Raw genomic sequence first — 56624 nt, 5'->3', positions numbered from 1 at the left:
AGCGGTAGTCATGTCTTGTCCTTTCACCCTCCACCCGAGGGCATCGAAGTCAGTTTCCTGTCGCCGGCAGGTCTCCTGGCTCACGGATCAGCGCCCTTCCCCACCTTCCCGAAGACAAATCTTCAGTGGCATATGGAGAGGACTACCGCACACAGTTGCGGGGGCAGCAACGGCATTGGGCAACAAGTCAGCCCGCACCGCATTCCCTCTTGGCTCCAAAATGGAACCGACGACATCAGCGACTATAGGCAGAATCACCGCCTCCGGCAAACCAAATTCCGCCGGTAACCAGCGCGATTACGCCATGCCGGCAACATCAGCGGTCATCGGCGCCACAATTGACAATTATGCTGGCCGGGTGTCGGCTGGCCACTTCACAGGAAGCCAGCCATGCAGCCCATTGCCAGCGAGCGCGATCCCTATAACGGCCTGACCCAGACCGAACCCACCCTGCCCTCATCGGCCTATTGGGACGCAGCGGCCTATCAACTGGACCTCGATGCCATCTGGTACAAGAACTGGCTGCTGGTCTGCCGCGAGGCCGATCTGGCCCAGCCGCTGGCCTTTCGCCGATTCCGCATCGGCACGCAGGACATCATCGTTCTGCGCGACGACACCGGCGCGTTGCGTGCCTTCCACAACACGTGCCGGCATCGCGGCTCGCAGCTTTGCCAGGAGAGCGAGGGCCGGCTGAAGGCGCGGCTGATCACCTGCCCCTATCATGCCTGGTCCTATTCGCTGCGCGGCGACCTCGTGCGCGTGCCGTCGAAATCATTGCCGGACGGCTTCGACAAGGCCGACCATCCGCTCTATCGCGTCGCGCTCTCGGTTTGGCGCGGCTTCGTGTTCATCAATTTGCAGGAAGATGCGGCCGGCTCGGCGCAGGCATCCTTCGACCCCGCCTCCGGCAATCTCGGCAATTGGCCACTGGAAACGCTGGTGGCAGGCCATGTGCTGCGCAAGGTGATGCACTGCAACTGGAAGATCTTTTGGGAGAACTTCAACGAGTGCCTGCATTGTCCGGGCGTCCACAAGGACCTGTCGCGGCTGGTGCCGATCTATGGCCGCGGCCTGATGAGCCGGCATGACGACCCCGAATGGACCCGCCACGCCGACAATGACGCGCCGGAGTTTTCCGGTGGCCTGCGGGCTGGCGCCGAAACCTGGTCTAGCGACGGCAAGACCCATGGGCCGGTCTTCTCGGGATTGACGCCAGCCGAACGCGCCGCCGGCCAGACCTACGCCACCAGCCTACCCTCGATGTTCATCGTCGGCCATGTCGACTATGTCAGGACAGTTCGGCTGGTACCGCTCGGGCCGGAACAGACGGAACTTGTCGCCGAATGGCTGTTCGCGCCCGAGGCGCTGGCCGCGACCGACATCGACAACATCATCGCCTTCGGCACACAGGTGCTGGAGGAGGACGCGGCGATCTGCGAGGTCAATCAGAAAGGCCTGCGCTCGATGCGCCACGCCGCCGGCGTGCTGATGCCCGAGGAATATGAACTGCACCGCTTCCACAACTGGGTGCGCGAGCGCCATGCGGCACTTTCACGGTGATCCTCACAGCGACTTCGGTAGGTAGCGCCAGGTCACGAAGCCGCACGCCGCCGCCAGCAGGCTGAGCGTGACGAACACCGAGCCCAGTCCAAAGAAGGCCAGCACCACCGAATAGACCAGCGGCGGCGTCAGTTCGGAAAAATCGAGATAGGTGCGGTAGACCGCAGCCATCTGCGGCCGTTCATAAGATCGCACAGAACGCATGAAGGCGGTCGACCCCAGGGCATCGAGCGCGATGGTGAAGAACGCGCCACCAAGCAGGAAAGCGCCGGTCAACAACGGTGCGGTCACTCCCACCGTGCCCGCGGCCAGCAGCATGGCCGACATGGCGAAATAGGCAAATGTCATGGTGCGCCGGCCGCCAAAGCGTTTTCCGGCCTTGCCCCAGAAGATCGCCATGAACAAAAGCGCATTGCCGGCCGAAACAAGGAGGCCGCCGGCGATATCGCCCTGCCCGGTGATCACCATGAACAGCGGCCCATAGACGAAGAACGTCGTCCAGAAGCAGGAGCGGCCGAAGGCGATCAGCCAGGCGAGCCTCAATCTGGGCTGCGCGACGAAGCGGCCGATATTGGCGAGCGGATTGGCAGGCCGGGTCTTGCCGGGCCGGATCGACTGGTTGTCGCCCAGCCGATAGGTCCAGAACAGCGCCAGCAAGGCCAGCGCGAACACTGCCACCGCCCCATGCGCCGCGTAGATACCGAAGCGTGTATACAGGAAGATGCCGAGCGTCGGCCCGCCGGTCCAGGCGAACATCGACCACGCCATGCGCAGCGATTCGGCCTGCATGAAGTCGGTCTTGCGGATGTGGTCCATGATGTAGAGATTGAGCGTGATCGACAGCGCGCTGGCGCCCATCACCCGGCACAGCATCCCGGCCAATTGCCCGGCAAGCGTATGGGTGACGAAGAACAGCGACCCGATGGCGAGCAGGCAGGCGCCCGCCGTATAGACCCAGCGCCGGGCAAAGCGGCGGATCAGCATCGGCATGAACAAGGTCACCGACAGGCCGAGCAGCGCCACGATGGTATAGAGGATCGAGACGATCTGCTCATTGTGCAGGATCTCGTAGGCCTGGATCGGGATGACGCTCGACACCGTGGCTCGGGCAAAGGACTCCACCGCGTAGAGCGAGGTGAAGGTGCGCGCATCCGCGGCCTTGAGGGCCGGGAGCCAGATCGGATGGCGCACATGGGTGGACATTGCTTCCCCAAAAGCAGAATCACCGGCCAAATCTGCCTTGGCCACTTCCGGGCGATTAAGAGGAAACCGACGCATATCCGGCAAAAAGCGAAGTCGGTCAAAGACTTCCCGGCGCTGGCCTAAAGCGGCGCCTGATGCAAGAGACATCGCCCATGCCGCTGCTCGCGGCCTTCTTCTGTCCCGTCCAACCGTGATAGTCCTCAAGCGGGGCTGAATCAGATCGCGAGACCATGACCATCCATACGCCGACCGTACCCGTTCCGGAGCCATCCCGGCGCATCGTCGCCATCGACATCGTGCGCGGCATCGCGCTGCTGGCCATGGCGAGCTACCATTTCACCTGGGACCTGGAATTCTTCGGCTACACCGACCCGGGCCTCACGGCCTTCGGCTGGTGGAAGATCTATGCGCGCTGCATCGCCTCGACCTTCCTGTTCCTGGTCGGCGTCAGCCTGTACCTTGCCCACGGCCGGCAAATCCGCTGGAACGGCTTCTGGAAACGGTTCGCCATGGTTGCCGGAGCGGCGATCGCCATTTCGGTCGTCACGCGGATCGCCACGCCTGACGGCTTCATCTTCTTCGGCATCCTGCACCAGATCGCGCTCGCCAGCCTGCTCGGCCTTGCCTTCCTGCGGCTGCCCGCGCTGCTGACGCTTGTCATTGCCGCGCTCGTCATCGCCGCGCCCATCTATCTGCGCTTCGAGGCGCTGGATCATCCCTGGCTGTGGTGGATCGGCCTGTCGGCGATCAATCCGCGATCCAACGACTATGTGCCGCTGTTTCCATGGTTCGGCGCGGTGCTTGTCGGCATCGCAGTGGCGAAACTCGCCTCCGCATCCGGCATGCGAGCCCGCCTTGCGAACCTCAAACCCGGACGCTGGGCCAATCCGCTGGTCTTCATCGGCCGCCACAGCCTCGCCTTCTACCTGATCCATCAGCCGCTGCTGATCGGCTGCGTCTGGCTGTTCTCGCAAGTGATGCCGGCCCAGGTCGAAACCCCGCAGGTCAATTTCCTCAAAACCTGCCAGCGCTCGTGCGAGCAGACGCGCAACGCGACCTTCTGTTCGAGCTATTGCGGCTGCATGCTGACGACGCTCGAGGGCGAAGCATCTCTTGATCGGCTCGAGAACAACGACCAGACTGCGGAGTTCAGGGCGCATCTGGGCGATCTGGCCGGCAGCTGCACGGCCCAGACCGAAGACAAGATGGATGAGGGAGGAACGCAATGACCGAAACCCAGCCGAAGCCCGGGGTGATCCCGTGGCCGCCGGTTATCTACACCGCGGCGATCGCCGTCAGCGTCATCCTCGGCATGCTCTACCCCCTGCCCTGGATCGGCGATCTCCTGGGCGACCTCCTGTTCGCGGCGGGCTGGGTGGCATTGTTCGGCGTCGCCGTACTCTGGTTCACCGCCATCCGCACCATGATGCGGGCCAGGACAACGCTCAATCCCAATGCCGTGCCCGACCATCTCGTCACGACGGGCCCTTTCGGCGTCACCCGCAACCCGATGTATCTGGCCAACACACTGCTGTTGATCGGCGTCGCCTTTGTCACGGGGATAGCCTGGTTCCTGCTCTTTGCCTTCATCGCCGCCTTCCTCACCCAGAAGCTGGCGATCGAGGGCGAGGAAAAGATACTGGCGGCGAAATTCGGCAAGAAATACCGCGACTACGCGAAGCGGGTGCGGCGCTGGATTTGAGCTTCGTCAGGTGTTGACGCCAAGCTCCACGAGCCGCTCGACGCATGACTCCTCGGCCTGGTCGAGTTCGGCCAGTGTCTCCTCGAGGTCGCGGCGCTTTTGCCTCAGATCCTCGCGCTTTTCCTCGATGCGCTTGATCATAAGCTTGAGCTGCCCGACCTCGCCCGGCGGCTCCTTGTACATCTGGATGATTTCGCGGATCTCGTTGATCGAGAAGCCGAGCCTTTTGCCGCGCATGATCTGCCGGATGAGATGGCGGTCGGAGGGACGAAACAGCCGAGTGCGGCCGCGCCGCACCGGCTGCACCAGGCCTTCGTCCTCATAGAAACGCAGCGTCCGCGTCGACACGTCGAATTCGCGGGTCAGTTCGGTGATCGAATAATATTCCCGCATTGTCACTCCAAGTCGGAATTCCGGGCGACCGCCACGCGGCGCCGCCTTCTGTCCGAACCAAACCCTCGGCCGCCGGAATCGACATGGCCCCCGCGCGAGCCTCGCACGGCATTTACGTAAAAGTCAATTGAGCGGCTACCTCACGCCGAACCACCAGCTTGCAAGGCCAAGGAAAGCGAAAAAGCCGACGCAGTCGGTGACGGTGGTGACGAAAACCGCCGACGCCACGGCCGGGTCGATCTTGAACCGGTCGAGCAGCAGCGGGATCAGGATGCCGGCAAGTGCGGCCGCGAACATATTGATGATCATCGCCGCTCCGATGATCCCGCCCAGATTGGGATCGCGAAACCAGACGGCGGCGACGATGCCGATCAGAACGGCAAAGACGATGCCGTTGATGAAGCCCACGCCCATTTCGCGGCGGATGATACGGGCGGCATTGTAGATGTCGAGGTCCTTCGTCGCCAGCGCCCGCACGGTGACGGTCATGGTCTGCGAACCGGCATTGCCGCCCATGCCGGCCACGATCGGCATCAGCACGGCGAGCGCCACGATCCGCTCGATCGTGTGGTCGAACAGGCCGATCACCGATGCCGCCAGAAATGCCGTGACAAGGTTGACTAGCAGCCAGGGAACGCGCGAACGCGAGGTGGCAAACACCGTGTCGGAGAGTTCCTCGTCGCCGACGCCGCCCATGCGCAGCAGATCTTCCTCCGCTTCCTGCTGGATGACGTCGACGACATCATCGATGGTCAGCACGCCGACCAGCCGCTCATTCTCGTCGACGACCGCGGCTGACAAGAGATCGTACTGCTCGAACTCCCGCGCCGCCTCTTCCTGGTCCATGGTGGCCGGGATGGCGTGGCGCGTCTCGTGCATGACGTCCTCGACCTTGACCGCGCGCTTGGTGCGCAGGATCTGGTCGAGGTCGATGGCCCCCAACAGCTTGAAGGTCGGATCGATGACGAAGATCTGGCTGAAGCGCTCAGGCAGGTTCTTGTCCTCGCGCATGTAGTCGATGGTCTGGCCGATGGTCCAGAACGGCGGCACCGCGACGAACTCGGTCTGCATGCGCCGCCCGGCGGTCTCTTCGGGATAGTCGAGAGAGCGGCGCAGCCTGATCCGTTCGGTGAACGGCAGCTGCGACAGGATCTCGTCCTGGTCTTCCTTTTCGAGATCTTCGAGAATGTAGACCGCGTCGTCGGAATCGAGTTCCTGCACCGCCTGCGCGATCTGTGCATTGGGCAGGTGATCGACGATCTCCATGCGGATCGCCTCGTCGACCTCGGTCAGCGCGGAAAAGTCGAAATCGGTGCCCAGCAGCTCGACCAGGGCCTGCCGCTGTTCGGGATGCAGCGCCTCGATCAGGTCGCCGAGTTCAGACTGGTGCAGATGGTCGACTTCATGCTTGAGGGTCAGCGTATCGCGATCGGCGATCGCGGCCCCGATCTGGGCAAGGAAGGACGGAAGGACCGCACCGTCCTCGCCATAGATATCGGCCCGGGCATCGTCAGCCGCCTTGGCGGAGGTCGTCTGCTTGTCCTCCACCACCGCCTCCCGCCATCCCGGAAAAATTGTGCCTTCAGGTCTAGAGCATCGGCCCCTAAAGCGGAAACCGGTTTCTCGGAAATCGACATCTCGCGTACAGACGCGATTCGATCCGAGAATTTATCGCTCTAAGGCACGGAATATCAAACGAAACGCCTGCTCCACGTCGCCCTATGAGTGTATCGCGGATGCCGGGCCTGGCAATGCCTATCCATCAAGGACCAGCCAATCCCGGCTTCAGACGGCGCGACAGCCGATGTCGCTGGGGAAAGAGCACCCCGGCGCGATTGGGGCAGAATTGTCATGATACGGGTCCAGGCCTGAAGCCTGACCTGTGCGTTGCGGATAACCAGCCCAGGACAAAAACGGCCCTTGAACAGCAAGCCCGGGAAAACGAGCAAGGCAGTTGGCGACCGGCGCATGCGCATTGTCGTCGCCGAGCGCAATCCATTCGTCATATCGGCGCTGCGCGAAATGCTCGAATGCGACGGCCGCTTCGACCTGTTGAACACCGTGCAGAGCGGCAGGCAGTTCCTGGACCTGGCGGCGAAGGGTGGGTTCGACGTCGCTGTCATCGGCTGGAAGCTCGCCGACATGGACGGCGCCGATGTGCTGGCCGAGGTCCAGAGCCGCAAGCTCGACGTGCGCATTACCGTCTTTTCCAACGACCATGATATCGGCATCCTGAAGCAATGCGTGCGGCTCGGCGCCCAGGGCTACTGTTTCCAGTTCGACGACCCAGCCATCATCTTCGACACGATCCTGGCGGTCGCGCATGGACGCATCTGCATCCCCTATATCGACATCAACAAGGTCAACGACACGCCGCTCGCGCAGCTCACCGTGCGCGAACGCGAGCTGCTGGCGGTGCTTTCCGACGGCTGGACCAATCTGCAGATCGCCACGCGGACCGGCATTTCCGAGAACACGGTGAAATATCACCTGAAGAATCTCTACGACAAGCTCGACGTCCGTAACCGGGCGATGGCCGTCGCGCTCTATGCGCGAGAGAGGCGTACCCAGAAGCAGCCTTTCGGGTAGGCTGACCGGGTAGGCCCGCCCCACCCGCGGGCGGCGAGATCTTACCCGCCAAGGTGTTGTTGGCTTTAGCCGTCGAAACGAAACTCCCCCCACCGCTTTGCTGGATCAGGAGGAGTTCGCATCATGGCCGGTTTCACCCATCTTTTCATTCCCGGGCCGACCAACATCCCCGAACAGGTCCGGCAGGCGATGAACCTGCCGATGGAGGATATGCGCGCCGCGTCCTTCCCCGATCTCACCTTGCCGCTGTTCGAGGACATCAAACGCGTTTTCAAGAACGAGACCGGGCGCGTCTTCATCTACCCGTCCTCCGGCACCGGCGCCTGGGAAGCAGCGATGACCAATGTCCTCAGCCCCGGCGACCGCGTGCTGATGTCGCGCTTCGGCCAGTTCTCGCATCTGTGGGTCGACATGGCCGAGCGCCTCGGCTTCGAGGTCGACGTGATCGACTGCGAATGGGGAACCGGCGTGCCGCTTGAGCTCTATGCCGAGCGGCTGAAGGCCGACAAGACACATCGCATCAAGGCCGTCTTCTGCACGCAGAACGAGACAGCGACGGGCGTGACCAGCGACGTCGCCGGCTGCCGCGCCGCGCTTGACGACGCAAACCACCCTGCCCTGCTGTTCGTCGACGGCGTATCGTCGATCGGCTCGATCGACTTCCGGCAGGAAGAATGGGGCGTCGACTGCGCCGTCAGCGGCTCGCAGAAAGGCTTCATGCTGCCCGCCGGTCTCGGCTTCCTGTCGGTGAGCAAGAAGGCGCTCGTCGCTTCGAGGAGCGCCACCCACCGGCGCTGCTTCTTCTCCTTCGAGGACATGATCCGCGCCAACGACGCCGGCTACTTCCCTTATACGCCGGCGACGCAGCTGCTGCGCGGCCTGCGCGCTTCGCTCGACCTGATCGCCGAGGAAGGGCTGGAGAACATCTTTGCCCGCCATCATCGCCTCGCCGAAGGCGTGCGCAAGGCGGTCGATGCCTGGGGCCTGAAACTCTGCGCCAAGGCGCCGAAATGGCATTCCGACACGGTGAGCGCCATTCTGGTGCCTGAAGGCATCGACAGCGGCGACGTCGTCAAGCGCGCCTACCGCACCTACCAGACTTCGCTCGGCGGCGGCCTCAACAAGGTGATGGGCAAGGTCTTCCGCATCGGCCATCTCGGCTGGCTGAACGAGGTGATGGTGCTCGCCTCGCTTTCGGCGGCCGAAATGGCGCTGCTCGATTGCGGCGTGCGGCTGGCCCCTGGCTCCGGCGTCGGCGCCGCCATCCAGCATTTCCGCGCCTCGGCCGCCGTGCCGGTCGCCGAAGCAGCCTGAGGGACCAGACGATGAGCCACACCATCAACCACCTCAGGAAATTGAGACTCCAGCGCAGCGAGCTGGCGGTTCCCGGCTCCAGCCCGGAGATGATCGACAAGGCAGCCAACAGCGCCGCCGACTTCGTCTTCCTCGACATCGAGGACGCGGTCGCACCGCCCGACAAGGAACGCGCCCGCAAGAACATCATCCAGGCGCTCAACGATATCGACTGGCGCGCCAAGGGCAAGACCGTCTCGGTGCGCATCAATGGGCTGGACACCCACTACATGTACCGCGACGTCGTCGACGTGATGGAACAGGCCGGCGACCGGCTGGACACCATTCTGGTGCCGAAGGTCGGCGTGCCGGCCGATCTCTACATGGTCGAGGCCATGGTCAACCAGATCGAGATGGCCAAGGGTTTCAAGACCCGTGTCGGCTTGGAAGCCCTGATCGAGACCGCGCTCGGCATGGCCAATGTCGAGGCGATTGCCGCGACGCCTGGCCGGCTGGAAGCCATGCATTTCGGCGTTGCCGACTATGCGGCGAGCTGCAAGGCGCGCACCGTCAATATTGGCGGCCTCAACCCCGACTATCCCGGCGACCAGTGGCATTTCGCGCTGTCGCGGATGACCGTCGCCTGCCGCGCCTACGGCTTGCGCGCCATCGACGGACCATTCGGCGATTTCTCCGATCCGGAAGGCTACATCGCCGGGGCAAAACGCGCCGCCGCCCTCGGCATCGAAGGCAAATGGGCGATCCACCCCTCGCAGATCGCGCTCGCCAACGACGTCTTCTCGCCGCCGGAAAAGGAAGTCGCGCGGGCCAGGCGCATCCTCGAGGTGCTCAAGGAAGCCGAGGCCCTGGGAAAAGGCGCCGCCGCACTCGACGGCAAGATGATCGACGCCGCGTCGGAACGCATGGCGCGCAATGTGCTGGTGGTCAACGAGGCCATCGAACGCGCCGGCCAACTGACCAGCTGACGACCGCGCCAAGTATTGACGGTTCAGGGAGGACAACAATGGACATCCACGAATATCAGGCCAAGGAACTGCTCGCTCGCCACGGCGTGCATGTACCGCGCGGCGGGCTGGCCTACAGCCCCGAGCAGGCGACCTACCGGGCGCGCGAGATCGGCGGCGGCAAATGGGTCTTGAAGGCGCAGGTTCACTCAGGCGCCCGCGGCAAGGCCGGCGGCATAAAACTGTGCGCCAATGACGAGGAGATCTCCAGCGCAGCCGAAGCAATGCTCGGGCGCAAGCTGGTGACCCAGCAGACCGGCCCGCGCGGCAAGCTGATCTCCAGGCTCTATCTCGAGGAGGCGGTCGATATCGCGCAGGAGCTCTATGTCGGCTTCGTCCTCGACCGCAAGGAAGAGCGCGTGATGATCGTGGCCTCGGCCGCCGGCGGCATGGAAATCGAGGACATCGTCGAGAAGGCCCCTGATTCCATCCTGCGCACCTCGGTCGATCCCGGCGTCGGCATGCAGCGTTTCCAGGCCCGCGAGATCGCCTTTGGGCTGGGCCTCGATCATGACCTGATCGGCAAGGCGACCGAGACCATCTTCAGCTGCTACCAGGTGTTCCGCGACTACGACGCCTCGATGCTGGAGATCAATCCGCTGGTGGTGACGCGCGACGGCAATCTGATCGCGCTCGACGCCAAGATGTCGTTCGACGAGAACGCGCTGTTCCGCCGCCCGGAAATCTCCGAACTGCGCGACAAGAGCCAGGAAGACCCGCGCGAAACCTTCGCCAGCGACCGTGGCCTCTCCTATGTCGGCCTCGACGGCAACATCGGCTGCATCATCAATGGCGCGGGGCTCGCCATGGCGACCATGGACATGATCAAGATCGCCGGCGGCGAGCCTGCCAATTTCCTCGATATTGGCGGCGGGGCGTCGCCGGAGCGGGTGGCGAAATCCTTCCGCGCCGTGCTCGGCGACAAGAATGTCGAGACCATCCTGGTCAACATCTTCGCCGGCATCAACCGCTGCGACTGGGTCGCGGAGGGCGTCATCAAGGCGATACGCGAGGTCGGCGTCACCGTACCGCTGGTGGTGCGGCTCTCCGGCACCAAGGCCGAGGAAGGACGCCGCATCCTGGCCGATTCCGGCGAGGCGGTGATCGTCGCCGACACACTTGCCGAAGCCGCCGAAAAAGCCGTCGCCGCCTGGCGCGCGGCCGCCAAGAAAAAAGCAGCCTAGAGTCGGATGATTTCAGGTCGATTCGACTTGAAATCTGAATCCGTCTCTAAAATCAAACAGATAGAGCATGATGTCGCCCGAAAACCTCTTCACACTTTTCGGCATCATGCTCTAGGGAGGTCGAAAAAATGGCAATCCTGCTCAACCGCAGCACCCGGGTCATCGTCCAGGGTTTCACCGGCAAGATCGGCAGCTTCCATGCCGAGGACATGAAGCGATACGGCACCAAGCTTGTCGGCGGCGTCACCCCCGGCAAGGGCGGCCAGACGCATCTCGGCCTGCCCGTCTTCAACACCGTCAAGGGCGCGGTGCGCGAAACCCGCGCCGAGGCGAGCATCGTCTTCGTGCCGCCGCCCTTCGCCGCCGATTCGATCATGGAGGCCGCCGATGCTGGCATAAAACTCTGCGTCTGCATCACCGACGGCATCCCCTCGCAGGACATGATGCAGGTCAAGCGCTACATGCGCCGCTACCGCTTCGAGGATCGCATGCGGCTGATCGGCCCGAACTGCGCCGGCGTCATCACGCCCGGGCAAGCACTGATGGGCATCATGCCAGGCTCTATCTACCTGCCCGGCCGCGTCGGCATTGTCGGCCGCTCCGGCACGCTCGGCTACGAAGCGGCCTCGCAGATGAAGGCGCTCGGCATCGGCGTGTCGACCAGCGTCGGCATCGGCGGCGACCCGATCAACGGCTCCTCCTTCAAGGACATGCTGAAACTCTTCGAGCAGGACGACGACACCGACGCCGTGGTGATGATCGGTGAGATCGGCGGACCGCAGGAAGCCGAAGCCGCGATCTGGGCGCGCGACAACATGCGCAAGCCCCTGATCGCCTACATTGCCGGCCTCTCCGCTCCGAAAGGCCGCCGCATGGGCCACGCCGGCGCCATCATCTCGGCCTTCGGCGAGTCGGCGCAGGAGAAGGTCGAAATCCTGAAGGAGGCAGGCGTCATCATCGTGCCGACGCCGTCGACGTTTGGCGAAGTGGTGGCCGATACGCTGGCGCGGATGAAGAAGGCGGCGTGATCTCAAGAAATCTGGGCAGTCGCTCGCCAGACATTTTTGCGGGAGGAACATTGATGTCCGGCACATCGAGGATCTGATCGACGAGACCCCTGACCTATCTGCGCAACGACGTATCGACGGAAAAGCTGCAGCGGGCCGATATTGCCAGCGTGCTGCAAACCGTCTGCGCCGAATTCTCCGATGTCGGGTTCGCGGTTTCCTATTCCGGACCGGACAGATCCAGGGCCACGGCGGCAACATCGAGTTGCACGACAACCAGCCAACCGGCCTCGTCGTTACCGTCGATCTGCCGAACGAACCAAACGTCCAGCCGCTACAGAGCGGCGCCGCACTCGGGGCCTGATGATCGCAGGATTGCCGGAGGTGATTTCACGAGATCCGAAGGCCCGCTTCGGGAAATATTGGTGCGGTCGAGAAGACTCGAACTTCCACGGGTTGCCCCACAGCGACCTCAACGCTGCGCGTCTACCAATTCCGCCACGACCGCACGTGGTAGGAGCCGGAACCGACCGGCTCGCGGCGTGTAGCAAATCGTTTCCGGCGAAACAAGTGCGCCGCACGCAATAATCTCAAGCGATTGGCATAACGGTCCACAGGATTGGAATGAAGGGCCGGAACTGGACGTTTCCAGCGATTGACGCCATATGGAGACGGATGCATGTCGCCCTAAAGTGCAAGCGGATCGCGACGGCATAAGTGAAAAACGAAAAGCCATGACAGAACGCAGCCAGATCGCCACCTCGTTCCTGCCGCTCCCCGGTTCAGCACCGGTCGAGTGGCGCATCGAGCCTGGCCTTACCGCCTATCCCGATGCGCTTGCCTTCATGGAGACGCGTGCCGAGGCGATACGCGGCGGGGCCGCCAGCGAAATGGTCTGGCTGGTCGAACATCCGCCGCTCTACACCGCCGGCACCAGTGCGCGCGTCGAGGACCTGATCGATCCCGACCGGTTCCCGGTCTTTTCGGCCGGTCGCGGCGGCGAATACACTTATCATGGGCCGGGCCAGCGGGTAGCTTATGTCATGCTGGACCTGAAACGGCGGCGCGAGGATGTGCGCGCCTTCGTCGCCGCGCTCGAACAGTGGATCATCGGCACGCTCGCCGCCTTCAACGTGCGCGGCGAACGCCGCGAGGACCGGGTCGGCGTCTGGGTGGTGCGGCCCGATCGCACTGCCTTGCCGGACGGTTCGCCGGCCGAGGACAAGATCGCGGCGATAGGTATCCGGCTGCGGCGCTGGGTGAGTTTTCACGGCATCGCCATCAATGTCGAACCGGATCTCGACCATTTCAGCGGCATCGTGCCCTGCGGCGTGCAGGACCACGGTGTCACCAGCCTCGTCGACCTCGGCCTTCCCATTGGCATGGCCGACCTCGATCTGGCGCTGAAATCAGCCTTCGAGGATGTTTTCGGTCCCGCCGTGGCTGCGCCCGCCGAGCCAGTCCGAAGGACTGGTTGAACCTTTCGGGTTCAACATGGTTCAAAGCAACTGCGCCGACGCCCACAGCACGCCGCAGCCATGGATGACGAACACCGCCAGCAGCGCACCGGCGATGGCGAAGCGGTCGACCGTGCGGATCGGTTCCAGCTCGTGGCGTGGCTTGACCCCGCTGCCCATGGTCAGCAGGCTGAGGATTGAAAAGACGGCTCCCGCCGCGAGCAGGAAGCCGGAGGAAAAGCCGGCCCGCCACCCCACCGCCAGGAAAGCCGAGAGCAGGAAGAACGAGGCCAGCGCCAGTGCGATCGGCCCCGGACAGATCTGGCGCAACACCTGGCCGCCGTCGAACTTCCACACCGGCACCAGATTGGCGATGTTGAACAAGGCGGCGCAGCCCGCCAGCGCCGCCAGCAGCGCGGCCGCGGCCTTGTGCCCCTCGCCGCCCGCAAGCGCGCTGGCGGCAATGACGATCGGCACCAGGAAGGCGGAGAAGCCCGCCCCCATCAGCGCCACGAAGGCCACTTCGAAACGGCTGTTGTAAGGCCTGCCGCCAATGGCGACCCCGCCGAGCAGCGGGATGAAGATCATCCGCGCCTTGCGGTGGCCCATCAGCCGGAACGCCGCCATATGGCCGAGTTCATGCAGGGCCACGACCGAGGTAAGGATCGAGGCGAGCGCCAGCCCGCCGAGGTGGAGCCCGAAGAACGGCCACAGCATCAATGCCGACAGCACGGCAAACCCAACCTGGCTGAGCGGATGCTCGAACCAGCCGCCCTTGCGATACTGACCGGTTAGCGCCCAGCGTTGCAGCTTGGACAGCTCGCGGCGCATGGCGAAGTAACGGAACACCAGAAAGGCAACGCCGCGGTAGCGATCCGTCTGGCTGAGCGTCACCCGCGTGCCACCGTCTTCGGAGACGAGTTCGGCGGTTTCGCGATAGTCTTTCCAGAACGAGGCGTCGAGCGCGGTATCCTCGACGACACGCATCGAGAAGCGGCTGCCTTCGACGACATCGTCAAACCGTGCCCTGCGTTCGATCGGCCTGCCGTCGCGGCCTTCCCACGACAGCATGATGCGGGACACGCCCTCCCCGTCCAGCGCCCCCGCCGACAGGATCTCGCCGGACCAGCCGGCATCGCTGCCAAGCGGCCACAGCGCCGGCCAGAGGCGCTGACGGTCCACCGCAATCAAGCGGCTCATCCTGACCGTGCGCAAACCAAGCGGCGCGGTCATCAAGAGAAAGATCAGCCCGAGATTGCTGGCCACCAGAATGGCCGTGACGATGGGCGACACCTGGACGTTGCTCCTGCCTTGAGGCGCATCCTAGCGTCGAGGCGGCAAGAAAGGTTTAACGGAGGAGCGGTCCGCCCGACGGCGGAAACAGTGGCGATCAACGCCGCCGGATCACATGGCGCCGATCCAGATCGCCATGGAAATGAGGAATGTGCTCATGCAAACCAGTGAGATGACATCCTGAACCAGATCGGTCATAACTCTCTCCTGTTGTTGATATGTTCGCAATTTGTTCTAATTTTGTTTCAATGTCAACGAGCAGAATCCGACCGCATCCGGAATCTCCGGCGATCAGATTGGCAGGGTTAAGAAAAGGTTGACGCTGCGGGACCTATCAAGATCTCAGGAAGATGTCGGGCGACGCCACCTTCCCCGTAACGTATGGATGAGGCTTTTGCAGTTCCTGCGCGATTCAAGCGTTGCCTCGCCTGCTGTAAGCTGTGTTAACGCCTGCTTACGCTCAATCTCAGCCCAGACAATAGTGGGTAAACCGTACGACTACCGAGTGATGGACGTGGGCCAACACGAAGGCGCCAATAAAGCTGACCGCTGGCGAAAGCGCATGAGACAAGGCCGCCGGTGGCGCCTCTCGCGCAACTTTGTAACCTGGCTGCTGATCCTGGTGATGATCGCGATCTCTTCCACCCTGATCGCACGGAATGCTCACTGGCGGTTCTGAGCCCGGGTGACCTTCGGAGAGGCCAGAATCCCCGACGGCAACCTGCATTCGCGGAAATCTCGCCGGAGCTTGTCCAGGTTGGCCCCACTCCCGCGGCGAACATCGACGTGCCCTACAGCGGCACGACCTTGCCGTCGGCGAGCGTGACGCGCCGGTCCATGCGCGATGCCAGTTCGTGATTGTGGGTGGCGATCAGCGCGGCCAGACCCGACTGCCGCACCAGCGCCTCCAGGGCTTCGAACACATAGGAGGCGGTGACCGGATCGAGATTGCCGGTCGGCTCGTCGGCCAGCAGCACCAGCGGCGCATTGGCAACGGCACGCGCGATGGCGACGCGCTGCTGCTCACCGCCGGACAATTCGGCCGGCCGGTGCGAGGCGCGCTTGCCGATCTGCATGTAATCGAGCAGCTGGGCGGCGCGCTCGGCCGCTTCCTTGCGCGGCAGGCCCTTGATCAGCTGCGGCATCATGATGTTTTCCAGCGCGGAAAACTCGGGCAGCAGATGATGGAACTGGTAGACGAAGCCGACATCGTTGCGTCGGATCGACGTGCGCTCGTCGTCGGACAGCCGACCGCAGGCCCGTCCGGACAGGATCACGTCGCCGGCATCGGGGCGCTCCAGCAGGCCGGCCGTATGCAGCAGCGTCGACTTGCCGGTGCCCGACGGCGCAACCAGCGCTACCATCTCGCCGCGCCGCAGCGAGAAATCGGCGCCGTTCAGGATGGTGAGCTTGCGCGGCCCCTGGACATAGTGCCGCTCGACGCTCTTCAGCTCGATAATGACCTCGGCCACTACTCGTACCTCAAGGCTTCGACCGGATCGAGGCGGGCGGCCCGCCACGCCGGAAACACGGTCGCCAGGAACGACAGGCCGAGCGCCATGATGATGACATAGGTGGTCTCGCGCGGATCCATCTTCGCCGGCAGCTGGCTGAGGAAGTAGAGCTCCGGATTGAACAGCACCTTGCCGGTCATCCAGGAGAAGAACTGCCGGATCGATTCGATGTTGGTGCAGATCAGCACCCCGAGCAGCACGCCAGCGAGCGTGCCGGTGACGCCGATCGCCGCGCCGGTCATCAGGAAAATGCGCAAGATCGCGCCGCGCGAGGCGCCCATGGTGCGCAGGATGGCGATATCGTGCCCCTTGTCCTTCACCAGCATGATCAGCCCGGAAATGATGTTGAGCGCCGCCACCAGCACGATCAGCGTCAGGATCATGAACATGACGTTGCGCTCGACCTGCAGGGCGGAAAAAAAGGTCTCGTTGCGCTGGCGCCAGTCGACGATGTCGATGGGCCGTTGCGCCGCCTCCTCCACCTTCGGCTTCAGCGCGTCGACATTGTCGGGATTGTCGACATAGATCTCGATCGTCTGCGCGCGTCCATCCATGTTGAAATAGAGCTGCGCTTCCGAGAACGGCATGTAGACGATGGAGCTGTCATATTCCGACATGCCGACTTCGAAGATCGCCGCGATCTTGTAGCCCTTCATGCGCGGCGTGGTGCCCAGCGGCGTCACGTCACCATCGGGCGAGATCAAGGTGATGGTATCGCCGAGCGTCAGCCCGAGATTCTCGGCCATGCGCTTGCCGATGGCGACGCCTTCGCCCGAGTCGAAATCGGCGAGCGTGCCTTGTTTGACGTTGCTGGCGACGATGGCGATCTTGCCGAGATCCTCTCCGCGTATGCCGCGCACCAGCGCGCCGGTGCCGCCACCGACATTGCCTTGCGCCAGCACCTGGCCGTCGATCAGCGGGATGGCGTATTTGATGCCGGGCACGCCGTTGATGCGGCCAGCGACCTGGGCGTAATCCTCGAGCGGCGAATCAAGCGGCTGTACTATCAGATGGCCGTTGACGCCGAGGATGCGGGTCAAAAGCTCGGCCCGGAACCCGTTCATCACGGCCATGACGACGATCAGCGTCGCCACCCCCAGCATGATGCCGAGGAAGGAGATCGAGGCGATGACCGAGATCACCGTCTCCTTGCGCCGCGAGCGCAAATAGCGCCACGCCACCGTGCGTTCGAAGATGGAGAAAGGGCCGGCGCCCGCCGATCTTGCCGCAGCCGCCTCGCTCATGCGGCGGCACCGAAGCGTTTTTTGGCATCGGCGATCGGCAGCGTCACCCGCTCGCCGGTCTTGCGATTCTTGATCTCGACCTCGCCAGCGGCCACGCCGCGCGGCCCGACGATCACCTGCCAGGGCAGGCCGATCAGGTCGGCTGTGGCGAACTTGCCGCCCGGTCGCTGGTCGGTGTCGTCATAGAGCACATCCTTGCCGCTGGCTGCGAAGGCGGCATGGAGCTCGTCACAGACGCGGTCGCAGTCGGCGTCGCCCACCTTCATGTTGATCAGACCGATGTCGAACGGCGCCACGGCGTCCGGCCAGATGATGCCGTTCTCGTCATGGCTGGCTTCGATGATCGCCGCGACAAGCCGCGACGGGCCGATGCCGTAGGAGCCGCCGGAGACGAAATGATCCTTGCCGTCGGGCCCGGTCACCTTGGCGCCCATGGGCTTCGAATATTTGTCGCCGAAATGGAAGATGTGGCCAACCTCGATGCCCCGAGCCGAGACCCGGTCCGCTTCACCGAGCTTGTCCCACGCCGCCTCATCATGCATCTCGTCGGTGGCCGCGTAAGGCGTCGTCCAGGTTTTGACGATGTCCGATATCTCGGCGTCATTGGCGAAGTCGGTGTTTTCGCCAGGCACCTGGAGCGACAGATAATCGCGATCGCAATAGACCTGGCTCTCGCCGGTGTCCGCCAGGATGATAAATTCGTGGCTGAGATCGCCACCGATCGGCCCGGTGTCGGCGCGCATCGGGATTGCCTGAAGGCCCATGCGCGTGAAGGTCCTGAGATAGGACACGAACATCCTGTTGTAGGCCGCCCTCGCGCCTTCGAAGTTGAGGTCGAAGGAATAGGCGTCCTTCATCAGGAATTCGCGTGAGCGCATGACGCCGAAGCGCGGCCGCACCTCGTCACGGAACTTCCATTGGATGTGGTAGAGATTGAGCGGCAGGTCCTTGTAGGACTTGACGTAGGCGCGGACGATCTCGGTGACCACTTCCTCATTGGTCGGGCCGTAGAGCATGTCGCGGTCCTGGCGATCCTTGATGCGCAGCATCTCCTTGCCGTAGTCGTCATAGCGGCCGCTTTCGCGCCACAGATCGGCCGACTGGATGGTCGGCATCAGGATCTCCAGCGCGCCGGCGCGGTTCTGCTCCTCGCGGATGATCTGGCAAACCTTGTCCAGCACCCGCTTGCCGAGTGGCAGCCAGGAAAAACTGCCCTGCCCCTGCTGGCGGATCATGCCGGCACGCAGCATCAGCCGGTGCGAGACGATCTCGGCCTCACGCGGATTTTCTTTGAGGATAGGCAGGAAATAGCGCGACAAACGCATGGACTGGTCCGTGAATGAGAATGGTCGCGCCAGAATCGGTGCGACGCAGGCTTGCTTGACCCGGCTTCATAGCCATTTCATGGCGGAATGGAAACCCGGCCATCGCGGCACATCAGCGCGTTGCGGCCCGGAAACCTCCGGTTTCCGGGCCAAGCCGCGCGGGCAGTTCAGCCACCGAACCTCTTGGCGTTCGGCCTCGAATTCTTTGCGCACGTCAATTCAAAACATGCCGCAACAGCTCCTCTTTGCCTTACTGGTCGTTTCGAAAGCAAGGCATGCCATACTATTGTGCAGTGCAGCACGAGAATGCCTGTTTCGAGGCAAAATTCTTCGTGACATTTTCATTCGGCTTAGGCTAGTGTGCCGCGATAACCGAGAGGGCGGAGAAAAATCTGCCCTCCTACGCGGTCAAAGTCTTGGGAGGATGCGATCTAGGCGCGGTTACTCGCTGCCGCCGGAAACCGGAAACAGATCGGACGCGTTTAATTGCAAGGCCTCGTGCCTTGCATTTTTTTTGTGCAATCATCTGGTTAGCGCGGCGAGTTGCCAGGCTACTTTACCCTGCGTCAGCAAGCATGGAGCCGCCAAGCATGGCGACGTCCCGATCCCTTCCGCTGCGGCTCGTACGGTATCGAAGCGCCCTAGCCGGGTGCTCTATTTTGCCGGTGTCTGGCCGAAATCCGGCACGATGTGCGGGATGTCGTTGAGGCTGTATCCCAGGCCATGCGTCAGGCCATAAAAAATGCCCATCAGGATCGCCGTGGCGATGGTGGTGCGGATGACCGCACGCAGCATGTGCGGGCCACGCGGCGCGCTTGGAACCGTGCCCAGCGTCACGTCATGATCGTCGTCCTGTGTCCTGACGCTGAACGGCAGGACGGCGAACAGCACCACCCACCACGTCGCGAAAAACAGGGCGGTGAACGAAACCCAGCTCATGATTGCTCCAGTTCGATCAGCGTGCCGAAGAAATCCTTCGGATGCAGGAACAGCACCGGCTTGCCATGGGCACCGGTCTTCGGGTTGCCGTCGCCCAGCACGCGAGCGCCAGCGGCCTTGAGCTGATCACGCGCGGCCAGGATGTCGTCGACCTCGTAGCAGAGGTGGTGCATGCCGCCGGACGGGTTCTTCGCAAGGAACGCCGCGATTGGCGAGCATTCGCCCAAGGGCTCCAGCAATTCGATCTTGGTGTTGCCGACATTGACGAACACCACCGTGACGCCATGCTCCGGCAAAGCCTGCGGCTCCGTCACTTCGGCGCCCAGCGTGTTGCGGTAGGCGGCAACCGCCGCCGCCAGATCCGGCACCGCAAGCGCGACATGGTTCAACCGTCCAAGCATGGAATGCTCCGTATCAGGGCAGTGTGGCAATAGGGAAGACGGATCAGAGCTGACCGCATTCCTACTGCCCCCTCCCTTCATCTCGTAACAAACACCGTCACCAGCGGCTTCTTGCCCCAGGCTTCGTTGGCCGCACCGCGCACCGCGCGCCGCACGGCCTCCTGCACGAGGTCCAGGTCTTTCCGGCGCTGACGGGGAATCGAGTCGACCGCGCCGACCGCCGCATCGATCATCAGGTCTTCGAGCGTCTCGCCGCTGGCATCGGCCTCGGCGACGCCGATGGCGACCAGGTCGGGATCGCCGGCCAGCTCATATTTGTCGTCCAGCACGACATTGACCGCGACATGGCCGGCAAAGGACAATTTGCGCCGGTCGCGGATGCCCATCGCCTGGTCGGTACCGATCAGCTTGCCGTCCTTGTAGATGCGGCCGAACGGCACCTGGTCGATGATGGTGGCGGGACCGGGGGCGAGCCTCAGCATATCGCCGTCGCGCACCTGCGCCACCTGGCCGATGCCGGAGGTCGACATCAGCGATCCCTGCGCCACCAGATGCGCCGCCTCGCCGTGCACGGGAACGCCGATCTGTGGGCGCACCCATTCATACATCTTGCGCAGCTCGCTGCGCCGGGGGTGGCCGGAGACATGCACCAGCGCGTCGCCGTCCTCGATGATCTTGATGCCGAGATCGATAAGGCGGTTCTTGATCTCGAGGATCGCCTTTTCATTGCCGGGAATGGTGCGCGAGGAAAACACCACCGTGTCACCCGCCGTCAGCGATACCGATTTCATCTCGTCGCGCGACAGTTTTGCAAGTGCCGCCAGCGGCTCGCCTTGGCTGCCGGTACAGATGATGACCAGGTTTTCGCGCGGAATGAAGCCGAAATCCTCCTCGGCGATGAACTCCGGAAGGCCGTCCATATAGCCGAGTTCGTCGGCGACATCGATGACGCGCTTCAGCGAACGGCCAAGCACCAGGCATTGGCGGCCGGCATCGCGTGCCGCCCTGGCGATGGAAACGATGCGCCCGACATTGGAGGAGAAGGTGGTCACGGCGACGCGGCCCTTGGCGGCCTGGATGACGCCCTTCAGCCCCTCGCCGACGGCGACTTCCGAAGGCGACTCGCCTTCGCGCAGCGCATTGGTCGAATCGCAGATCAGCGCCAGCACGCCCTTGTCGCCATAGGCGCGGAAACGCGCCTCGTCGGTCTTGGGTCCGATCGTCGGCTCCGGATCGATCTTCCAGTCGCCTGTGTGGATGACGGTACCAGCTGGCGTGGTGATGGCCAGCGACATCGGCTCGGGGATGGAGTGCGCCACCGGAATGGCCTCGATCTCGAACGGGCCGACGGTGAATTTCTCGCCAGCCCGGTAGATCGTCAGCGGGATCTTGGCTGCTCCCTGCTCGCCCTGGCGCTTGGCTTCCAGCAGCCCGGCGCTGAACGGCGTCATCCACACCGGCGCCTTCAGCTTCGGCCAGATGTCGAGCAGCGCGCCGTAATGATCCTCGTGCGCGTGGGTGATGATGATGCCGCGCAGATTGGCGAGGTTCTCCTCGATGAAGCGCGTGTCGGGCAGGATCAGGTCGACGCCCGGATGCGCCGCGTCTGGAAAGGTGACACCGACATCGATGACAATCCATTCGCGCGCGCTCGGCGGGCCGTAGCCGTAGAGGGCGAAGTTCATACCGATCTCGCCGACACCGCCGAGCGGCACGAAGACGAGTTCGGCGTTTTCCGCTTTCGCCATGATTTTTCCCTTCCTGGCCCTCAGGCCAAGCCGTTAAAGCAATTCCAGGAAAAGCGTCTAACGATTTTCCGTCCGGAATTGCGCAAGGACAAACTATACCCCGGCGGAAGCCACCGCGCCGAAATGCACATCGCCGGCAGCGATCGTCAGAACCGCCCCTTCATCGTCGCGGATCACGAAACGGCAATCCTCGTCAATGGTCTCGAACACCCCACGCACCACATTACCGTCAATTCTGACAGCAACCTCGCCGCCGAGTCCCGCCGCGCGCGCCAGCCAGCGTCTCCTGATGGCTGAAAGTCCGCGCCCCTCATCCCACAGGCGGGCATTCTCGCTCCAGGCATCCGACAGCGCCAGGAACAGCGTTTCGGCATCGCATGTCGCGCCGAGCGCTTGGAGTGATGTCGCGGGATACGGCAAATCCGTGGGATGCGCCACCACATTGACGCCGATGCCCACCGCCACGGCGAAACGGCCGCCGTCCAGCATCGCCGACTCCAGCAGGATGCCGGCCAGCTTGGCGCCGGAGGCCAGAACGTCGTTCGGCCATTTCAACTCGAAACGGTTTTGTCCCTGGCTTGCGCCATCAAGTCCGATGGCGATGCGGCCTTTCGGCACCACGGCATCCAGTGCATCGGCGAGCGACAGACCGGCGACGAAACCCAACGTCGCGGCAAGGCGAAGTTCACCGCCGGTGATGACAAGCAGGGTCGCTGCCAGATTGCCTTCGGGCGAGACCCAGGCACGACCGCGCCGGCCACGCCCGCTTTCCTGCTTTTTGGAAACGACCCACAGCTTGCCCGGGTCGCCTGCCCGGGCGTGGTCCAGCGCCACCGTATTGGTGGAGCCGACGCTGTCATGGGCCTCGAGCCGGAAGCCTTCCGACGCCGAGGTTGGGGCCAGCCGAAATGCCATCCCGTCAGAAAAATGTCTTGGCGGCGGCTTCGGCATAGGTGCCGATCGGCCCGCCGATCAGCACATAGAACAGCACGAAGGCGCCGGAGACGCCGAGCACGAGGCGCAATTCGCCGGCCATGGGGACGAAGCCGCCGACCGGTTCGTCGAACCACATGATCTTGATGATGCGCAGGTAGTAGTAAGCGCCCACCACCGAGGCCAGCACGCCTATGATCGCCAGCGCGTAGAGGTTGGCGTTGATGGCGGCGAGGAAGACGTACCACTTCCCCCAGAAGCCGGCGAGCGGCGGGATGCCGGCCAGCGAGAACATCAGGATGGTCAGGATGGTCGCCATGACCGGGTTGGTCGAGGCTAGGCCGGCCAGGTCGCTGATCTGTTCGACATTGCCTTCCTTGCGCCGCATGGCGAGGATGAACGCGAAGGTGCCCAGCGTCATCACCAGGTAGATCAGCATGTAGATGGCGACGCCACGCACGCCGGCCTGGCTGTTGGCGGCAAGGCCGACCAGCGCGTAGCCCATATGGCCGATCGAGGAATAGGCCATCAGCCGCTTGATGTTGGTCTGGCCGATCGCGGCAAAGGCGCCGAGCGCCATCGAGGCGATCGAGATGAAGACGATGATCTGCTGCCAATCGGCGGCGATCGGCTTGAACGCGCCCATGGTGACGCGCACGATCAGCGCCATCGCCGCCATCTTGGGGGCCGCCGCCAGGAACGCGGTCACCGGTGTCGGCGCGCCTTCATAGACGTCGGGCGTCCACATGTGGAACGGCACCGCCGAGATCTTGAAGGCAAGGCCGGCCAGCACGAAGACCAGACCGAAGACGAGGCCCAGCTGGCGCTCGCCGCTGCCCAGCGCCGTGGCGATTTCCTGGAAGCCGGTGTTGCCGGTATAGCCATAGACCAGGCTGATGCCATACAGCAGCATGCCCGACGACAGCGCGCCGAGGACGAAGTATTTCAGGCCGGCCTCGGTCGAACGCAGATTGTCGCGGTTGATCGCCGCCAGCACGTAGATCGCCAGTGACTGCAGCTCGAGGCCGAGATAGAGCCCGATCATGCCGTTGGCCGAGATCATCAGCATCATGCCCAGCGTGCACAGCAGGATCAGCACCGGATACTCGAACTTGTCGAAACGCTCCGCCTTGGCAAAGCGCATCGACATGATCAGCGTCACCGCCGAGCCGACCAGCGACAGCACCTTCATGAAGCGAGCGAAGGGATCCTGGATGAAGGCATTGCCATAGGCGTTGCCCTGCCCGGTCCGGAAGATCAGCCAGACGCCTGCGATAACCAGAACGGCGACCGCAAGGCCGCTCACCGTATTGGCGGTGTTGGAGCGCGAATAGGCCCCGACCATCAGCAGCGCGAGCGCGCCGATGGCAAGGATCAGCTCGGGCATCGAGAGCGACAGGCTGGAGAGAAGGTCCGGCGTCATGGTTCGCAAAACCCCTGGTCAGTTCGCCGCCGCGGTCTGCGCGGCGCCGATGGATGCGGTGACATTGGTGACGAGCGACTTGACCGATTGGGCCGTCGCGTCGAAGACGGGAGCGGGATAGACGCCGAAGAAGATGACCAGCACGACCAGCGGGTAGATGATGACCTTCTCGCGCGCCGAAAGATCGAGCAGCCCCTTCAGGCTGTCCTTGGTCAGCGCGCCGAAGATCACCCGGCGGTAGAGCCACAGCGCGTAGGCCGCCGACAGGATGACGCCGGTAGCGGCGAAGAATGCCACCCACGTGTTGACCCGGAACACGCCCAGCATGGTCAGGAACTCGCCGATGAAGCCTGATGTGCCCGGCAGGCCGACATTGGCCATGGTGAAGATCAGGAACACGGTGGCGTATTTCGGCATGTTGTTGACCAGGCCGCCATAGGCATCGATCTCACGCGTGTGCATGCGGTCGTAGATGACGCCGACGCACAGGAACAGCGCGCCCGAGACGAGGCCGTGGCTGAGCATCTGGAAGATCGCGCCCTGAACGCCTTCCTGGTTCATGGCGAAGATGCCCATGGTGACGAAGCCCATATGGGCAACCGACGAATAGGCGATCAGCTTCTTCATGTCCTCCTGCATCAGCGCCACCAGCGAGGTGTAGATGATGGCGACGACCGAGAGCGTGAAGACCAGCGGCGCGAACATTTCGGATGCCAGCGGGAACATCGGCAGGGAGAAGCGCAGGAAGCCGTACCCGCCCATTTTCAGGAGAATACCGGCCAGGATGACCGAACCGGCGGTTGGCGCCTCGACGTGTGCATCCGGCAGCCAGGTGTGCACCGGCCACATCGGCATCTTCACTGCGAAGGATGCGAAGAAGGCGAGCCATAGCCAGGTCTGCATGTTGGCCGGGAAGTTGTGGGTCAACAGCGTCGGGATGTCGGTGGTGCCGGACTGATAGAACATCGCCATGATGGCGAGCAGCATCAGCACCGAGCCGGCGAGCGTGTAGAGGAAGAACTTGAACGAGGCGTAGACGCGCCGCTTGCCGCCCCAGACGCCGATGATGATGAACATCGGGATCAGGCCGGCCTCGAAGAAGACGTAGAACAGCACGATATCGAGCGCGCAGAACACGCCGATCATCAGCGTCTCGAGCAGCAGGAAGGCGATCATGTAGGCCTTGACGCGCTTCTCGATCGATTCCCACGACGCCAGGATGCACAGCGGCATCAGGAAGGTCGTCAGGATGACGAACAGCATCGAAATGCCGTCGACGCCCATGTGGTAGGAGATGCCGGAGTCGAGCCACGCGACCTTTTCGACGAACTGGAAGCCCGCCTGCGAATTGTCGAAGCCGGTCCAGATGAACAGCGAGATGATGAACGTGAACGTCGTGGTCAACAGCGCAATGGCGCGGATGTTGCGGCGTGCGTTTTCGCTGTCATCGTTGATGAACAGGATCAGCAGCGCACCAACCAGCGGCAGGAAGGTGACCAGCGAGAGGATTGGCCAGGCGGTCATCAGAGCATCATCCAGGTGACGAGTGCGGCAACGCCGATCAGCATGGCGAAGGCATAATGGTAGAGGTAGCCGGTCTGCAGCTTGACGACGCGGTTGGTGACATCGACGACGCGCGCCGAAATGCCGTCCGGCCCCAGGCCATCGATGATGGTGCCATCACCGGTCTTCCACAGGAAATGGCCGAGGCGCTTGGCCGGCCGCACGAACAGGAAGTCGTAGAGCTCGTCGAAATACCACTTGTTGAGCAGGAAGGCATAGAGCCCGCGATGCCGCGCGGCGAGATTGACGGGCATTTCCGGCGAGCGGATGTAGAACTTCCAGGCCAGCGCGAAACCGATCAGCATGGCGATGAAGGGCGAGAGCTCGACCCACAGCGGCAGTTCATGGATCTCGTGCAGGATGTGGTTGTCCGGCAGCGTGAACAGCGAAGCCTTCCAGAACTCGGCATAGCCTTCGCCGATGAACGAATTGTGGAAGATGATGCCGGCAAACAGCGCGCCGGCGGCCAGCACGAACAACGGCACCAGCATCACCGGCGGCGATTCATGCACATGGTGCATCACCTCGTGGCTCGCCCGCGGCTTGCCGTGGAAGGTCATGAAGATCAGCCGCCAGGAATAGAAGGAGGTGAAGCACGCGGCGATGACCAGCAGCACGAAGGCAAGGCCGGCGACCGAATTGTGGCCGGCAAAGGCGCTCTCGATGATGGCGTCCTTGGAGAAGAAACCGGCTGTGCCGATGACGGTCACCGGAATGCCGACGCCGGTCAGCGCCAGCGTGCCGATCACCATCATCCAGTAGGTTGTCGGGATCAGTGACCGCAGGCCGCCCATCTTGCGCATGTCCTGCTCGTCGGAGACGGCGTGGATGACCGAGCCCGAACCGAGGAACAGCAGCGCCTTGAAAAAGGCGTGCGTGAACAGGTGGAAGATCGCCGCGCCATAGGCGCCGACGCCGAGCGCCACGAACATGTAGCCGAGCTGCGAGCAGGTCGAATAGGCGATGACACGCTTGATGTCGTTCTGGACCAGGCCGACGGTCGCCGCGAAGAAGGCGGTGAAGGCGCCGATGAAGGTCACCACCGTCAGCGCCGAATGCGACAGCTCGAACAGGGGCGACAACCGCGCCAGCATGAACACGCCCGCCGTCACCATGGTGGCGGCGTGGATCAGCGCGGAGACCGGCGTCGGGCCTTCCATGGCGTCCGGCAGCCAGGTGTGCAGCGGCACCTGCGCCGACTTGCCCATGGCGCCCATGAACAGGAGCAGGCAGACGACGGTCATTGCCGACTGCTTGTCCAGAGCATGGCCGAGGAAGGTCAGCACGGCGGCACCTTGCGGGGCGCCTTCAGCCGGAATGAACGTTGCCGCGTTGGCGAAGATGGTGCCGAGATTGACCGAGCCGAACAGCACGAAGACGCCGAAGATGCCAAGCGCGAAGCCGAAATCGCCGACGCGGTTGACAACGAAGGCCTTGATGGCCGCGGCATTGGCCGAGGGCTTCTTGTACCAGAAGCCGATCAGCAGGTAGGACGCCAGGCCGACCCCTTCCCAGCCGAAGAACATCTGCACCAGATTGTCCGCCGTCACCAGCATCAGCATGGCGAAGGTGAACAGCGACAGATAGGCGAAGAAGCGCGGCCGGTTCGGATCGTGGTGCATGTAGCCGATCGAATAGATATGGACCAGCGCCGACACGGTGTTGACCACCACCAGCATCACCACCGTCAGCGTGTCGATGCGAAGCGCCCAGGAGACGTCCAGCCCGCCGGACTGGATCCAGTGCAGCACCGGCACGGTGAAAACCTCGCCATGGCCGAAGCCGACGCTGAAGAAGGCAACCCACGACAGAACAGCCGAAATCACCAGGAAGCCGGAGGTGATGTATTCGGACGCCTTGGCGCCGAGCGACGTGCCGAACAGGCCGACGATCAGGAAGCCGAGCAGTGGAAGGAAGACGATGGCCTGATACATGGTGGTTCCGTCAACCCTTCATCATGTTCACGTCTTCGACCGCGATCGAGCCGCGGTTGCGGAAGAAGACGACGAGAATGGCAAGTCCGATCGCCGCCTCGGCCGCCGCGACCGTCAGCACGAACAGTGCGAACACCTGGCCGACCAGATCGCCGAGCGCCGCCGAGAAGGCGACAAAGTTGATGTTGACCGCAAGCAGGATCAGCTCGACCGACATCAGGATGACGATGACGTTCTTGCGGTTCAGGAAGATACCGAACACGCCGAGCGTGAACAGGATCGCCGATACGGTCAGATAGTGTGCGATGCCGACGACCATCTCAGACTCCTTCGCCCGACTTGACCTTGCGGATTTCCATGCCGGTGGCCGGCGTGCGGCCGACCTGGGCTGCGATCGACTGCCGCTTGACCCCTTCCTTGTGGCGCAGCGTCAGCACGATGGCGCCGATCATGGCGACCAGCAGGATGAGGCCCGAAATCTGGAAGTAGTAGAGGTAGTCGGTATAGAGGATGTCGCCGAGCGCGGCCGTGTTGGAGCGCGTGGCGAGATCCGGAATGGGTTTCGAGATCGTCGAGGCGAGCTGCGGCGCGAAGGTGTAGCCGCCCAGCACGACGATCAGTTCCGCTGCCAGAATCAGCCCGACGAAGGCGCCGATCGGCGCGTACTGCAGCGCGCCGCTCTTCAGTTCGGCGAAATCGACGTCGAGCATCATGACGACGAACAGGAACAGCACCATGACCGCGCCGACATAGACGACGAGCAGGATCATCGCCAGGAACTCGGCGCCGGTCAGCATGAACAGGCCGGCGGCGTTGAAGAAGGTCAGGATCAGGAACAGCACCGAATGCACGGGGTTGCGCGACGAAATGACCATGAACGCCGACGCCACGGCGACAAAGGCGAAGAGGTAGAAAAAGGCCGCCTCTAGTCCACTCAGCATTGGGGTTCCCCCGGGTTCCTGTCCGAGCACGACGCTTGCGTCCTGCCCGATCTTGCTTGCCACCGCCTCCGGTCGGCAAGTTTCGTTGTGTCCTTAGACGAGGCCCCTCGCCCCGTCCATGCGTCAAATATCAGCGGTAGGGCGAGTCCAGCGAGATGTTGCGCGCCAGTTCGCGCTCCCACCGGTCGCCATTCGCCAACAGCTTGTCCTTGTCGTAGTAAAGTTCCTCGCGCGTCTCCGTCGCGAACTCGAAATTCGGCCCCTCGACGATGGCGTCGACCGGGCAGGCTTCCTGGCAGAAGCCGCAATAGATGCACTTCACCATGTCGATGTCGTAACGCACCGTGCGGCGCGTGCCGTCATTGCGGCGCGGGCCGGCCTCGATGGTGATGGCCTGCGCCGGGCAGATCGCCTCGCACAATTTGCAGGCGATGCAGCGTTCCTCGCCGTTGGGATAGCGGCGCAGCGCGTGCTCGCCACGGAAGCGCGGGCTGGTCGGCCCCTTCTCGTGCGGATAGTTGATCGTCTCCTTCGGCGCGAAGAACTGGCGCATCGACAGGAAGAAGGCGCTGACGAAATCCTGCAGCAACAGCGATTTTGCGGCCTGGGAAAGAGCGGACATCACGCAAACCCCGTGATCTTGAGGAAGGCTGCGGTGGCGACCACCATGAACAGCGAGATCGGCAGGAACACTTTCCAGCCCAGCCGCATCAACTGGTCGTAGCGGTAGCGCGGCACGAAGGCCTTCACCATGGAGATGCCGAAGAAGACGAAGCAGACTTTCAGCACGAACCAGATGACGCCGGGCACCCAGGTGAAGGGCGCGAAGTCGAAGGGCGGCAGCCAGCCGCCGAGGAACAGGATGGTGGCCAGCGCGCACATCAGCACGATGGCGACATACTCGCCGAGGAAGAACAGCAGGAACGGCGTCGACGAATATTCGACCATGTGGCCGGCGACCAGTTCCGATTCGGCTTCGACCAGGTCGAAGGGTGGCCGGTTCGTCTCGGCCAGCGCCGAGATGAAGAAGATGATGAACATCGGGAACAGGGCCAGCCAGTTCCAGTCGAGGAAGGTGTTGGGCAGGCCAAGCCTCGTGCCAAGCCCGCCCTGCTGCGACAGCACGATATCGCTGAGGTTGAGCGAGCCGGCTGTCAGCAGCACGGTGACGATGACGAACCCGATCGAGACTTCGTAGGACACCATCTGCGCGGCCGAGCGCAGCGCGCCGAGGAACGGATATTTCGAGTTGGACGCCCAGCCGCCCATGATCACGCCATAGACCTCGAGCGAGGAGATGGCGAAGACATAGAGGATGCCGACATTGACGTTGGCGATCGCCCAGCCCTGGTTGACTGGAATGACCGCCCAGGCCGAGATCGCCAGCACGGCCGACACCAGCGGCGCCAAAAGGAATACGCCCTTGTTGGCGCCTGACGGGATGACCGGTTCCTTGAAGACGAATTTCAACAGATCGGCGAAAGCCTGCAGCGTGCCCCAGGGGCCGACCACGTTCGGGCCACGGCGCAGCTGCACCGCCGCCCAGATCTTGCGGTCGGCGTAGAGGATATACGCGACGAAGACCAGCAGCACGACGATCAGCACGACTGACTTCAAGAGGATCAGCAGCGCCGGCAGCACGTAGAAGGAGAAGAAGGTTTCCATGCTTATTCCGCCGCCTGCTTGAAGCCGCTCTTGGCCAGTGCCGAGCATTCAGCCATCACGGCCGACGCCCGCGCGATCGGGTTGGTCAGGTAGAAATCCTTGACCGGCGACGTGAAGGTGCCCTTGTTCAGCCGCCCGCCGAGCTTCGCCACGCCGGCGATGTCCTCGGCATTGCCGGCCGCGACCTGGTCGATGCGGGCCAGATGCGGGTATTCGCCATAGAGCTTCGCCCGCAGCTGCGGCAGCGAATCGAACGGCAGTTTCTTGCCCAGAACGTCGGACAGCGCCCGCAGGATCGCCCAGTCCTCGCGCGCGTCGCCTGGCGCGAAGCCGGCGCGGTTGGTCTGCTGCACGCGCCCTTCGGTGTTGACGTAGGTGGCCGACTTTTCGGTGTAGGCCGCGGCCGGCAGGATGACATTGGCGCGGTGGGCGCCCGCATCGCCATGCGTGCCGATATAGACGACGAAGGCGCCGCCGGTCTTGCCCATGTCGATCTCGTCGGCGCCGAGCAGGAACAGCACGTCCGTTTCGCCCAGCATGCCGGCAACGTCCTTGCCGCCCTCGCCCGGCACGAAGCCGAGATCGAGGCCGCCGACGCGCGCCGCCGCATTGTGCAGCACGGCAAAGCCGTTCCAGTCGGCGCGAGCGGCGTTTACGGCCGTGGCGAGCTTGGCCGCCTGGCCGAGCACCGCCGCGCCATCGGCGCGCGCCAGTGCGCCCTGGCCGACGATGATCAGCGGGTGCGTCGCCTTCTTCAGCGTCTGGAAGAACTTGCCATTGCCGTCGGCCAGATCCTTGAGCGAATCCGGACCGGCACCCAGCAATTCGTAGTCATAGCGCGTGTCGCCGACATCGCCGATGACGCCGACCGGCAGGTTGCCGACCCGCCAGCGCTTGCGGATGCGGGCATTGAGCACGGAGGCTTCGAAGCGCGGATTGGCGCCGATGATCAGCACCGCGTCGGCCTGCTCGATGCCTTCGATGGTCGGGTTGAAGATATAGCTGGCGCGTCCGAGCGACGGGTCGAGCGCGGCGCCATCCTGGCGGCAGTCGATGTTCTTCGAGCCTAGCGAAGCCATCAGGAGCTTCAGGGCGTAGATCTCTTCGACCGCCGCGAGATCGCCGGCAATGGCACCGATCTTCTCGGGCGTCGTCTTCGATACCGCATCCTTGATCGCCGCGAACGCGTCCGCCCAGCTTGCCGGAACCAGCTTGCCGTCCTTGCGCACATAAGGGCGGTCGAGGCGCTGCGTGCGCAGGCCGTCCCAGATGAAGCGGGTCTTGTCGGAAATCCACTCCTCATTCACCTGCTCGTTGACGCGCGGCAGGATGCGCATCACTTCGCGGCCACGGCTATCGATGCGGATCGCCGAGCCGACCGCATCCATCACGTCGATGGATTCGGTCTTGGTCAGCTCCCACGGCCGCGCCTGGAAGGCGAAGGGCTTGGAAGTCAAAGCGCCGACCGGGCAGAGATCGATGACATTGCCCTGCAGCTCGGAGGTCATCGCCTGTTCGAGATAGGTGGTGATTTCGGCGTCCTCGCCGCGGCCGATCAGGCCGAGCTCGGAAATGCCGGCAACCTCGGTGGTGAAGCGGACGCAGCGCGTGCAGTGGATGCAACGGTTCATCACCGTCTTGACCAGCGGGCCGATATACTTGTCTTCGACCGCCCGCTTGTTCTCGTGATAGCGCGAGGAATCGACGCCGAAGGCCATCGCCTGGTCCTGCAGGTCGCACTCGCCGCCCTGGTCGCAGATCGGGCAGTCCAGCGGATGGTTGATCAGCAGGAATTCCATCACGCCTTCCCGGGCCTTCTTGACCATCGGCGTGTTGGTGAAGATTTCCGGCGGCTCGCCATTGGGGCCGGGGCGCAGGTCGCGCACGCCCATGGCGCAGGAGGCCTGCGGCTTGGGTGGCCCGCCTTTCACCTCGATCAGGCACATGCGGCAATTGCCGGCGATCGACAGCCGCTCGTGGAAGCAGAAGCGCGGCACTTCCGCGCCCGCGTCTTCCGCCGCCTGCAGCAGCGTGTAGTGGTCGGGTACAGTGATCTCTTTCCCGTCGACCTTGAGCTTTGCCATTCGCTTCAAACCCCTGCGGATTTCCCGCAATCTCATTTTCCGGGCGCGACAGACGCAGCGCCCGACATTTCGTTCACTTCTTCGCGGCCAGCGCCGCCGCCTGGGCAGTCCAGTCGTCGCGGCCGATGCGGCCGTTGAACGACAGATAATCGTCGACCCAGGCGATCTCTTGCGGCGACCAGGCGGCGATCTGGGCATATGTCCAGATGCCAAGCCCGTTCAGCACCTTCTCCAGCTTCGGGCCGATGCCCGATATCGCCTTGAGGTTGGAGGGTCTCGCTGGCCTGTCCATGGTCTTGGGCTGCCTGAAATCTTCGGGCAGCAGCACATCCGCGGGCTCGCCGGTTGCCGGAGCGGCATTCACCGCGGGCGCCGTGGTGGCGGCTTCCTTGGCGGCGATGTCGGTGACCTCCTGCGCAAAGGACTGCGCCTCGGCAATCAGCGTCTTCGCCGTCGCCCGCGCCTTGATGGACGACGAGTTCGCGTCCTCGAGCTGCTCGATGCGTGCCTCGAAATCCTCGATCAGCGGCTGCATGAGCCGCTGCGATGCCTCGGCGGCTCCCGAAAGCGCGCCCATCCAGACGCCGAACGCATGGTTGGCGAGCCCGATGCCGAGCGCCGACATCGCCGCCGCACCCGCGACAGGGTGCACGAAAAGGTTGACGGCGCTGGCCATCTCCTTCGGCATCATCCTGGTCAGGTCCTGGTTCATCTTCTCGAGCTGGTCCAAATTGGGCATCAATGGGTTGGGTGTCGAATACGGCGCCATAGAATTCTCCTGGTCGTTTCTTCGCTCGCCCCGCCCCGTTATTCTCGCTTCGGGCTCTCGCCCGCGGTCACAAACTCTATTCCGCCGCCACCATCACTGGCTCGGCTCGGTGCGCGTTGCGCGAAAACTCGTCGATGCGCCGCTCCACCTCGCCGCGGAAATGCCGCATCAGGCCTTGGATCGGCCACGCGGCCGCGTCGCCCAGCGCGCAGATCGTGTGGCCCTCGACCTGCTTGGTGACGTCGAGCAGCATGTCGATCTCGCGCTTCTGCGCCTCGCCGCGCACCAGCCGCTCCATCACCCGCCACATCCAGCCGGTGCCTTCGCGGCACGGCGTGCACTGGCCGCAGCTCTCGTGCTTGTAGAAGTACGACAGCCTCGCGATCGCCTTCACAACGTCGGTCGACTTGTCCATGACGATGACGGCGGCCGTGCCGAGGCCTGATTTGAGGTCGCGCAGCGCATCGAAATCCATCGGCGTGTCGATGATCTGCTCGGCCGGCACCAGCGGCACCGAGGCGCCGCCGGGAATGACCGCAAGGAGATTGTCCCAGCCGCCGCGAATGCCGCCGCAATGCGTCTCGATCAGCTCGCGGAACGGGATCGACATCGCCTCCTCGACGGTGCACGGATTGTTGACGTGGCCGGAGATGCAGAACAGCTTGGTGCCGACATTGTTGGGCCGGCCGAAGGACGAGAACCAGGCCGCGCCCCGGCGCAGGATGGTCGGCGCCACCGCGATCGATTCGACGTTGTTGACGGTTGTCGGACAGCCGTAGAGGCCGACATTGGCCGGGAATGGCGGCTTCAGCCTGGGCTGGCCCTTCTTGCCTTCGAGGCTTTCCAGCAGCGCGGTTTCCTCGCCGCAGATATAGGCGCCGGCGCCATGATGCATGTAGACGTCGAAGTCGTAGCCGGATGTGTTGTTCTTGCCGATCAGCTTGGCCTCATAGGCCTCTTCGATGGCCCGCTGCAGCGCCTCGCGCTCGCGGATGAACTCGCCGCGCACATAGATGTAGGCGGCGACCGCGCCCATGGCGAAGCCGGCGAGCAGCGCCCCCTCGACCAGCGTGTGCGGGTCGTTGCGCAGGATGTCGCGGTCCTTGCAGGTACCGGGCTCGGATTCATCGGCATTGATGACGAGGTAGCTCGGCCGGCCGTCGCTCTGCTTGGGCATGAACGACCATTTGAGGCCCGTCGGGAAGCCGGCGCCGCCACGGCCACGCAGGCCCGACGCCTTCATCTCGTTGACGATCCACTCACGTCCCTTGGCGACGATGCCGGGCGTGTTGTCCCAGGCGCCGCGCGCCATCGCGCCGGCCAGCGACTTGTCGAAGAGGCCGTAGATGTTGGTGAAGATGCGGTCTTTGTCCTGAAGCATTTTTCGTCCCTCAGACCGGCTTCTTGCCGAAAACGCGGATGTATTCGGCGACGCCGCCCTTGGCGAGCGCCTTGGCCTGCTTGACCCAGTCGTCGCGGTCGATGCGGCCGTGGAAGGAAAGATAGCCGTCCACCCACTCGCGCTCCGCCTTCTTCCACGACGCGACCTGCGCGAAGGTGAAGATGCCCAGCGTATGCAGGATGCCCTCGATCCTCGGGCCGACGCCGGAGATCAGCTTGAGGTCGTCGACCGCGGCCGGCCTGTCGATGCCGGCCGGACGGTTCTTGTCGTCCAGCGACGGTTTCGCCGGCTTGGCGGCCGGTACCTTGGCTTCCGGCGCCTTGAAGGCAGCGGCCGGTTCGGCCTTGGCCTTCGGACCATTGCGCTGCTTGGCAACCTGCTCAACCTCGGGCGCTGCCTTGTTGGCGTTGGCGGCCGAGTGCAGCGGCGCCGAAACGCTCGCCGCCTTCTCCGCCGCAGGCGCCACCTTGGTCGCCGAAGGCGTCTTCAAGGCTGGGCTGGTTTCGGGCGCGTCGGTCTTCGGCTTGCTGGCATTGGACGGCGCGACGGGCGCGGCAGCGGGTGCCGGAACTGGCTCGGCAATGATCGCGTCGGGCGCCGCCTTGGCGGCCTTTGCCGCCTCCCTCGCCTCCCTGTCACGGGTCGACTTGAGGATCGCCTTTTCGCTCTTCAGCGTTGTCAGACCAGAGGCCGGCTCCGAGCCGGTGCGGCCATTCTGCGGCCCAGGCGCTACCGAAGCGCCCTTGCCCGCATCGTAAAGATCGATGATTTCGGCCAGCCGTTCCGGCGTCAGGTCCTCGAACGTGTCCTTGAAGATCATCACCATCGGCGCGTTGACGCAGGCGCCGAGGCACTCGACCTCTTCCCACGACAACGTGCCCTTGTCGTTGGTGTGGAACTGGTCGTGATGGATCCGCGAGCGGCAGACATCCATCAGCGCTTCCGAGCCGCGCAGCATGCAGGGCGTGGTGCCGCAGACCTGGATATGCGCACGCGTGCCGACCGGATTGAGCTGGTACTGCGTGTAGAAGGTCGCGACCTCGAGCCCGCGGATGCGGGGCATGCCGAGCATGTCCGAGATCGTCTCGATCGCCGCCTTGGTCACCCAGCCTTCCTGTTCCTGCGCTATCATCAGCAACGGAATGATCGCCGACTGCTCGCGGCCTTTCGGGTATTTCTTGATCCATTGCTTCGCCGCTGCCGCGTTCGCCCGGTTGAAGGCGAAGGAGGCGGGCTGGACGCTGGCTTCTGCGAGACGGCGGACTGACATTTAGCGATCGACCTCACCAAACACGATGTCGAGGGAGCCGAGAACGGCGGTGACGTCGGCCAGCATGTGGCCGCGGCAGAGGAAATCCATGGCTTGCAGATGCGCGAAACCGGGTGCGCGCAGCTTGCAGCGGTATGGCTTGTTGGAGCCGTCGGAGACCAGATAGACGCCGAACTCGCCCTTCGGCGCCTCGACGGCCGCGTAGACCTCGCCGGCCGGAACGCGATAGCCCTCGGTGTAGAGCTTGAAGTGATGGATCAGCGCTTCCATCGAGCGCTTCATCGCCTGGCGCTTCGGCGGCACCACCTTGCCGTCGAGGTTCGACACCGGGCCGGTGCTTTCCTTGCCGAGCAAGAGATCGACGCACTGGCGCATGATCCGCGCCGACTGGCGCATTTCTTCCATGCGCACGAGATAACGGTCGTAGCAGTCGCCGTTCTTGCCGATCGGAATGTCGAAATCCATTTCCGAATAGCATTCATAGGGCTGCGACTTGCGCAGATCCCAGGGCGCGCCCGAGCCGCGCACCATGACGCCGGAAAAGCCCCAGGCCCAGGCATCGGCCAGCGACACAATGCCGATATCGACATTGCGCTGCTTGAAGATGCGGTTGCCGGTCAGCAGCTTGTCGAGATCATCGATCGACTTCAGGAACGGGTCGATCCACTTGCCGATGTCCTCGACCAGCTGACGCGGCAGGTCCTGGTGGACGCCGCCGGGGCGGAAATAGGCGGCATGCATGCGCGAGCCCGAGGCGCGCTCATAGAACACCATCAGCTTTTCGCGCTCGACGAAGCCCCACAGCGGCGGCGTCAGCGCGCCGACATCCATGGCCTGCGTCGTCACATTGAGGATGTGCGACATGATGCGGCCGATTTCGCAATAGAGCACGCGGATCAGCTGGCCGCGCTTCGGCACCTCGATGCCGAGCAGGCGCTCGGCGGCAAGAGCGAAGGCATGTTCCTGGTTCATCGGCGCGCAATAATCGAGCCGGTCGAGATAAGGCACCGCCTGAAGATAGGTCTTGGCCTCGATCAGCTTTTCCGTGCCGCGATGCAAGAGCCCGATGTGCGGATCGACGCGATCGACGACTTCGCCGTCCAGCTCCAGCACGAGGCGCAAAACGCCGTGCGCCGCAGGATGCTGCGGACCGAAGTTGATGTTGAAATTGCGGACGGAGGTCTCAGCCATTGTGGCGCCTCAATTCGTCTTGGCTTTTTCGTCCCCGGGCAGCACGTAATCCGTGCCTTCCCAAGGGGAAAGAAAATCGAAATTGCGGAATTCCTGCTTGAGCTCGACCGGCTCATAGATCACCCGCTTGGCTTCGTCGTCGTAACGCACCTCGACAAAGCCGGTCAGCGGGAAATCCTTGCGCAGCGGATGGCCTTCGAAACCGTAGTCGGTCAACAGGCGGCGCAGGTCGGGATGGCCCGAGAACAGCACGCCATAGAGATCGTAGGTCTCGCGCTCGAACCAGTCGGCGCCGGGATAGACGCCGGTGATCGACGGCACCATTGTCTCCTCGTCGGCCTGCACCTTGACGCGGATGCGGACATTCTGCTTCGGCGACAACAGATGGTAGACAACGTCGAAGCGCTTGGCCCGCGACGGATAATCAGCCCCACAGACATCGATGACCGAGATGAACTGGCAGCGCGCATCGTCGCGCAGGAAGGTCACCACCTCGACCAGGTCGCGCGGCTCGACATGGATGGTGAGCTCGCCATAGGCGAGCACCGCGTCATTGACACGACCGATCAGCTTTTCGCCGAGATAGGTCGACAGTTCGCTCAGGGATGCTGCCATGGATTTACCGTTCGATCGTGCCGGTGCGGCGGATCTTCTTCTGCAGGAGAAGAATGCCGTAGAGCAAAGCTTCGGCGCTCGGCGGGCAGCCGGGCACATAGATGTCGACCGGCACGACGCGGTCGCAGCCGCGCACCACCGAATAGGAATAGTGGTAGTAACCGCCGCCATTGGCGCAGGAGCCCATCGAGATGACGTAGCGAGGCTCCGGCATCTGGTCGTAGACCTTGCGCAGCGCCGGCGCCATCTTGTTGGTCAGCGTGCCGGCGACGATCATGATGTCGGACTGGCGCGGAGACGCGCGCGGCGCGACACCGAACCGCTCCGAGTCGTAACGTGGCATCGAGGTGTGGATCATCTCGACCGCGCAGCACGCCAGGCCAAAGGTCATGAACATCAGCGAGCCGCTGCGCGCCCAGGTGATCAGCGCCTCGGTCGAGGTGACCAGGAAGCCCTTGTCGGCAAGCTCATTGTTGATTTCGAGGAAGAAGGGATCGTCCTCCCCCACCGGCCTGCCGGTGTTGGGATCGATGATGCCCTTCGGCTTCGGCGCGACGAGGGTGCCTGAACTGTCGTTCAATCCCATTCCAGCGCTCCTTTTTTCCATTCATAGGCAAAGCCGATGGTCAGCACTGCCAAAAACACCATCATCGACCAGAAGCCGAGCATGCCGATCTTCGAGAAGGACACGGCCCAGGGGAACAGGAAGGCCACTTCCAGGTCGAAGATGATGAACAGGATCGACACCAGGTAGAAACGGATGTCGAATTTCATGCGGGCATCGTCGAACGAGTTGAAACCGCACTCGTAGGCGGACAGCTTTTCGGGATCGGGATTGCGGTAGGCCACCAGGAACGGGGCGGCCAGCAGCGCCAGGCCGACGACCAGTGCCACGCCTATGAACAGGACGATAGGCAGGTACGAACTGAGAAGTGCGTTCATGCAGCGGCTTTCCGTTGGCGCCAATCCACGTTGATTACAGCACCGGACCTTATTGCGGAAGCGTGACAGTTTAACCGCTGAACCGTTTTAAGGGCCTATGCTGCAACGCGGCGAGGGTTAGCGCAGCACTTCCAGCGAAGCAAGTCAAACCTTGTTCAAAACGCCGACCTGGACGGCATATCCGGAGAAACTGGTCCGATCCGCTCCTGTTTGATTTCCTTCGCTTTTTACTCCACTTTTCTCTCCTGACATGGTTGCCGCCAAAACCCTGCTAGCATGGGTTGGAATCACCACGCAGGTTCCGCAAAACTGGACGCCGGTTTTGCGACAAGAAGCTGCCCAGACAAAGACCGACCCACAGCCGAAGCCCCCTCGGAGTGATGCCTGCATGAAGGAAAAGATCTCTCTTGCCGCGGCCCGCCGCATTGCACTCGCCGCTCAAGGGTTTCTCGATCCGCGCCCAAATGGCACACCCGACCGCCGTCATCTCGCCCGTGTGCTGTCCCGCACCGGCCTGCTGCAGATCGATTCCGTCAGCGCGGTGGTGCGCGCTCATTATATGCCGCTCTATTCGCGCCTGGGCCCCTACCCGCTCGCTTTGCTCGACAATGCCGCCGTGACGCGCAAGCGCACTGTGTTCGAATACTGGGCGCACGAGGCCTCGTTCCTGCCGGTCGAGACCTATCCGCTGATGCGCTGGCGCATGCAGCGGGCCGAGCAAGGCGATGAAATGTATCTGGGGCTGGCCAAATGGGGCCGCGAACACGCCGCCTATATAGAAGACATCTACCGCGCGGTCGTCGAGCGCGGCCCGATCGCCGCTTCGGCGCTCGAAGGCCAGAAAGGTTCGGGCGGCTGGTGGGGCTGGAGCCATGCCAAGCACGCCTTCGAATGGCTGTTCTGGGCCGGGCGCATCACCACGGCGCACCGCCGCGGCTTCGAGCGCTTCTATGATTTGCCGGAGCGCGTGCTGCCGCAGGCGATCCTCGATCTGCCGGTGCCCCCGGCCGAGGACGCGCATCGCGAATTGCTGCGCATTTCCGCCCGCGCCCATGGCGTGGCGACGTCAGGCGACCTGCGCGACTATTTCCGGCTGTCGCCGGCCGATATGAAGGGCCGGCTGGAGGAACTGGTCGAGTTGGGCGAATTGCTGCCGGTGCGCGTCGAAGGCTGGGACAAGCCGGCCTACCTTCACAAGGACGCGCGCCTGCCCCGGAAAATCGAGGCCCGCGCGCTGTTGGCGCCGTTCGACCCGGTCGTCTTCGAGCGCTCGCGTTCGGAGCGGCTGTTTGATTTCCACTACCGCATCGAAATCTACACGCCGGCTGAAAAGCGCCAATACGGCTATTACGTCCTCCCCTTCCTGCTCGGCGACCGGATCGTCGCGCGCGTCGACCTCAAGGCGGACCGGCCAGCGGGCGTCCTGCGCGTCCATGCCGCCTACCCTGAGCCCGGCGCACCGCCTGAAACCGCCGCGCAGCTTTTCGAGGAATTGAAGCAGATGCAGGGCTGGCTTGGCCTTGAACGCATGGACGTGACGCCGGCAGGCGATCTGGGCCCGGCGCTGGCCGACATCGCCATGTCGTAAGCTCGCGTTGACACCGCTGCCTGCAAAAGCCTAAATCCCGTCCAGACGGTCCCTTGCCCGCAACGGCAGGGGCTAAGAGGGAATGCGGTGCGAGGTGAAAAATCTCAAATCCGCGGCTGTCCCCGCAACTGTAAGCGAAGAGCCAAGGCCGAAAGCCACTGGGAATTCCCGGGAAGGCGGCACCCAAGGCGATGACCCGCGAGCCAGGAGACCTGCCGTCTGCGACAAGAGAATCCGATCGCCCGGCGGGTTTCCGGGCAAGGAGCCCGGCTTTTTGGACCAGAACGGCAGTTTTTCGGCTGGCACAGCGGACAATTCGTCCGCCGACAGCGAAGCCTTGGCCGGCGTCACGGTCATCGTCTGCGCCTCCTGTCGCGACGAGACCGGCTCGGACGCCCATCCCCGCGCCGGCGAACTGCTGGCCGAGGACACGCGCCACGCCGCGGCCGATGACAACATCCGCGTCCGCACCGTCGAATGCCTCGGCAATTGCAAGCGCCGGCTGAGCGCCGCCGTCCTGCGCGACGGCTGCTGGAGTTATGTGTTCGGCGACCTGACCGCGGCCAGCGGCGCCGACCTCGTCACCGGCGCCAAACTCTTCGCCACCTCGACGGACGGCCTCATTCCATGGCGTGGCCGGCCCGATTCCCTCAAGCGCGGCCTCGTGGCCCGCATTCCTCCCCTCGACCTGTTGAAGGATTGATCATGAGCGCCCCAAATTCGACCGGCAATCTCTCCCGCGTCCCCTGCACCGTCGTCACCGGCTTCCTGGGCGCCGGCAAGACGACGCTGGTTCGCCATCTCCTGGAAAACGCTGGCGGCAAGCGCATTGCCATCATCGTCAACGAGTTCGGCGACATCGGCATCGACGGCGAAATCCTGAAAGGCTGCGGCATCGACACCTGCCCCGAGGAGAACATCGTCGAACTGGCCAATGGCTGCATCTGCTGCACCGTGGCCGACGATTTCGTGCCGGCGCTGGACCAGATCCTGTCGCTGACGCCGAAGGTCGACCACATCCTGATCGAAACCTCGGGCCTCGCTCTGCCCAAGCCGCTGGTCCAGGCGTTCCAGTGGCCGACGGTGAAGAGCCGCGTGACGGTCGATGGCGTGATCGCCGTGGTCGACGGCCCTGCTTTGGCCGAAGGCCGCGTCGCCAACGACATGGACGCCTTGCAAGCGCAGCGCGCCGGGGATGAGAGCCTCGACCATGACGACCCGGTCGAGGAAGTGTTCGAGGATCAGATCGCCTGCGCGGACCTGATCATACTGTCGAAGAGCGACCTGATGGACGCCGCCGGTTCGGCCCGGGCCAACGCCATCGTCAACGAACATTCCGCCCGCGCCGTGAAGATCGTGCCGACCTCGCACGGCAAGGTCGACCCTTCCATACTGCTCGGGCTCGGTCTCGCCGTCGAGGACGATATCGAGAACCGCAAATCCCATCATGACGGCGCTTTCGACCACGAGCACGACGACTTCGACACCTTCATCGTCGACATCCCTTCGATCGCCAATCCGGACGAGCTGGCAAGGCGCGTCGCCACTGTCGCCGAAGAAGAAAATGTGTTGCGTGTGAAAGGTTTCGTCGAGGTCGGCGGCAAGCCGATGCGGCTCCTCCTGCAGGCCGTCGGCCCGCGCGTCAATCATTACTATGACCGCGCCTGGACGGCCGAGGACGACCGCCGCTCGCGCCTGGTCGTCATCGGCCTCAAGGGGCTGAACCGCCCGGCAATCGAGCGTATACTCGCCGGCTGATTTTCAGACACGGGCCGCGATGCATATCCTCACCACGACCTCCGCCTCGCTCGACGACCTCGCCGAGCCGGTCGATCTGCGGCAGACGCCGGCGGATATCGTGGCGCTGTCCTTCACCGACAGCGATCTTGCCGGGCTGGCGGCGGCGTGGAAGGCCGATGCCGGCCGCCTGCCCTCGATGCGGCTGGCGGCATTGCGCGACCTTCGCCATCCCATGTCCGTCGACCTCTGGGTCGACGGCGTCGCCCGCCACGCCAAGATCATCCTGGTGCGCATCCTCGGCGGCCACGATTGGTGGCGCTATGGCTGCGACCAGTTGGCCTCGATCGCCCGCGAGCGCGGCATAAAACTGGCGCTGCTTCCCGGTGAAAGCCACGACGAGGATCTCAGGCTGATCGAAGCCTCGACGCTGCCGCGCCAGGAATTGGACGCGCTGCTCGGCTATTTCCGCGAAGGCGGCCCGGCCAATATGAGCGCGCTGGTGCAGAGGCTGGCGCGGCTGGCGGGCCAGGATGCGGCCGTTGTTGAGCCGGTGGCAGTGCCAAAAGCCGGCTACTACGAGCCCACACGCGGCGTCGTCCCCCTCCCCCTCGAGGGGAGGGTCCGGCCGCAGGCTGGGAGTGGCCTCTCCACAGCGCGCCGACGCTCTGAAGTGCGCCGACCTCAAGAAACGCCACACCCGGTCGTACCGGCCGCATCCGACCCTGCGGGCCACCCGCCCCTCGAGGGGGAGGGAAAGGTCGTGCCGATCCTGTTCTACCGTTCGATGCTTCTGGCTGCCGATGTTGCGCCGATCGATGCTCTTTTCGAAGCGCTGCGCCAACGCGGCATGCTCCCGGTCCCCATCTTCGTCTCCAGCCTGAAAGACCCGGCGTCACTGGCCTTTGTGGAAACCGCGTTCGCCGTACTGAAGCCCGCCGCCATCCTCACCGCGACCGCCTTCGCGTCAGGCGCCGAGCCCGGCGTCGAAACCCTGTTCGACCGTGCCGGTGTGCCCGTCTTCCAGGCCATCGTCGCCACCACCCGCCGCGACGTCTGGGAAAACAACCAGCGCGGCCTGGCGCCCGCCGACCTCGCCATGCATGTCGTGCTGCCAGAACTGGACGGCCGCATCCTCGCCGGCGCGATTTCCTTCAAGGGCGAAAGCGATGTCGATCCGGCACTCGGCCACCGTGCCTTCGTCAACCGGCCGGAGCCGGATCGCGTGGCGCAGGTGGCCGACCGCGTCGCGGCCTTCATCAAGCTGCGGGAGACGCCTCGAGCCGAGCGCAGGCTGGCTATCCTGATCCCCGACTATCCCAGTGCTCCCGGCCGTACCGGCTATGCTGTCGGCCTCGATGTGCCGTCGAGCGTGCTGGCCATGCTGCATGACCTGAAGGGACAGGGCTATGCCGTTGAAGGGATTCCGCAAACGCCGCGCGCGCTGCTGGATTTTCTGGAAGTCAGCGATACTGGATTGACGTTAGACAACTATATTGCCTTCTCGACAGAGTTGCCGGTTGCGGCAATCGCAGGGGTCGAAGGCGCTTGGGGCAAGGCAGAAGACGAGGCAGGGTTGCGCCAGGCGCACAGACCTTCACAAACGATCTCAGCAAGCTTCCCCTTCCGCGCCGCCACCTTCGGCAACATTACTGTCGCCCTCGCCCCCGACCGCGGCCGCTCCGCCGACCGCCGCGCCGACTATCACGACCCGACGCTCCCCCCGCGCCACGCCCTGATCGCGTTTGGCCTGTGGCTGCGCAAATCCCTCGGCGTCCATGCGCTCATCCATGTCGGCGCCCACGGCACGCTGGAATGGCTGCCGGGCAAGACGGTTGCACTCTCGCAAAGCTGCTTTCCCGAGATCGTCACCGGTCCCTTGCCCGTCATCTACCCCTTCATCGTCTCCAACCCAGGCGAAGCAGCGCAAGCCAAGCGGCGCATCGCCGCCGTCACGCTCGGCCATTTGCCGCCGCCGCTGGCCGGCGCGGGACTGGACGACGACCAGCACAAACTCGAACGGCTGGTTGACGAATATGCCCAGGCAGATGGCCTCGACCGCCGCCGCCGCGACCGCCTGGCAAAGCTGATCGTCGACACCGCGCAAAAGACCGGCCTCGCCGCCGAAGCCGGCGTCGCCAGGACCGACGCGCCCGACGAGGCGCTGCGCCGCATCGACGCCTGGCTCTGCGACCTCAAGGACTTCGCCATCAAGGATGGGTTGCATATCTACGGCCGCGCGCCCGATGGTGAGCCTGACGCCATGCGCCGCCAAAGTGCCGAGGCTGAAAGGTCGGCGCTGCTCGCCGCGCTCGATGGCCGCCACGTCAAGGCCGGACCGGCCGGCGCGCCCGCGCGGGGGCGCTCCGATGTTTTGCCCACCGGCCGCAACCTGTTCACGTCGGATCCACGCACCATGCCGACACCGACCGCCTATGACCTGGGCAAGGCGGCGGCGGAAGAGGTCGTGCGCGGCTATATGCAAACGCATGGCGACTGGCCGCGCTCTCTGGTGATCGACCTCTGGGGCTCGGCCTCGCTGCGCACCGGCGGCGAGGAAATCGCGCAAGGCCTGGCGCTGATGGGCTGCCGGCCGCAATGGGATGCCGCCACCGGCCGCATCACCGGCATCGAGGTGCTGCCGCCGGCAACGCTCGGCCGCCCGCGCGTCGATGTCACCTGGCGCATATCGGGCCTGTTCCGCGACATGTTCCCGACCCAGATCGCGCTGATCGACGCCGCCGCCAATGCCGTCGCCGCGCGCGACGAGGAGGATTCGGAAAACCCGCTCGCGGCCCGGACCCGAGCGGATGGCAAGATCAGCCCACGCATTTTCGGCACCTCGCCCGGCACTTACGGCGCCGGCGTCGAGGACCTCCTGTCGAGCGGCGACTGGGCAGCGCGCGAAGAAATCGGCCGCGCCTATCTCGACGCCACCTCGCATGCCTATGGCGGTGCCGGCGGCGAAGGCGTCTCGGTGCCCGGCGCGTTCGAAACCCGCATCGCCGAAGCCGATCTTCTGGTCCACACCGGCGACGACCCCGGCCGCGACATTCTCGAAGGCTCCGCCGACGTCGCCTTCATCGGCGGCTTTTCGGCAGCACTTGCAGCGCTCGGCCGGAATGCCGACGTCATCGTCCTCGACACGACAGACCCGCAAAAGCCGAAGCCGCGTTCGGTCGGCGAGGCCGTCTCGCGGGTGGTACGCGCCCGCGCCGTCAATGCGCGTTTCATCGCCGGACAGATGCGGCACGGCCCGCGCGGCGCCTCCGAATTCGCCGAGACGGTCGACCGGCTGGTCGGCTTCGCCGAGACCACCCATGCCATTTCGGGCGCGCTGATCGAGGCCGTGCACGACGCCTATGTTGGCGACGCGGAAGTTCGCGCCTTCATCCTGCGCGAAAACCCGGCCGCCGCGAAGGTCATCGCCGAGCGTTTTCTCTCCGCGCGACGGCGCGGCCTCTGGCATCCCTTGCGCAATTCCATCGACGACGATCTCGCGGCGCTGATTGCCGAGGCAGAGGCGCTGGGAGTGGCGGCATGAACGCCTTCTCGCGCCGGGGCGCCTGTCCGGCCCTGTCGACACCAATGCAGACCGGCGATGGGCTGCTGGTGCGGCTCAACCCGGTTGCCGGAGCCCCATCTTTTGAAGGATTGACGCCGAAGCTCTTGATCGAGCTGGCGGACTCCGCCCAGCGGCATGGCAACGGCATCATGGAGGTGACGGCGCGGGGTAGTCTGCAGATACGCGGCCTGACAGCGGAGAGCGCGGCACTGCTAGCGGCGGAGGTCGATGCGCTGGGCATTGCGGTGCGGACCGGCGTGCCGGTGGAGACAGGACCGCTGGCGGGCATCGATCCGCAGGAGATCGCCGAGCCGCGACCGTTGGCGGAGCGGATCAGGGTGGCGGTCGAGGACGCCGGGCTGACGCAACGGCTGGGGCCGAAGATGTCGGTGATTGTCGACGGTGGCGGACAACTGACGATGGATGCGGTGACGGCCGATGTGCGGCTGAAGGCGATGCGAGCCGACAACGACATCGTCTGGAGCGTATCGGTTGCCGGTGACGGCCGAAACGCGAAGGTGCTGGCAACAGTCGATGCGGATGCCGCTAGAGACATAGCCGTCGCTACGCTCAGGATGGTCGCTGAAAAGGGCCGCGAAGCGCATGCGAGGGATTTGTCGGAGAGGCAATTGGTATCTCTCGCAGGCTGGCATTCTGTGGCGCCCCCCTCTGTCCTGCCGGACATCTCCCCCACAAGGGGGGAGATTGCTCATTCGTGCTCGGCCTCGCCCATTTCCAACGCCGAAACGGCTCAGCACACGTCCGCTTTCGCAAGAACAACGCCGCCGGCAGGGCAGCCGATCTCCCCCCTCGTGGGGGAGATGTCCGGCAGGACAGAGGGGGGCGCCTCGCGCAAACCTATCGGCCTTTTCCCTTTGGCCGGCGACACTTTCGCCCTCGGCATTGCTCTCCCCTACGGCAGTATGCCAGCCGAGAAGCTCATCGCTCTCACGCAAAGCGCCCTCACGCTGGGCACCACCGAAATCCGCCTCGCCCCGGGCCGCGCCTTGCTCTTCCTCGGCCAACCACAGTCAGCGAACCATCGCCTCCAGCAAGCCGCCGCCGCCCTCGACTTCGTCACCTGCCACACCGATCCGCGCACCCGCATCGCTGCCTGCCCCGGCACGCCGGCCTGCGCCTCCGGCCGCATCGCCACGCGTGACATCGCCGAGACGATCGCCGCCGAAAACGCGGACATTCTCGACTTCACCCTGCACATTTCCGGCTGCGCCAAGGGCTGCGCGCATCCCGGCCCGGCGACGCTCACGATCGTCGGCGGCGAAAATGGAGCCGGACTTGTCGTGAACGCGACGGCAAAGGCTCTTCCTGCCGGCTACAGGCCGGGCTATGACGCCGCGCGCGGCTTCAGTCGCGTCGCGGCGGTGATCCGCAGCGAACGATTTCAGGACGAGACCGCCGCTGCTTGCCTCACAAGGCTCGGGCTGGCGGCAATCGCCGAGACTTACCGACAGGCCCAAACTAAAAAACGGAAATGAGCATGGCCGCCTACGACTACATTCACGACGGCACGGCGATCTACGAGCGCTCCTTCGCCATTATCCGCGCCGAAGCCGACCTCAAGCGCTTCTCGGACGCCGAGGCCGATGTCGCCATCCGCATGATCCATGCCTGCGGCCAGGTCGAAGCATCAAGCCATTTCGTTTTCTCGCCTGATTTCGTCACCGCCGCGCGCCAGGCACTCGCCGCCGGCGCGCCGATCTTCTGCGATGCCGAAATGGTCTCGCATGGCGTCACCCGCGCCCGGCTGCCGGCCGGCAACGAAGTGATCTGCACGCTGCGCGATCCGCGCACGCACGACATCGCCAGAGCGATCGGCAACACCCGTTCGGCCGCCGCGATCGACCTGTGGGGCGAGCGCATGGCCGGTTCGGTCGTCGCCATCGGCAATGCGCCGACCGCACTGTTCTATCTCCTGGAAAAATTGCGCGACGGCGCGCCGAAGCCGGCGGCCATCATCGGCATGCCGGTTGGCTTCGTCGGTGCCGCCGAATCCAAGGATGCATTGGCCGAGAATTCCTATGGCGTGCCCTATGCCATCGTGCGTGGCCGGCTTGGCGGCAGCGCCATGACGGCCGCCGCGCTCAATTCATTGGCGAGGCCCGGCCTGTGAACGCGCTCCCCAAAGGCCGACTTGTCGGCGTCGGCACGGGTCCCGGCGATCCAGAACTGTTGACGCTGAAGGCCGCGCGCGCCTTGGCCGAGGCCGATGTCGTCGCCTACTTCGCCAAGCGCGGCAACAACAGCAACGCGCGCGCCATCGTCGAGGCACGCTTCCGGCCGGATATGCTGGAACTGCCGCTGCTCTATCCCGTGACCACCGAGATCGACAAGGATCACGACGATTACCGATCGCAGATCACCGGTTTCTACGAGGAGTCGGCCGAAAAGGTCGCCGAACACCTCGACGCCGGTAGGATGGTTGCCGTCCTGTCCGAAGGCGACCCGCTGTTCTACGGCTCCTACATGCATCTGCATGTCCGCCTCGCCCATCGCTTCGCGACCGAAGTCATTCCAGGCGTCACCGCAATGTCCGGCTGCTGGTCGCAGACCGGTGTGCCGATCGTCCAGGGCGACGACGTGCTGACGGTTTTGCCCGGCACGATGAGCGAGTTCGAGCTGACGCGTCGCCTGGCCGACACCGATGCCGCCGTCATCATGAAGGTCGGCCGCAACCTGCCCAAGATCAGGCGGGCGCTCGAAGCCACCGGCAAGCTGACGCGCGCCGTCTATGTCGAGCGCGGCACCATGGCCGGCAGCGTCTCGATGAAGCTCGCCGACAAGCAGGACGACAAGGCCCCCTATTTCGCCATCGTGCTGGTCGCCGGCTGGTCCGGCCGGCCAGGGGCATTGGGAGCACAGGCATGAGCGGCCGCCTGACCGTCATCGGCCTCGGGCCCGGCAATGCCGATCAGGTCACGCCGCAAGCAAGCCGCGCCGTGGCCGAGGCGAAGTTCTTCTATGGCTACAAGCCCTATCTCGACCGGCTGGACCTGCGCCCGGACCAGACTCGCGTTGCCTCCGACAACCGTGAGGAACTCGCCCGCTCCAAGGACGCCTTGACCAAGGCCGCGGAAGGCCACGACGTCGCCGTGGTTTCCGGCGGTGATCCCGGCGTCTTTGCCATGGCGGCCGCGGTTTGCGAGGCAATCGAGGCCGGCCCGGCTGAATGGCGGGCTATCGACGTTGCCGTGGTGCCCGGCGTCACCGCCATGCTGGCGGTCGCCGCCCGCATCGGCGCACCGCTCGGCCATGATTTCTGCGCCATCTCACTGTCCGACAATTTGAAGCCGTGGGACCTGATCGAACTGCGCCTGCTGGCGGCGGCCGGCGCAGGCTTCGTCATCGCGCTCTACAACCCCATCAGCAAGGCCCGCCCCTGGCAGCTTGGCCGCGCTTTCGAATGCCTGACCGCGATCCTGCCCGGCACCACGCCGGTCATCTTCGGCCGCGCCACCGGCCGTCCGGACGAGCGCATCGAGGTTTATCTGCTGGCCGACGTCGATGCGCAAAAGGCCGACATGGCGACCTGCATCATCATCGGGTCGCCGGAAACCCGGATCATCAAGCGCGCGGACAAGCCGGCGCTGGTCTACACGCCGCGTTCGGCATCGGGTTCGACAAAATGATCGGCCCCGAATTGGTTGACAATCGCGGCCAGCGCTTCGACGGTTTCAGCCGAAGGCACCTCCGGCAACATTGGCCTGCGGACCATGATCACCTCGACACCAAGCGCCCGCGCGGCGGCAATCTTGCCGTAAGTGGCGGCGCCGCCGCTGTTCTTGGACACGACACCGTCGATGCTGTGTCTTTCCAGCAGCGCTCGCTCGTCAGCTTCGCGGAACGGACCGCGCGCCAGCAGGTAGTCGGCGTCGGGCACGGCGAGCTTCGGCTCGACCGGATCGACGCTGCGGATGAGGTAATGGTGCTGGGGCGCGGCTTCGAAGGCCGCCACCTCCTGTCGGCCAAGCGCCAGGAAGACGCGGCGCGGTGCCGGTCCAAGTGCCTGCACGGCTTCGGTGACGCTATCGACATCAGTCCAGCGGTCGCCTTCGATGGGCTCCCAGCCCGGACGGCGCAGGGCCAAGATCGGCACGCCGGCCGCGCGCGCCGCCTGCGCGGCATTGGCGGAGATTCGCGCCGCATAGGGATGCGTGGCGTCGATCAGCAGGTCGGTGCTTGTCTCCTCGAGGTAGGCGGCCAGGCCATCGGCGCCGCCAAACCCTCCGGTTCGCACGGGCACGCCTTGCGCCACGGGGCTTTCGGTGCGACCAGCCAGCGACAGCGTGACCGAAGCGCGTACCGCCAGCTTTCCAGCCAGTTGCCGGGCTTCCGTGGTGCCGCCGAGGATCAGGATACGGTGGGTCATCATGCCTGCTGAAAGTCCGCGCGGAGCCGGCTATGCGTCGAAATGGCTGACGGTGATCGGCATCGGCGAGGACGGTTTAGCGGGTCTCGGCGACGAGGCCAAGCAGCGGATCGCCGACGCGGAGTTCATCTTCGGCGGCAAGCGCCATCTGGCGCTGGTCGCGTCCTTCGCCAAGGGCGAGCCGCGCCCCTGGCCGGTGCCCTTCGATGCCGGGATGGCTGACGTGCTGGCGCTGGCGGGCCGCAAAGTCTGCGTGCTCGCCTCCGGCGATCCTTTTTTCCATGGCGTCGGCGCCACCCTCGCCCGCAAGGTCGAGCCGCGTGAGATGCATGTCATCCCGGCGCCGTCGGCCGTCTCGCTGGCCGCCGCCCGCCTTGGCTGGGCACTGCAGGACATCGAGACCGTCTCGCTGCATGGCCGGCCGCTCGACCTGATCCGGCCGCTGCTGCAGCCCAATGCGCGCATCCTGGCGCTGACATCGGACGGCGACGCGCCGGCGGCAATTGCCCGCCTGCTCACAGAACTCGATTTCGGCGCATCGCGGCTGACGGTCCTGGAGGCTTTGGGCGGGCCGAACGAGAAACAGCGCGTGGCACGCGCCGATGCCTTCGACCTCGAAAACGTCAATCCGCTCAACGTGCTGGCCGTCGAAATTGATTCGAACCCGCAAGGCCGTGTTCTGCCACTCACGGTTGGCCTTGCCGATCATCTGTTCGACCATGACGGCCAGATCACCAAGCGCGAAATCCGCGCTGTCACCTTGTCGACACTGGCGCCCAGGCGCGGCGAGTTGCTGTGGGACATCGGCGCCGGCTCCGGCTCGATCGGCATCGAGTGGATGCTCGCCCACCCCTTGATGCGCGCCATCGCCATCGAGGCCGACCCGGGCCGCGCCGCTCGCATCCACCGCAATGCCGCCGCCTGCGGCGTTCCGGGCCTGGTGGTGGTGGAAGGCAACGCGCCAAAGGCGCTTGCCGGGCTGGAGATGCCGGACGCTATCTTCATCGGCGGCGGGGGCAGCGACACCGGCGTCTTGAACACTGCCATCAAGGCGCTGCGCCCCGGTGGCCGTCTGGTCGCCAATGCCGTGACACTGGAGATGGAAACGCTGCTTCTCGCCCAGCACCTGAAACTGGGCGGCGATCTTACCCGGATAGACATTTCGCGCGCCTCACCGGTCGGTTCGATGCAGGCATGGCGGCCAGCCATGCCTGTCACGCAATGGAACTGGGTGAAGCCATGATGGTCGCGGGCATCGGCAGCCGCAAAGGCGTTGGCGTCGAGGACGTGCTTGCCGCGATTGAAACCGCGCTTGAAGCGCATGGGCTGGCAATGACGGCGCTTTCGGCACTGGCCACCGCGGCGCTCAAGAAGGATGAAGACGCGATCGCCGCCGCTGGCCGCTCGCTGAACCTCCCGGTTGTCATCGTCGATGACGCAGCGCTTCAAGCCGCCTCGCCAGGCACGCTCAGCCATTCCAGCCTCTCGCAGGAACTGGCCGGCACGCCCTCGGTTTCCGAAGCGGCGGCCCTCGCCGTTGCCGGGGCCGGTGCGAAACTGCTTGGCCCTCGCACCGTGCTTGGCCCGGTCACCTGCGCCATCGCCATCAGCGGAGACGCGCCATGACCGTTCATTTCATCGGTGCCGGTCCGGGTGCCGCCGACCTCATCACGCTGCGCGGTGCCAAGCTCCTGGCAAGCTGTCCGGTCTGCCTGCATGCCGGCTCCATCGTCGCACCCGAATTGCTGCAGCATTGCGCGCCCGGGACCAAACTGATCGACACCGCGCCGATGTCGCTCGATGAGATAGAGGCCGCCTATGTCGAGGCCCACAAGGCCGGCCATGATGTAGCGCGGCTGCATTCCGGCGACCTGTCGGTTTGGAGTGCGGTCGCCGAGCAGATCCGCCGGCTGGAAAAACACGGCATCCCTTACACGCTGACGCCGGGCGTTCCTTCCTTCGCCGCGGCCGCGGCGGCGCTGCGCCGCGAGTTGACCATTCCCGAACTGGCGCAAAGCCTGGTGCTGACCCGCATCTCCGGCCGCGCCTCGAAAATGCCGCCCGGCGAAACGCTGGCCGGCTTCGGCCGCACCGGCGCCACGCTGGCCATCCATCTCGCCATCCACGCCATCGACCGTGTCGTCGCCGAATTGACGCCGCATTATGGCGGCGATTGTCCGGTGGCGATCGTCTTCCGGGCCTCGTGGCCGGATGAGCGCGTGCTGACGGGGACGCTGGAAACGATCGAGGCGCAGCTTGCCGCCGATCCGATGGAGCGTACGGCGATCATCTTCGTCGGCCGCTCGCTTGCGGCGGAAGGCTTTGGCGAGAGTTCATTGTACGACGCCCACTATCAGCGGCGTTTTCGCGGACGGGACGGATTGTGAGCGGCAGCACCAGGAACACAGGCGAACACGCCACGCTCGAACAGGCGCTTGCCCGGCTGAACTTCAAGCCGCGTTCGCTGGAACCGGGCCATGTCTGGCTGGCCGGCGCCGGCCCCGGCGACCCCGGCTGCCTGACCCTGGAAGTCCTGGCGGCCTTGGCCGAGGCGGATGCGCTGGTCTATGATGCGCTGGTCTCACCCGATGTCGTGGCGGTGGCATCGGCAGCCGAACTGTTCTACGCCGGCAAACGCGGCGGCCAGCCTTCGATGAAGCAGGACGATATCACCGCTCTTCTGGTTCGGCTGGCGCGCGAAGGCCGCCGCGTCGTCAGGCTGAAAGGCGGCGATCCCTATATTTTCGGCCGTGGCGGCGAAGAGGCCCTGGCGCTCGCGCGCGAAGCTATCCCTTTCCGGGTTTTACCCGGCCTGACATCCGGCCTCAGCGCGCTGGCCGCAACCGGCATCCCGGCCACCATGCGCGGCATCAACAAGGCGGTGATCCTGGCGACCGGCCACGCCGCCGGCACCGACGACGACATCGACTGGGCGGCAATCGCCCGCACCGGCCAGCCGGTTGTCGTCTATATGGGCATGGCGAACCTGCCGCTGATCGCGGCAGCGCTGCTCGACGGCGGGCTGGCGCCCTCGACGCCGGCGGCGGTGATCGTCGCCGCGACGACACCGCGGGAGCGAACCGTCGTCGCCACGCTCGCCACCATTGCCGAGGAAGTGGCCGCCGCCGGCCTTGCCTCGCCGGCACTGATCGTCGTCGGTGGCATCGTCGCCATGCGCGCCGCATTGGCGGGCAAGGCATGACGGCCCGCGCCATCATCATCGGCGCCCCGCGCTCCGGCTCGGGCAAGACCAGCGTCACCATCGGCATTCTGCGCGCGCTCACCCGACGCGGGCTGAAGGTGCGGGGCGCCAAATCCGGACCCGACTATATAGATCCTGGTTTCCACACGGCCGCCACGGGCCTGTCCGGCGTCAATCTCGACAGCTGGGCGATGCCGCCATCGCTGCTCAACGCCCTCGCCGCACAAGCGGCTGACGATACTGATTTTGTCATCCTCGAAAGCGCCATGGGCCTGTTCGACGGCATTCCGGCCGCGCGGGGGCGAACCGGTTCGGCGGCCGATCTCGCCCGGCTCTACGGCCTGCCGGTGCTGCTTGTGCTCGACGTGTCCGGCCAGTCGACCACCGCGGCGGCCGTCGCCAAGGGTTTTGCCACTTACGATCCGGATGTGCGCATGGCCGGCGTCGTGCTCAACCGGCTGGGCAGCGAGCGCCACCGCCGGCTCTCCGGCGATGCGATCGAGGCGATCGGCCTGCCTGTCGTCGGCGCCATCTTGCGCGACCCCACCCTGAACCTGCCCGAGCGGCACCTCGGTCTCGTCCAGGCCGGCGAGTATGATGATCTGATGGCGCATCTCGACCGCCTTGCCAACATGGCGGAGAAGTCGCTCGACCTCGACGCGGTCATGGCGCTGGCAACGCCCCTCACCCCGGCGGAAGGCGGCTTCGACGAGGCGCTGCAGCCGCCCGGGCAGCGGATAGCCCTTGCGGAAGATGCCGCCTTCACCTTCCTCTACCCGCATGTCGCCAGCTATTGGCGCAAGGCGGGCGCGGAAATCGTTCCGTTCTCGCCACTCGCCGACGAGGCGCCCGACGAGGATTGTGACGTCTGCTGGCTTCCCGGCGGCTATCCCGAGCTTCACGCCGGCCGGCTCGCGGCGTCGGAGACTTTCAAGGCCGGAATGGCGCGCTTCGCCGCGACCAAGCCCGTGCATGGCGAGTGCGGCGGCTTCATGGTGCTTGGCCAGGCGCTGGAAGATGCCTCGGGCGAAACGCACGGAATGCTTGGCCTGCTTGGCCATTCCACCAGTTTTGCAAGGCGGAAGATGAACCTTGGCTACCGCGAGGCGCGACTGCGCGCCGATTGCCCGCTGGGCGTGCAGGGCGCGTTGATCCGGGGCCACGAATTCCACTATGCGCAGATGACGGCAACCGGCAATGACGAGCCGCTGGCCGACCTCGCCGATGGTCAGGGCAATCCGATCGGCGCCTCCGGCTATCGGCGCGGCCATGTCAGCGGCACCTTCTTCCATGCGATAGCGAGGGGCGGCGCATGAAGCTCCCGAATTTGACCCTTTCGCCTCGGCAAATCCTCGACGACATGGCGCTCTGCCTGGTCTTCTTCACCCGCCTGCCTCTGCCCATCCACGATTTTCGCGGCCGCGGCCTTGCCGCCGCGATCTGGGCGGCGCCGGTCGCCGGTCTCGTCGTCGGCCTGATCGGCGCCATCGTCTTTGCCACGGCGGAACGGTTTGGCCTTGCCATGGGCCCGGCGGCCGCCCTTGCCCTTGTTTCAACCGTTATCACCACCGGCTGCCTGCACGAGGACGGGCTGTCCGACGTCGCCGACGGCTTTGGCGGCGGCAAATCGCGCGGCCGCAAGCTGGACATCATGCGCGACAGCCGCATTGGTGCCTATGGTGCGGCAGCCCTGACCCTGTCGTTGCTGATCCGCTGGAACGTGCTTTCGGAATTCGTCGACCCCACGCAGGCCCTCTTCGCTCTCGTGGCTGCCCACGCCGCTTCGCGCGGTGTGCTTGGCGCGTTCATGCACCTGTTGCCGCCGGCACGGTCCGATGGCCTGTCGGCGGGTGCCGGTACGGTCTCGCAGGAAATCGCCATCGCCGGCGCCGTGCTTGGCGCGATCCCGCTTCTTCTCCTCGGGCTCGGCGGCGCCATCGCCGCGCTCATCCTGCTCGGCCTGCTGTTTGCCGCCTTCCATGCCCTTTGCCTCAACCAGATCGGTGGCCAGACCGGCGACACGATCGGCGCCTTGCAACAGGTCAGCGAAGTCGCGGTGCTTCTTGTCGCTTCCGTCGCGCTCTCTTGATCCCCTTGGCCTGATTCCCCTTGATTCCTTTCCGGAGACCTTGCCCCCATGCCCTTCAAATCTCTTGATGAATTGCGCGCCGCCTGCCTCGATCTCCCGGCCGGCAGCGATACCGCAGCAAAAGCCGTCGCCCGCCGCCAGGACACGCTGACCAAGCCGCAAGGCAGCCTCGGCCGGCTGGAGACCATCGCCGCATGGCTGGCGCGCTGGCAGGGCCGCGACATGCCGAAACTCGACCGCGTGAAAGTGTTCGTCTTCGCCGGCAATCACGGCGTCACCGCACAAGGTGTGTCGGCCTACCCATCGGAAGTCACCGTGCAGATGGTGGCGAACTTCGCCGGCGGCGGGGCCGCCATCAACCAGCTCGCCCGCATCGCCGGCGCCGAACTCGATGTCATCCCGCTCGACCTCGACCATCCGACGGGCGATTTCACGCAAGTGCCGGCAATGGACGAGAAAGCCTTCCTCGCCGCCGTCTCGGCCGGCTACGACGCGGTGACGAAAGATCTCGACCTGATCTGCTTCGGCGAAATGGGCATCGGCAACACCACGCCGGCGGCCGCCATCTCGGCCGCCCTGTTCGGCGGCGGCGCCGAAAAATGGACCGGGCGCGGCACCGGCGTCGACGATGCCGGCCTGAAGCGCAAGGTGGTCGCCATCGAGGCCGGCCTCAAGCGCCACGCCGCCACCCTCGCCGATCCGCTGGGCGTTGCCGCCGCCCTTGGTGGCCGCGAACTCGCCGCCATCTTCGGCGCCACGCTCGCCGCCCGCCATCTCGGCATACCCGTGCTGCTCGACGGCTTCGTCTGCACCGCCGCCGCGGCCCCGCTGGCAAGGCTGCACCCGACGGGGCTCGCGCACACGATCGCGGCTCATGTCTCGGCCGAATCGGGCCATCGCGGGCTGCTCGAAGCCCTCAGCCTGCCGCCATTGCTCGATCTCGGCATGAGGCTCGGCGAAGGCTCCGGCGCCTGCCTCGCCGTCAACATCGTGCGCTCGGCACTGGAGTGTCATGCGAGAATGGCGAGCTTTGCCGAGGCTGGGGTCTCGGAGAAATAGACGATACCGACTGACTATTCATCAGCGGCTACCCAGACGACACAGCGAATACGAGAGCAAACACTTTATGCGAGTTGTTCGAGGATCGCGTTTGCTGCTTCTCGGCCCACTCGAAATGCAACCATGTTGGTGTCTTGGCCAAATTGCGGCTGCCTGCCGTTAACCTCAGCCTGAAATAGCGCATTGCCAACGTTTGTCAGCGCCTGCGCAACGCCGATGATATCTTCGTAGGTTACGGATGTGAAAATCTTAGTCCGAGCGTCCTTAGCTTGCGCTTGATCGTGCGCAAGAACGCGGTCCCTCATTGGCTTGCACTTTTTCCAAAGGGATTCTGCTCTGCCAATCTCTTTAGCTATAGAATCCAGATCGGACGCGTTGAGCTCGTGGA

At 64.6% G+C, this 56624-nt stretch carries 53 protein-coding genes, 1 tRNA gene, 1 pseudogene and 2 riboswitches (2 of these 57 running past the window's edge); of the genes and pseudogenes, 25 read left to right on the top strand and 30 right to left on the bottom strand.

The window, feature by feature from the left end:
- A protein-coding gene (locus EB815_RS19355; protein WP_027029535.1) for a CbtB domain-containing protein crosses the window boundary here: on the bottom strand, positions 1-12 show its beginning. Its footprint begins 168 nt before the window's first position; the window shows 12 of its 180 coding nt (coding positions 1-12); its start codon is at positions 10-12; its stop codon lies beyond the left edge, outside the window.
- Between the two features lie 36 nt (positions 13-48).
- A riboswitch (cobalamin riboswitch) is annotated at positions 49-246 on the bottom strand.
- Positions 247-390: 144 nt separating this feature from the next.
- On the opposite strand from EB815_RS19355, the gene EB815_RS19350 reads away from it, so the two are divergent.
- Positions 391-1560: an aromatic ring-hydroxylating oxygenase subunit alpha gene (locus EB815_RS19350; protein WP_065005575.1), complete on the top strand. Its 1170-nt coding sequence runs from the start codon at positions 391-393 to the stop codon at positions 1558-1560.
- 3 nt (positions 1561-1563) lie between these two features.
- On the opposite strand, the gene EB815_RS19345 is transcribed toward EB815_RS19350, so the two are convergent.
- The gene (locus EB815_RS19345) at positions 1564-2763 is read right to left on the bottom strand and encodes an MFS transporter (protein ID WP_056572669.1); all 1200 of its coding nucleotides are present in this window, start codon (positions 2761-2763) and stop codon (positions 1564-1566) included.
- Between the two features lie 230 nt (positions 2764-2993).
- On the opposite strand from EB815_RS19345, the gene EB815_RS19340 reads away from it, so the two are divergent.
- Entirely contained in the window at positions 2994-3992 is a 999-nt protein-coding gene (locus EB815_RS19340) for a heparan-alpha-glucosaminide N-acetyltransferase (RefSeq protein ID WP_056572671.1), read from the top strand.
- Positions 3989-4465 carry a methyltransferase family protein gene (locus EB815_RS19335; RefSeq protein WP_056572673.1) on the top strand — a complete coding sequence of 159 codons (477 nt, stop codon included), beginning with the start codon at positions 3989-3991 and terminating at the stop codon, positions 4463-4465. The genes EB815_RS19340 and EB815_RS19335 overlap by 4 nt, the downstream gene beginning before the upstream one ends.
- A gap of 6 nt (positions 4466-4471) precedes the next feature.
- Here EB815_RS19335 and EB815_RS19330 read toward each other — a convergent pair whose 3' ends face one another.
- On the bottom strand, positions 4472-4858 hold the full coding sequence (locus tag EB815_RS19330; protein ID WP_006203215.1) for a MerR family transcriptional regulator: 387 nt from the start codon (positions 4856-4858) through the stop codon (positions 4472-4474).
- A 135-nt stretch (positions 4859-4993) separates the two neighbouring features.
- Positions 4994-6406, bottom strand: a complete 1413-nt coding sequence (gene mgtE, locus EB815_RS19325; RefSeq protein ID WP_056572675.1) for a magnesium transporter — start codon at positions 6404-6406, stop codon at positions 4994-4996.
- A gap of 420 nt (positions 6407-6826) precedes the next feature.
- On the opposite strand from mgtE, the gene EB815_RS19320 reads away from it, so the two are divergent.
- The 6 genes and pseudogenes from EB815_RS19320 to EB815_RS34145 all read left to right on the top strand — a co-directional run.
- The gene (locus EB815_RS19320) at positions 6827-7447 is read left to right on the top strand and encodes a response regulator transcription factor (RefSeq protein ID WP_056573493.1); all 621 of its coding nucleotides are present in this window, start codon (positions 6827-6829) and stop codon (positions 7445-7447) included.
- A gap of 123 nt (positions 7448-7570) precedes the next feature.
- A complete protein-coding gene (locus EB815_RS19315) occupies positions 7571-8761 on the top strand; it encodes an aminotransferase class V-fold PLP-dependent enzyme (protein ID WP_056572677.1) in 1191 nt (396 codons plus the stop codon).
- Between the two features lie 11 nt (positions 8762-8772).
- A complete protein-coding gene (locus tag EB815_RS19310; RefSeq protein ID WP_056572679.1) occupies positions 8773-9726 on the top strand; it encodes an HpcH/HpaI aldolase/citrate lyase family protein in 954 nt (317 codons plus the stop codon).
- A gap of 38 nt (positions 9727-9764) precedes the next feature.
- On the top strand, positions 9765-10949 hold the full coding sequence (locus EB815_RS19305; protein ID WP_056572681.1) for a malate--CoA ligase subunit beta: 1185 nt from the start codon (positions 9765-9767) through the stop codon (positions 10947-10949).
- Positions 10950-11077: 128 nt separating this feature from the next.
- Positions 11078-11977: a succinate--CoA ligase subunit alpha gene (sucD, locus tag EB815_RS19300; protein WP_056572683.1), complete on the top strand. Its 900-nt coding sequence runs from the start codon at positions 11078-11080 to the stop codon at positions 11975-11977.
- 52 nt (positions 11978-12029) lie between these two features.
- A pseudogene (locus EB815_RS34145) lies at positions 12030-12320 on the top strand (hypothetical protein); the annotation flags it as partial.
- A 59-nt stretch (positions 12321-12379) separates the two neighbouring features.
- On the opposite strand, the gene EB815_RS19295 reads toward EB815_RS34145, so the two are convergent.
- Positions 12380-12464 (bottom strand) — tRNA-Leu (locus EB815_RS19295).
- Positions 12465-12690: 226 nt separating this feature from the next.
- Between EB815_RS19295 and lipB the strand changes: the two genes are divergently transcribed.
- Entirely contained in the window at positions 12691-13434 is a 744-nt protein-coding gene (gene lipB, locus EB815_RS19290; protein WP_056572841.1) for a lipoyl(octanoyl) transferase LipB, read from the top strand.
- A 21-nt stretch (positions 13435-13455) separates the two neighbouring features.
- Here the strand turns inward: lipB and EB815_RS19285 are convergent, their stop codons facing one another.
- The 23 genes from EB815_RS19285 to EB815_RS19175 all read right to left on the bottom strand — a co-directional run bounded on the left by EB815_RS19285 (position 13456) and on the right by EB815_RS19175 (position 38609).
- Positions 13456-14706: a peptidase M50 gene (locus EB815_RS19285; RefSeq protein ID WP_056572844.1), complete on the bottom strand. Its 1251-nt coding sequence runs from the start codon at positions 14704-14706 to the stop codon at positions 13456-13458.
- A 791-nt stretch (positions 14707-15497) separates the two neighbouring features.
- On the bottom strand, positions 15498-16178 hold the full coding sequence (locus tag EB815_RS19280) for an ABC transporter ATP-binding protein (protein ID WP_056572847.1): 681 nt from the start codon (positions 16176-16178) through the stop codon (positions 15498-15500).
- Positions 16178-17464, bottom strand: coding sequence for a lipoprotein-releasing ABC transporter permease subunit (locus EB815_RS19275; protein ID WP_056572849.1), 1287 nt, complete (start codon positions 17462-17464; stop codon positions 16178-16180). The genes EB815_RS19280 and EB815_RS19275 overlap by 1 nt, the downstream gene beginning before the upstream one ends.
- Positions 17461-18789, bottom strand: coding sequence for a proline--tRNA ligase (proS, locus tag EB815_RS19270; RefSeq protein ID WP_056572852.1), 1329 nt, complete (start codon positions 18787-18789; stop codon positions 17461-17463). The genes EB815_RS19275 and proS overlap by 4 nt, the downstream gene beginning before the upstream one ends.
- Positions 18790-19443: 654 nt before the next feature.
- Positions 19444-19728: a DUF1467 family protein gene (locus EB815_RS19265; RefSeq protein ID WP_010910093.1), complete on the bottom strand. Its 285-nt coding sequence runs from the start codon at positions 19726-19728 to the stop codon at positions 19444-19446.
- A complete protein-coding gene (gene mce / locus EB815_RS19260) occupies positions 19725-20129 on the bottom strand; it encodes a methylmalonyl-CoA epimerase (protein ID WP_056572855.1) in 405 nt (134 codons plus the stop codon). Before mce ends, EB815_RS19265 begins: the two co-directional genes overlap by 4 nt.
- 77 nt (positions 20130-20206) lie before the next feature.
- Complete coding sequence (locus tag EB815_RS19255; protein ID WP_056572858.1) at positions 20207-21877, bottom strand: ribonuclease J; 1671 nt, start codon at positions 21875-21877, stop codon at positions 20207-20209.
- Positions 21878-21970: 93 nt separating this feature from the next.
- Positions 21971-22792, bottom strand: a complete 822-nt coding sequence (locus EB815_RS19250; protein WP_056572862.1) for a biotin--[acetyl-CoA-carboxylase] ligase — start codon at positions 22790-22792, stop codon at positions 21971-21973.
- A 4-nt stretch (positions 22793-22796) separates the two neighbouring features.
- Entirely contained in the window at positions 22797-24233 is a 1437-nt protein-coding gene (gene nuoN, locus EB815_RS19245; RefSeq protein ID WP_056572864.1) for an NADH-quinone oxidoreductase subunit NuoN, read from the bottom strand.
- A gap of 18 nt (positions 24234-24251) precedes the next feature.
- Positions 24252-25757, bottom strand: coding sequence for an NADH-quinone oxidoreductase subunit M (locus tag EB815_RS19240; RefSeq protein WP_056572867.1), 1506 nt, complete (start codon positions 25755-25757; stop codon positions 24252-24254).
- Positions 25757-27730 (bottom strand): NADH-quinone oxidoreductase subunit L, encoded by a 1974-nt coding sequence (nuoL, locus tag EB815_RS19235; RefSeq protein WP_056572870.1) that lies wholly within the window; start codon positions 27728-27730, stop codon positions 25757-25759. The genes EB815_RS19240 and nuoL overlap by 1 nt, the downstream gene beginning before the upstream one ends.
- A 10-nt stretch (positions 27731-27740) precedes the next feature.
- A complete protein-coding gene (nuoK, locus tag EB815_RS19230) occupies positions 27741-28049 on the bottom strand; it encodes an NADH-quinone oxidoreductase subunit NuoK (protein ID WP_019858930.1) in 309 nt (102 codons plus the stop codon).
- A gap of 1 nt (position 28050) precedes the next feature.
- On the bottom strand, positions 28051-28671 hold the full coding sequence (locus EB815_RS19225) for an NADH-quinone oxidoreductase subunit J (RefSeq protein WP_056572873.1): 621 nt from the start codon (positions 28669-28671) through the stop codon (positions 28051-28053).
- A 130-nt stretch (positions 28672-28801) separates the two neighbouring features.
- Positions 28802-29293 carry an NADH-quinone oxidoreductase subunit NuoI gene (gene nuoI / locus EB815_RS19220; RefSeq protein ID WP_023812382.1) on the bottom strand — a complete coding sequence of 164 codons (492 nt, stop codon included), beginning with the start codon at positions 29291-29293 and terminating at the stop codon, positions 28802-28804.
- The gene (gene nuoH, locus EB815_RS19215) at positions 29293-30336 is read right to left on the bottom strand and encodes an NADH-quinone oxidoreductase subunit NuoH (RefSeq protein ID WP_056572876.1); all 1044 of its coding nucleotides are present in this window, start codon (positions 30334-30336) and stop codon (positions 29293-29295) included. Before nuoH ends, nuoI begins: the two co-directional genes overlap by 1 nt.
- A 2-nt stretch (positions 30337-30338) precedes the next feature.
- Complete coding sequence (nuoG, locus tag EB815_RS19210) at positions 30339-32420, bottom strand: NADH-quinone oxidoreductase subunit NuoG (protein ID WP_056572879.1); 2082 nt, start codon at positions 32418-32420, stop codon at positions 30339-30341.
- 73 nt (positions 32421-32493) lie between these two features.
- Positions 32494-33189 (bottom strand): NADH-ubiquinone dehydrogenase, encoded by a 696-nt coding sequence (locus EB815_RS19205; protein ID WP_056572882.1) that lies wholly within the window; start codon positions 33187-33189, stop codon positions 32494-32496.
- 76 nt (positions 33190-33265) lie between these two features.
- The gene (gene nuoF, locus EB815_RS19200) at positions 33266-34570 is read right to left on the bottom strand and encodes an NADH-quinone oxidoreductase subunit NuoF (protein WP_056572885.1); all 1305 of its coding nucleotides are present in this window, start codon (positions 34568-34570) and stop codon (positions 33266-33268) included.
- A gap of 10 nt (positions 34571-34580) precedes the next feature.
- Positions 34581-35861 carry an NADH-quinone oxidoreductase subunit E gene (locus tag EB815_RS19195; RefSeq protein WP_056572888.1) on the bottom strand — a complete coding sequence of 427 codons (1281 nt, stop codon included), beginning with the start codon at positions 35859-35861 and terminating at the stop codon, positions 34581-34583.
- Positions 35862-37052 carry an NADH-quinone oxidoreductase subunit D gene (locus EB815_RS19190; protein WP_056572891.1) on the bottom strand — a complete coding sequence of 397 codons (1191 nt, stop codon included), beginning with the start codon at positions 37050-37052 and terminating at the stop codon, positions 35862-35864.
- A 9-nt stretch (positions 37053-37061) separates the two neighbouring features.
- The gene (locus tag EB815_RS19185; RefSeq protein WP_056572894.1) at positions 37062-37667 is read right to left on the bottom strand and encodes an NADH-quinone oxidoreductase subunit C; all 606 of its coding nucleotides are present in this window, start codon (positions 37665-37667) and stop codon (positions 37062-37064) included.
- Between the two features lie 4 nt (positions 37668-37671).
- Positions 37672-38253, bottom strand: a complete 582-nt coding sequence (locus tag EB815_RS19180; RefSeq protein ID WP_015317338.1) for a NuoB/complex I 20 kDa subunit family protein — start codon at positions 38251-38253, stop codon at positions 37672-37674.
- Positions 38244-38609, bottom strand: coding sequence for an NADH-quinone oxidoreductase subunit A (locus tag EB815_RS19175; RefSeq protein ID WP_010910112.1), 366 nt, complete (start codon positions 38607-38609; stop codon positions 38244-38246). Before EB815_RS19175 ends, EB815_RS19180 begins: the two co-directional genes overlap by 10 nt.
- Positions 38610-38997: 388 nt before the next feature.
- Here EB815_RS19175 and EB815_RS19170 point away from each other — a divergent pair, with 388 nt between their 5' ends.
- The 8 genes from EB815_RS19170 (at position 38998) to EB815_RS19135 (ending at position 49146) form a co-directional block, all read left to right on the top strand.
- A complete protein-coding gene (locus EB815_RS19170; RefSeq protein ID WP_056572897.1) occupies positions 38998-40197 on the top strand; it encodes a winged helix-turn-helix domain-containing protein in 1200 nt (399 codons plus the stop codon).
- A gap of 29 nt (positions 40198-40226) precedes the next feature.
- Positions 40227-40431, top strand: a riboswitch (cobalamin riboswitch).
- A gap of 40 nt (positions 40432-40471) precedes the next feature.
- Positions 40472-40900 (top strand): DUF1636 family protein, encoded by a 429-nt coding sequence (locus EB815_RS19165; RefSeq protein WP_056572900.1) that lies wholly within the window; start codon positions 40472-40474, stop codon positions 40898-40900.
- Positions 40901-40902: 2 nt separating this feature from the next.
- Entirely contained in the window at positions 40903-41955 is a 1053-nt protein-coding gene (cobW, locus tag EB815_RS19160) for a cobalamin biosynthesis protein CobW (RefSeq protein ID WP_056572903.1), read from the top strand.
- Between the two features lie 19 nt (positions 41956-41974).
- Positions 41975-45478 carry a cobaltochelatase subunit CobN gene (cobN, locus tag EB815_RS19155; protein WP_056572907.1) on the top strand — a complete coding sequence of 1168 codons (3504 nt, stop codon included), beginning with the start codon at positions 41975-41977 and terminating at the stop codon, positions 45476-45478.
- Positions 45475-46995 carry a precorrin-3B synthase gene (gene cobG / locus EB815_RS19150; RefSeq protein ID WP_056572911.1) on the top strand — a complete coding sequence of 507 codons (1521 nt, stop codon included), beginning with the start codon at positions 45475-45477 and terminating at the stop codon, positions 46993-46995. The genes cobN and cobG overlap by 4 nt, the downstream gene beginning before the upstream one ends.
- A 2-nt stretch (positions 46996-46997) precedes the next feature.
- Entirely contained in the window at positions 46998-47630 is a 633-nt protein-coding gene (locus EB815_RS19145) for a precorrin-8X methylmutase (protein WP_056572913.1), read from the top strand.
- Positions 47627-48385: a precorrin-2 C(20)-methyltransferase gene (locus EB815_RS19140; protein WP_056572915.1), complete on the top strand. Its 759-nt coding sequence runs from the start codon at positions 47627-47629 to the stop codon at positions 48383-48385. Before EB815_RS19145 ends, EB815_RS19140 begins: the two co-directional genes overlap by 4 nt.
- Positions 48382-49146 carry a precorrin-3B C(17)-methyltransferase gene (locus EB815_RS19135; RefSeq protein WP_056572918.1) on the top strand — a complete coding sequence of 255 codons (765 nt, stop codon included), beginning with the start codon at positions 48382-48384 and terminating at the stop codon, positions 49144-49146. Before EB815_RS19140 ends, EB815_RS19135 begins: the two co-directional genes overlap by 4 nt.
- Here EB815_RS19135 and EB815_RS19130 read toward each other — a convergent pair.
- A complete protein-coding gene (locus tag EB815_RS19130) occupies positions 49110-49886 on the bottom strand; it encodes a cobalt-precorrin-6A reductase (protein ID WP_056572921.1) in 777 nt (258 codons plus the stop codon). The two genes, EB815_RS19135 and EB815_RS19130, sit on opposite strands and share 37 nt — an antisense overlap.
- Position 49887: 1 nt before the next feature.
- Between EB815_RS19130 and EB815_RS19125 the strand changes: the two genes are divergently transcribed.
- Genes EB815_RS19125 through cobT form a run of 7 tightly spaced genes read left to right on the top strand, consistent with a single transcriptional unit; the run spans position 49888 to position 56236 of the window.
- Entirely contained in the window at positions 49888-51129 is a 1242-nt protein-coding gene (locus EB815_RS19125; protein ID WP_056572924.1) for a bifunctional cobalt-precorrin-7 (C(5))-methyltransferase/cobalt-precorrin-6B (C(15))-methyltransferase, read from the top strand.
- Positions 51126-51512 carry a cobalamin biosynthesis protein gene (locus tag EB815_RS19120; protein ID WP_056573503.1) on the top strand — a complete coding sequence of 129 codons (387 nt, stop codon included), beginning with the start codon at positions 51126-51128 and terminating at the stop codon, positions 51510-51512. Before EB815_RS19125 ends, EB815_RS19120 begins: the two co-directional genes overlap by 4 nt.
- Entirely contained in the window at positions 51509-52273 is a 765-nt protein-coding gene (gene cobM, locus EB815_RS19115; protein ID WP_056572928.1) for a precorrin-4 C(11)-methyltransferase, read from the top strand. Before EB815_RS19120 ends, cobM begins: the two co-directional genes overlap by 4 nt.
- On the top strand, positions 52270-53088 hold the full coding sequence (cobA, locus tag EB815_RS19110) for a uroporphyrinogen-III C-methyltransferase (RefSeq protein ID WP_056572931.1): 819 nt from the start codon (positions 52270-52272) through the stop codon (positions 53086-53088). The genes cobM and cobA overlap by 4 nt, the downstream gene beginning before the upstream one ends.
- Positions 53085-54404 carry a cobyrinate a,c-diamide synthase gene (locus EB815_RS19105; RefSeq protein WP_056572934.1) on the top strand — a complete coding sequence of 440 codons (1320 nt, stop codon included), beginning with the start codon at positions 53085-53087 and terminating at the stop codon, positions 54402-54404. Before cobA ends, EB815_RS19105 begins: the two co-directional genes overlap by 4 nt.
- Positions 54401-55177, top strand: a complete 777-nt coding sequence (locus EB815_RS19100; protein WP_056572937.1) for an adenosylcobinamide-GDP ribazoletransferase — start codon at positions 54401-54403, stop codon at positions 55175-55177. The genes EB815_RS19105 and EB815_RS19100 overlap by 4 nt, the downstream gene beginning before the upstream one ends.
- Before the next feature lie 48 nt (positions 55178-55225).
- The gene (cobT, locus tag EB815_RS19095; protein ID WP_056572942.1) at positions 55226-56236 is read left to right on the top strand and encodes a nicotinate-nucleotide--dimethylbenzimidazole phosphoribosyltransferase; all 1011 of its coding nucleotides are present in this window, start codon (positions 55226-55228) and stop codon (positions 56234-56236) included.
- A gap of 65 nt (positions 56237-56301) precedes the next feature.
- On the opposite strand, the gene EB815_RS19090 is transcribed toward cobT, so the two are convergent.
- Positions 56302-56624, bottom strand: the final stretch of a protein-coding gene (locus EB815_RS19090) for a hypothetical protein (RefSeq protein WP_056572945.1). The gene runs 346 nt beyond the window's last position; only the last 323 of its 669 coding nucleotides appear in the window; the start codon falls outside the window, past its right edge; it ends in the stop codon at positions 56302-56304.

Origin of the sequence: Mesorhizobium loti (assembly GCF_013170705.1) — a bacterium.
Classification (GTDB): Bacteria; Pseudomonadota; Alphaproteobacteria; order Rhizobiales; family Rhizobiaceae; genus Mesorhizobium; species Mesorhizobium loti_D.
This window is presented reverse-complemented; position numbering and strand designations above follow the sequence as displayed.

Bases quoted from the DNA above. Each gene is read 5' to 3' on its own strand.
- EB815_RS19350 (WP_065005575.1), top strand. From the start codon at position 391: ATGCAGCCCATTGCCAGCGAGCGCGATCCCTATAACGGCCTGACCCAG.
- EB815_RS19100 (WP_056572937.1), top strand. From the start codon at position 54,401: ATGAAGCTCCCGAATTTGACCCTTTCGCCTCGGCAAATCCTCGACGAC.
- EB815_RS19125 (WP_056572924.1), top strand. From the start codon at position 49,888: ATGCCTGCTGAAAGTCCGCGCGGAGCCGGCTATGCGTCGAAATGGCTG.
- sucD (WP_056572683.1), top strand. From the start codon at position 11,078: ATGGCAATCCTGCTCAACCGCAGCACCCGGGTCATCGTCCAGGGTTTC.
- lipB (WP_056572841.1), top strand. From the start codon at position 12,691: ATGACAGAACGCAGCCAGATCGCCACCTCGTTCCTGCCGCTCCCCGGT.
- EB815_RS19190 (WP_056572891.1), bottom strand. From the start codon at position 37,052: ATGGCTGAGACCTCCGTCCGCAATTTCAACATCAACTTCGGTCCGCAG.
- EB815_RS19305 (WP_056572681.1), top strand. From the start codon at position 9,765: ATGGACATCCACGAATATCAGGCCAAGGAACTGCTCGCTCGCCACGGC.
- EB815_RS19345 (WP_056572669.1), bottom strand. From the start codon at position 2,763: ATGTCCACCCATGTGCGCCATCCGATCTGGCTCCCGGCCCTCAAGGCC.
- cobT (WP_056572942.1), top strand. From the start codon at position 55,226: ATGCCCTTCAAATCTCTTGATGAATTGCGCGCCGCCTGCCTCGATCTC.
- EB815_RS19275 (WP_056572849.1), bottom strand. From the start codon at position 17,464: ATGAGCGAGGCGGCTGCGGCAAGATCGGCGGGCGCCGGCCCTTTCTCC.
- EB815_RS19185 (WP_056572894.1), bottom strand. From the start codon at position 37,667: ATGGCAGCATCCCTGAGCGAACTGTCGACCTATCTCGGCGAAAAGCTG.
- EB815_RS19335 (WP_056572673.1), top strand. From the start codon at position 3,989: ATGACCGAAACCCAGCCGAAGCCCGGGGTGATCCCGTGGCCGCCGGTT.
- EB815_RS19265 (WP_010910093.1), bottom strand. From the start codon at position 19,728: ATGAGCTGGGTTTCGTTCACCGCCCTGTTTTTCGCGACGTGGTGGGTG.
- nuoH (WP_056572876.1), bottom strand. From the start codon at position 30,336: ATGGAAACCTTCTTCTCCTTCTACGTGCTGCCGGCGCTGCTGATCCTC.
- nuoF (WP_056572885.1), bottom strand. From the start codon at position 34,570: ATGCTTCAGGACAAAGACCGCATCTTCACCAACATCTACGGCCTCTTC.
- cobM (WP_056572928.1), top strand. From the start codon at position 51,509: ATGACCGTTCATTTCATCGGTGCCGGTCCGGGTGCCGCCGACCTCATC.
- EB815_RS19255 (WP_056572858.1), bottom strand. From the start codon at position 21,877: ATGGCGAAAGCGGAAAACGCCGAACTCGTCTTCGTGCCGCTCGGCGGT.
- EB815_RS19225 (WP_056572873.1), bottom strand. From the start codon at position 28,671: ATGCTGAGTGGACTAGAGGCGGCCTTTTTCTACCTCTTCGCCTTTGTC.
- mce (WP_056572855.1), bottom strand. From the start codon at position 20,129: ATGCTTGGACGGTTGAACCATGTCGCGCTTGCGGTGCCGGATCTGGCG.
- proS (WP_056572852.1), bottom strand. From the start codon at position 18,789: ATGCGTTTGTCGCGCTATTTCCTGCCTATCCTCAAAGAAAATCCGCGT.
- EB815_RS19250 (WP_056572862.1), bottom strand. From the start codon at position 22,792: ATGGCATTTCGGCTGGCCCCAACCTCGGCGTCGGAAGGCTTCCGGCTC.
- cobN (WP_056572907.1), top strand. From the start codon at position 41,975: ATGCATATCCTCACCACGACCTCCGCCTCGCTCGACGACCTCGCCGAG.
- EB815_RS19180 (WP_015317338.1), bottom strand. From the start codon at position 38,253: ATGGGATTGAACGACAGTTCAGGCACCCTCGTCGCGCCGAAGCCGAAG.
- EB815_RS19130 (WP_056572921.1), bottom strand. From the start codon at position 49,886: ATGACCCACCGTATCCTGATCCTCGGCGGCACCACGGAAGCCCGGCAA.
- EB815_RS19310 (WP_056572679.1), top strand. From the start codon at position 8,773: ATGAGCCACACCATCAACCACCTCAGGAAATTGAGACTCCAGCGCAGC.
- EB815_RS19340 (WP_056572671.1), top strand. From the start codon at position 2,994: ATGACCATCCATACGCCGACCGTACCCGTTCCGGAGCCATCCCGGCGC.
- EB815_RS19315 (WP_056572677.1), top strand. From the start codon at position 7,571: ATGGCCGGTTTCACCCATCTTTTCATTCCCGGGCCGACCAACATCCCC.
- EB815_RS19120 (WP_056573503.1), top strand. From the start codon at position 51,126: ATGATGGTCGCGGGCATCGGCAGCCGCAAAGGCGTTGGCGTCGAGGAC.
- EB815_RS19135 (WP_056572918.1), top strand. From the start codon at position 48,382: ATGAGCGGCCGCCTGACCGTCATCGGCCTCGGGCCCGGCAATGCCGAT.
- EB815_RS19105 (WP_056572934.1), top strand. From the start codon at position 53,085: ATGACGGCCCGCGCCATCATCATCGGCGCCCCGCGCTCCGGCTCGGGC.
- cobW (WP_056572903.1), top strand. From the start codon at position 40,903: ATGAGCGCCCCAAATTCGACCGGCAATCTCTCCCGCGTCCCCTGCACC.
- cobG (WP_056572911.1), top strand. From the start codon at position 45,475: ATGAACGCCTTCTCGCGCCGGGGCGCCTGTCCGGCCCTGTCGACACCA.
- nuoN (WP_056572864.1), bottom strand. From the start codon at position 24,233: ATGACGCCGGACCTTCTCTCCAGCCTGTCGCTCTCGATGCCCGAGCTG.
- EB815_RS19205 (WP_056572882.1), bottom strand. From the start codon at position 33,189: ATGGCGCCGTATTCGACACCCAACCCATTGATGCCCAATTTGGACCAG.
- nuoK (WP_019858930.1), bottom strand. From the start codon at position 28,049: ATGGTCGTCGGCATCGCACACTATCTGACCGTATCGGCGATCCTGTTC.
- nuoI (WP_023812382.1), bottom strand. From the start codon at position 29,293: ATGTCCGCTCTTTCCCAGGCCGCAAAATCGCTGTTGCTGCAGGATTTC.
- EB815_RS19240 (WP_056572867.1), bottom strand. From the start codon at position 25,757: ATGACCGCCTGGCCAATCCTCTCGCTGGTCACCTTCCTGCCGCTGGTT.
- EB815_RS19170 (WP_056572897.1), top strand. From the start codon at position 38,998: ATGAAGGAAAAGATCTCTCTTGCCGCGGCCCGCCGCATTGCACTCGCC.
- nuoG (WP_056572879.1), bottom strand. From the start codon at position 32,420: ATGGCAAAGCTCAAGGTCGACGGGAAAGAGATCACTGTACCCGACCAC.
- EB815_RS19330 (WP_006203215.1), bottom strand. From the start codon at position 4,858: ATGCGGGAATATTATTCGATCACCGAACTGACCCGCGAATTCGACGTG.
- nuoL (WP_056572870.1), bottom strand. From the start codon at position 27,730: ATGTATCAGGCCATCGTCTTCCTTCCACTGCTCGGCTTCCTGATCGTC.
- EB815_RS19175 (WP_010910112.1), bottom strand. From the start codon at position 38,609: ATGAACGCACTTCTCAGTTCGTACCTGCCTATCGTCCTGTTCATAGGC.
- EB815_RS19320 (WP_056573493.1), top strand. From the start codon at position 6,827: ATGCGCATTGTCGTCGCCGAGCGCAATCCATTCGTCATATCGGCGCTG.
- EB815_RS19145 (WP_056572913.1), top strand. From the start codon at position 46,998: ATGGCCGCCTACGACTACATTCACGACGGCACGGCGATCTACGAGCGC.
- EB815_RS19195 (WP_056572888.1), bottom strand. From the start codon at position 35,861: ATGTCAGTCCGCCGTCTCGCAGAAGCCAGCGTCCAGCCCGCCTCCTTC.